This is a genomic window from Paraburkholderia sp. GAS206C (assembly GCF_050435645.1).
GTDB lineage: Bacteria > Pseudomonadota > Gammaproteobacteria > Burkholderiales > Burkholderiaceae > Paraburkholderia > Paraburkholderia phenazinium_B.
In genome coordinates, this window is record NZ_JBNDKR010000006.1 from 346,030 (window position 1) to 403,288 (window position 57,259).

A 57,259-nucleotide genomic window follows, 5' to 3' on the forward strand; every position below is an offset into this window, starting at 1 on the left:
AGCTGAGTCAGTGGGAAAAGCGCGTGCGTCTCGGGACGCATCATCTGTGCGGAAAACGGACGACTGGGTTCGACCGTTTGGCGTGATCAGCAGGCGAAAGACGGCAAGCGGCTGAGAGTCGGGCACGTTCCGCCAGCGATGAATCAGCGCGGGCCAGCGCGGGCGAATAGGGTAGCGTGCACGCCGCGGTCGCTGGCGCAGGATGGCCGAAGATGCGGCCGCGCCGGGAGACAGATAATGTTTCAACGGGTACCTCTTCTCAATCACCTTGAAAAGGCGACTCTCTCCGCGCTGTGGCGGTTCTCGAGCACGTCGTCAATCAAGTCTTCTGCCCACCTGAGCATGTAGTAGATCGCCTGACGGTTTTCCAGAAACAGGACGTTGTAGGGTGAGTGCTCGACAATGAGCGGGGAGTCGCAGTGAAAGCGACCGATCTCCGTGATCGCGCGAAAGGCGCCCGAGTCTTTTCGAACGGCGGCGCAGCACACGACATATCCACGATAGGAGTAGAAGAAGTTGGTCCTGTCCACATGTCCTCCGTTTCGATCAGCCGACTCGCACAAGCGAATCGATTTAACTCAACTGCTAAGGCCCGGCGGTCCAAACGATCTATGGGTCGAATGAAGCCGGTTACGTATGAATAAAGAAGCTGTTTAAATGGCCTGCACACGAATAGAAGTGCGATTTACGATTCGGAGTGCTTTTTATAATTTTTTAATCAGCCATTTTTGCCAAAGTTAGCACGACATCGTTCGAGAGGTTCCTGATAAATCTGTCAGGAAATGACTACGCCAGTGCTACAGTCTTCGCGGCTTTGTGCCGTTACAAAAAAAGAGGCCCGCTGGGAGCGGGCCTTAACACATATGTTGAGAAAAACCGCGCCGCTACGAGGGAGTGAAGCAGCGCAATAGCATTCTACCGAGCGACAGAAGCGATAGCGGTTCTGGTAATCCGCCGTAAGTAAAGTCGCGAAATTCTGCGCGCGGCGGGAAGTGAAGTTTTAGTTAGCTAACCTTGGAAAAAAGATGTCGAAGAGGACGACATATGGGATACGCCATTGATCTGGATCGTTATAGTTGTCCGCCGCCACGCACAATACAAAATCAAGCGCGGGAAACAAAAGGGATGCATCGCTCGTCCAGGCAAACCGATGGTTTCGTAAGACACGCCGGGCGAGTTACTTCCTGCCTTTTTTCGGAATCAGAAGGTGTGCCAGTTCCTGCAGGAACCGGACAGGCCCCTCTGCGTGCAGCGCCTGTCCGCTGCTGAGTGCGCCGTCAATGATCGTGCCCAGCCGTAAAGCGAAAGTCTCCGGCTCGTCGACGCGTAAGGCGTGCGCCAGTTCCCCGAGCCGCCGGCGCAATTCTCGCTTGTGCGCCACCGCGACCTTGCGCGCCGGATGGTTCTCGTCGGCATATTCCGCGGCAATGTTGATCTGCGGGCAGCCGCGATAGCCCGGACGCGCAATGCGTTCGCCGATCCATTGGAGCTGTGCGTCCAGTTCCTCGCGCGGCGCCCCTTTGTGCTGCGCCGCAACCGCGTCCCAATGCTGCCAGAAGTCTTCGTCCTCAAGCAGAAGAAAGGCCTCGATCAGGTCGTCCTTCGTTCCGAAGTGACGATACAGGCTCGTCTTGGCGACGCCGGCACGCTCCACGATAAGGTCGACGCCCACTGCGCGCGTCCCCTCGCGATAGAAAAGCTCGCTGGCGGTTCGCAGAATGCGCTCGCGCGTGTCAGGTGCGAGCGTGCGCGCTTGTTCTCGCTTGTTCATTCGGGCTCAACCTCGAAGAGTTTCTTTGCTGCAACATGGTTTGATCATAGCACCCGGTAGTGGCTGGCGCTACAGATCTGTATTGACGACGCTACTGATCTGTATTATAAAACAGACAGGTCTGTATCGTTGTCAAATCTGACGAGGAGTGAAGTCCATCATGAATAATCGAATGACTGTTGCGGTTTACGGGGCCACAGGCCACACGGGGAGCTTTGTTGTTGCGGAATTGATGCGGCGTGGCTTTGGCGTGGTGCGGATAGGGCGTAACGCGGCGCGCTTGACGCAAAGCAGCGTGCGGGACTCGACTCCATTCCGAGTGGCAGCAGTCGATGACCCTGAACAGCTCGACTCGGCGCTTCGCGGCACGGACGCCGTTATCAACTGCGCGGGCCCTTTTCTCGATACGGCGTTCCCGGTCGTCGATGCTGCGTTGCGCGCCGGGATCCCTTATCTCGACGTGACGGCGGAACAGGCCGCGCTCCAGGCGTTGGTCGAGCATCGCGACACGCAGGCACGCGCTGCTGGCGTGACGCTTATCCCTGCAGCGGCGTTTTACGGCGGGCTCGCCGATCTGCTCGTTACGGCAACCGCAGACAAAGACAAGCGGCTCGACAGGGTGGATATCGCCATCGGTCTGGACAGTTGGCATCCGACGCCTGGAACGCGCCTCACGGGCGCACGCAATCGCGCGACACGGCTTATCCAGGGGCAGGGAACACTGGCGCCTGTGCCGCAGCCTGTACCCGAAGGCGTGTGGTCATTTCCATCGCCGTTCGGCAACATGGAGGTCACGATGCTTCCCTTTACGGAGGTGCTCACGGTCTCGCGTCATCTGGATGTTGACACCGTCGAGTCCTGGCTCGCTGTTTCGGCCCTGCGTGACATTCGCGATCCGAATACACCCGCACCTCGCGCGCATGATGAGCAGGGGCGGTCGGCTCAACAATTCGTTGTGGACATCTTGATCGCGCAGGGTGGAGTGACGCGCCGCGTCACCGCGACGGGGCGTGACATCTATGCGGTGAGCGCACCGATTGTCGTCGAGGCGACTGAGCGTTTGCTGAGCGGCAAGGGCGTGTTGCGGGGCGGCGTCGCAAGCCTTGGAGAACTGTTCGATGCGAGGGATTTTCTTGCGGCGCTCGACACGGTGACGGTGTCCCATGAAGCGGTGCCGAGCCCGATATTCGAGAGGGGAACGGGTGTGCGCGAACGGCAATGACAGGGGCCACATTCGCTATCGGGCCGGCGCGCAGAAACTGCGACTCATCTAGGGAAGGGTGTATTGCGCAAGCCCCGTGCGAGCCGGGTGGGCGTAGAATGCCAGGCTTCCTGGTCATTCATTACACGAGAGTCGAGCTGCCTCATGAACGAACCGCGCAAGAAGAACCCGACCTTTGGCATCGCCGTGTTTATCGTGATCGCAGTCCTGGTTGTGATTGCCACACTGTTGTACAACGCGATCAGTGGAAAGCGCGAATTCGACCGTGAAAACGCCGTGGCGCCCAGCGTCGCCTCGGCCGCAGCGGCGGCTGCCGGTGCGAGCGGCGCATCGCAGTGAAGCGCTGCGCGGCACCGCCGCGCTTTCGTTGGCGCCTGCGTTTCGGTTTCGCTGTGTGAGAGCACGACCGGCGTGTCACCTTGGTCGCTGGCGGATGCGGCCTATCGACCTATGCGTCCGGCAGACGAATCACGCTGGCATCCCTACGGATCAGATTCGCGGCCGTGAGCATCTGCTTGCATTGATGCGACAGCAGTTTCAGCTCATGCACGGCCTCCGCCGGATAGTCTGCCGATTTCTCAGCCTCGATCACCATCTCATCGAGATCGCGCGCAAGCTGTTTGGTCAAGTCGGCCTGATTCGCGGGCGGTGCGGTGCCTGCCTCGGCTTCCGTAAGATTGTCCCGGACGACACTCAGTACGCGTTGTAGCGGCTGCAGGGAGACGCTTTCCGGCTGCTGCGCCGAGGTGCGCAACAACGGCGCCGCTGCTGTGATCTGCGAGGCCAGCACGTGACTGCGCACTAGCAGGTCATTCAGTTCAGGGACGAACTTTTGCGCTGTCTTGGGCTCGAGCATCATGCGCTGGAACGCCTGTCCCAGATTGGCGAACGCGACGTGCACGTTCTTGCGGGCGAGACGGTAGCGGTAGTCGCGTTCGAGCGCGACGGCTGCGGCTGAAGCGGCGGACGTGGCGGCTGGAGCCGCGGCAGCCGCCGCAGCCGCAGTGCTGGTTGCGCCGTTGCCGTTCGCCCCAACCGCAGCAAGCTGCGCTGCGCCAAAGTTGGCGCCGCCGAATCCCGCTGCACCAAAGCTGGCGGCCACAGGACTCGCCGACGGGTCGGCCATCGCCGCAGCGGGCGCCCGCGCACCGGCTTCCGTCACCACCTCGGTGGCGACGGTCGTGGGCTTGCCGCTCCACCACCAGCTCGCTTCGAGATACTGCCGGGTGGCGGCAATCATGCTGTTGACGAGCTTGCCCATCAGCCGGTATTCCCAGTAGGGGAACAGATGACTGGCGGCAATCGCGATGGCACAGCCGATCACGGTATCGATAGCCCGTTCGCCGATGATCCGCATGCTGCCCGGCGCGAGCAGGTGGAACATCAGCAGCACATACGCCGAGGTGAACACGACGCTCGCGGCGTAGTTGAACAGCAGGAGGCTGTAGCTCATCACCATCGAGGCGAACATCACGACGAGCAGAATGTGCGGACTCTTGACGAACACCATCAGCGCGATACTCGCCGCACAGCCGATCAGCGTACCGATAATCCGCTGTCCGTTGCGCTGCTTGGTCAGCGAATAGCCTGGCTTCAGGATGATGACGGTGGTCATCACGATCCAGTACGCATTGGTGAGCGGCAACAGCCGCCCGAGCCAGAAACCGATAGCCACCGCAATCGTCACGCGCAGCGCGTGACGAAAGCTCGGCGAAGCCATGGTCAGGTTCGAGAAGATCTGCCCGAACGGCACGCGCCGGCTCGATACGAAGCGCGACAACGCCTGGTCCAGACGCAGTTCGGTTTCCGTGGTGCGCGCCTCGCTGGAGAGGCTCTGGCGCATCTTGTCGATCAGCCGTGTCGCGCTCCACAGACGCCTGAACGTAGCCGAGACCGCCGAATAGGCCTCGGGATTTTTGGCCGGCATATCGTGCTTGCGCATCAGTTCGATCTCGAACTCGATGGCGCGCAATTCGGCCTTCACGTTGATGCGGCTGCGCGGCGGGTGATTCTGCAGGACGGCAAGGCCGATTTCTTCCAGGTCGGAGGCGGCCTTGCGGATCAGGTCGCGATAGAAGGTGAGCATGTCCGAGCCGCCGAACGTGTTGCGCACCATGGGGTAGTCGGTATGCGCGCCCACGAACAACTCGTGCAGATCCACCGTATTGATGAACAGGTTGAAGAGCATGGCGCGGCGCGGTTCGAGCTTGCCGCTCTTGAGCTTGGGCAGGTTGCGCAACACGATATCGCGGGCCGCGTCCTGACGTTCGACCGCGGCGATTTGCCGGGCGACCAGATTGCGGTAGCAGTCGTCGAGGTCGTTCTCGAGGTCGTAGAAGTCGGAGCGCGCGAGCAGGTAGTCCGCGCAGGCGAACACGCTTTCGGCGAGCGCCTGTTGTTCGATACGATGCAGTTGCCAGCGGCTTACGAACGTGGACCAGTAGGTGTACCACAGGCCGCCCGCCAGAATCCACGCCGCATTGACGAGCGCCTGTAGCGGCGTAAAGTGCTCTTCAAGCGTCATGATCATCATGAAGAGTGTGGCGAAGCTGATCTGCGGCCAGCGGTTGCCGTACACGACGATCAGCGACAGCACGAAGGTCAGCGGCACCACGGTGCACCACAGCGCCACCGGGTTGACGGTGGCGATGCCGGTAGCGAGCGCGGACAGAAAGCCGATCACGCTGCACGCCAGCATTTCATTGTGCTTGTACTTGAGCGGGCCCGGCATATCGACCACGCACGCGCCGAGCGCGCCGGTCGCGATCGTGAAGCCTAGCTCCTGGTTATGAAACAGAAGCAGGCACACGATGGCCGGTAACGACACGCCGACCGCGATCCGCAGGCCGCCATAAAAGTACTGGCTATATAGGAATTTTTTGATCTCAACCGAATAGCGCATCGACTGCCTGGAGTTTGCGTACCACGACAAAAATGAGGCTGCAGGGAAGCCCTAAACCGATGATGAGTCTAACTGATTTTAGGGCTCAACTGACCTCGTCCGTTCGGCCAGGTTTCGTCGCGTGGATGCGTTTGTTATGCTGTCTCTCAAGGTTCGGGGCTAGCCCGCCCCATGCTGCTTAGCCGGGCATGCTGTTCGCCTGCACGTCGCCGCCGGCGCGGTCGCGCAATTTCTTGCGATACCACAGCGTCCAGGCCAGCAGGCCGCCATAGATGCCGTAGCCGATGAACGGTGAGACTACCAGGAAGCGTTCGATCGGCCAGGTCCAGGCCATCCACGAACGTATTGCCGTTTCGCCGGTGAGGCCCACGCCCCATACGGCGGTCATCATGCGCATCGAGGAGGCGAAAGCGGGGCGCTCGTTCCATAGCGCGTCGATGCGTGCGCCGCCGCCAGCCACTTCGCGCGCCACAGTGGCACGTGCGAGGTAGAAGATCAGCGGCCGGGGCATCGGCAGCGAGAGCAGGAAAGCCACGCCGACTGCGCCGGACACCAGCGACTCGCGCAACAGCAGCATGCGCGGGCTGCCGCCCAGCGCCATCGCGCCGATCGACAGCACAATGCCGAGCAGCACGATCACGCTGAGGGCGTCGACGCGCCGAAAGCGAGCCAGTTCGACGAGGCTCCAGACCACCGGCGGCACAGCCGAAGCGATCAGGCCGCCGGTCTCGCCCCAATGGGGCGCCGCGAGCCGGTACGCGAGCCATGGCAGCAGCAGGTTGACCGCCAGTTCGAGCAGGAAAGCGGGGCGCAGTTTCATTCTGATTTACGTTGTAAGCGATGGGTGCGAGTATCGGCGAGGCAGGGGCAGGCGGCAACCGTTTTTCTGCATTGGGCCGGCTTGCCTATGGCGGGGCCCAGGTGGAATCGGCTCCCTATGCGCAAGCTCTTTTGTTTGTTTTGATGTGCGTGTTTTGATGCGCAAGACGCCCTCAGGGCGCATGTGTACACTTGCGTGTTCGTTGCTCCATACCATGCCATGACATCTCGCTATCCGATCCCGCCCAATGAAATCGAACTGACCGCTGTGCGCGCGCAAGGGGCCGGTGGGCAAAACGTCAACAAGGTGTCGAGCGCGATACATCTGCGCTTCGATGTGCGCGCGTCGTCGTTGCCCGACGTCCTGAAGATGCGGCTCCTTGCGCTGTCGGATCGCCGGCTGACGCGTGACGGTGTCGTCATCATCAAGGCCCAGGAGTATCGCACCCAGGAGATGAATCGTGCGTCGGCACTGGCGCGGCTCGACGAACTGATTCAGAGCGTCAGCGTCACCCGCACCCCACGTGTCGCAACGCGGCCCACGCGGGCGTCGAACCGGCGCCGGCTCGAAACCAAGGCGCATCGCAGCGAGATCAAGTCCGGCCGCGGCGGGCGCATCGACGATTGAACCGGACTGAACCTCAACGCTTGCGCGTGACGGGCGCGTTGCGGGCCGTAGGAATGAAATCGACGCACAGGATTGTTGTCTCGCCGTTGCGCTCGAGTGTGACGGCTGCGGTGTAGCAGTCTTCGCCGTCGATCAGCGAGTAGTGCGGGCCCATCATGGCAACCCGGCCAGGTGCGGCTAGCGCATGCTTGAAGTAGGCCCGGCGCGACCAGTTGCTGCGCGTCGTCGCCAATAGCGGCGCGAGCCGCTCGGGCGGCGCAGGTACCGATGGCGCACAGATCGACGGAGAGGTTTGCTCGCCTTGTGCATCCGTGACGAACACCCGGCGCGCCTCCGGAATCGAAAAGACGAACTGGGCAGCCTGCGCCAGATCGCCGTTCGCCGCGAAGCTGCCCGCTGCCGCCAGGACGGCTTCTGCGAATCCTTCGAAGCCAAGTCGCTGGTGACGCGCGTACTTGCGTTCGTAGTCGGCGAACTTGCGCCACATCGAGTCGATCAGCGCGGGCACGCGCTCGCAGGCAGCCTGTACCGAGCCCTTCGGCTGGCCCAGCCAGAACCCCTGGACGAAGTCCACGTCGGCCTGCATCAGGATCATCAGCTCATCGTCGGTCTCGACGCCTTCGGCCAGCACCAGCGTCCCCGATTGGTGCAGCATGGCGATCAGGTGGCCGATCAGAGATTCCTCGCCCTGGCGTTTGCCTGCGCGGGCCACCAACGAACGGTCGAGCTTGACGATGTCGGGGCGGAAGCGCCACACCCGGTCGAAGTTCGAAAAGCCGGTGCCGAAGTCGTCGATGGCGATCAGGAAGTCGCGTGGTTGAGAGGCGCTCAGCATGCTGGCCACCGCCGATTCATCGTCGGCCGGCTGCTCGAGCACTTCGATGACGATGCGTTCCTGAGGCAGTCCGAAGTGTGCAGACAGTTCGTCGATAAAAGCGCGTTGCGGCCAGCCGGTTTCGAACACTTGCGGCCGCGTGTTGAGGAACAGCCAGCCCACCGGGACGTTCTGCTCCATGAAGTTGGCCACATGCAGGCAACGGCAGATACGGTCAAGCTCGCGTGCTTCGCTCGCCGAGCGTGTGCCCGAAAACAGCACATCGGGCGTGACGGGCAGCCCGACGGGATCGAAGGCCCGCAACAGCGCTTCATAACCGACGATGCGTTGATGGGTGATCGAGAGTACGGGCTGAAACACGCTATGCAGCGTCAGTGCCCGCCATGTGGCGGTCCAGCCGCTCTCGTCGCGCACCAGATGGGGCAGAAGTCCGGTCAGCGTCAGTTCTTCGACGGTGGGCATGGTGGCGTGGTCTCAGGCGTGCGATGCGGCACAACGAAGTCCTGCGCCGCACCGGAACTGGGCCGTGGCGTTGGCAGGGCGAAGACGCTGCCCGAAGAGACGGAGCTCGATTCCAGCCACGCTGGCCTCCGACTAATAGGTCGAAAAACAGTCTAGCAGTTCGAACTTCGCGTGAATGTACGGGTTATCACACACGCGCAAAGCCGTCTGCGTATGGGAATAACGGTAGCACGGGGGTGTGGAGGCTGCCCGCCAAAGTCGAGGTCGGGTCTCTCTCCGACGCCGGATTTTTGGGCCTTTGTGCAGATGTTTGCGGCGGCAACGCGATGCACGCAAGCATGCCCGCATGCCGTTCACGAGGCGGCAGATGTCCTGCTCTTTTGCTAAACGGAACTCAGCACGGCGGAAGGCGCGGAGATGGCAATTCAGTCGGGGAAACCGGGCGGCGAAAAAACGTTTCGCCCGTTTCGCCCGCCGTCTGTCTGCAATGCTTAGTGCGTCGACTGGGGTACGTCGAGAATCAGGATGATGGTCCAGTCCGCGTCGCCATCGTGGTGATACTGGCGTTCCGCGACAATAAACGGTTGTTGTTTGCCATCGGGGCCGAGGAACAGCACGTCGCCCTCCATCGGCAAACATTCAACCGGTGGCAGCGCAAGGTACGCTTCCTGACCGCCGCGCGGCATCAGTTTTTCGATCTTGCGGGATGCCGCTTCGGTCCATTCGATGTCAAGCTGGATGTTGCTCATTCTGTCCTCCGCACCAGGGTGCGCACGGGTTGGGGGTGGTTCTTCGGTGCGCGACTTTAGCATACCGCCTGTGCGCGGCAGACAACAAAAAGCCGAAGCTGGCATGACCGGCTTCGGCTTTTCGACCTTCGCGGAGCGGCTGCGCAGGGCAGCCAACGGTCAGGTGCGGGCCACGTGCAATTATTGGCTGGCCGCGTCAGGCTTTGCCGCTTTCATATGATGCGGCGCCTTCTTGTGTTCCATCTTGTGATGCATGGCCGGCATGGAAGAATGCTGGCTTTCCGCAGCTTGTTGCTGGGCTTGCAAATCTTGGGCACGTTGTTCGACGTCGGCGGCCTTGGCCGGATCGGTACTCATCATGACGCCGTTGTCGGTCTGTGCATACGCTGCGCCCGTCAGGGCCGAGAGGGAAACCAGGATCGCCAGGGACACTTTCTTCATCGTTACCTCCGTAGAGTGGTTGTGGCTAGGTACTGCCTGTCCGATCAGGAAGGACAGTGCATTCTAGCGAGCAATATCCGCTCCAACAGAAGCTTTGTAACAGTTTTGACGGATAGTTACATTTGCTTACGTTTGCGGCCTATTTCCGGGATGACAGGCGATATGCAACGGGCGTTATTGCCGCGTCGCGAGCCCGCCCCTGGGCAGTGTCGGAAGAAGCTGCGCGGTCTCGACGCCGCCAGCTTGCCGCCGCTTTCGGGGGTATGCGGCGGGCGGCTCACAAATAAGTATGTATAACTAACTAAAATCGTGAAGCGTCGATGCGCGGCGGCCGCCACGCGCACGACCGTCGCATTTAGAACCACCCGAGCCACCGGTACACATGAAACTGCGCAATGCCGACCAGTTCGTGCAACGCAATCTCCGCGTTGACGAAATTCTCGTAACGCGGCAGCAGCCCGACGCGTACATGGCGCGTATTGGAGATGACGGGTTCAGGCGCGAGTCCGAAGCGATGGAAGTCGAGCAGCGCGCGCGGCATCTGAAACGCGGACGTGACCAGGATCAACGAATCGTAGTGCTGCGCCTGCAGGAGCGCGGCCACGTCACGGGCGTTCTCGTAGGTCGTGAGACTGCGGTTTTCGAGGGTGACGTCTGCACGCGGTACCTGCCTCTGCAGCAGGTAGGGCAGGTAGGTATCGGCTTCCGACGCTTCGTGCCGCTGCGGGTTGCCGCCGCTGATGATGACTTCGCAGAGTGCGCCGGTTCGTTTGCATGCCGAATAGATTTCGGCGCTCGTCGCGATTCGCGCCAGTGCGTCACGCTTCGGGACCAGTTTATGATCGTCGTCATAGTAGGTGCCGCTGCCTAGCATCACAATCACCGTGTGCGCGCCGTACTTTGGGGGCGTCAGGGGTTGCGGATTGCGTTGGGCCCAGTCGAGCAGCGGCGCTGCTAGCCAGCCCGCCGCAAACAGCCAGAAGAGGGCCATAACGGCCAGTGCGAGCGGGACGCGCGCTCGCCTCGTTAGCAGAATTGCTGCAAAAAAAAGCGCCAATAAAGTGAATAGAATCAATTTAAATGGGGTAACGTATGGTTTTTGGGGACATTCACGCCTGCCGCTATCGCGCCACCTCGGTCGCATCATAGGCACGTGAAAAGGACGCTAGCACGAGGTTCGATCGGGGACCCCAAAACATGGAATAACAGGTGGCGCCTGGCGGGAGACGGTGGCATCGCCCTTGCGATGCGCTCCCTGCCATGGGTGGGTGCTACGCGCGTCACTGGTGGCGCGGTGATGTGCTGCGCAAAGATGTGTCATGGGCTGCACTTTAAGAAAGAAGTGAGATGACCACGTATTCCAACGAAGCAGTTCTTGAAGCGCTGCGGCGGGCGCAATACCGCCAGGTCCCGTGGGCCCGGCGCCCGGGTGTATTCGAATATCTTCGCGCGCTCGGCTTGATGGAGACGGTTCGGCAACGCACGGTTGCACCTGCTCCGGGTTTTCATGCGCCGGTCGACATCGCCGTGCTGACCGACCGGGGCCGGGCCGAATTTGCCCGCCTCGAGCGCGATGAGCGTTCGCTGAACTGGACCGCGCGCAGGATGAACGATTACGTTGCCGCGGAGAGACGTACGGCGGATCTGGAAGTTCGCCCGTAGGTCAAACTGCGCTGTTCGAGGACAGGCGCCGGCGCGTCGCCGCCGGTGCTTTGGCATTGCTGCGCACTTTCGCAAATCCGCAAAAAAAAGCCCGTATCGCAAGGATACGGGCGTACCGGAATTACTACTGCCACGCTGTGCTGATGGCATAGATGAGACTGGCTCGAGTCCCGCTGGTTCCCACGAATGCTCGCGAATTCCTGCGATTCTCCGCAAGGTTTACCCGCGTCAGGGCAGTCTGTTTCGCAATCGAATTCAGGGCTCGTCCTGAGCCCGCTGACGCGTCGTTTTAATGACGGCGTTGCTCGCTCTCGCGCGGCGGCTCCGGCCGCGTGCGTACATTACTTGCGATATCGCCGCGCAAATCGCCGCGCGGTGCGGGCGGAGTGAATTCCCGAGGGCGCTCGCCCTGTTGCCACGTCTCGAGCGAGGCAGTACGGTCAGGCCGCCAGTTCCAACCCTGGGACCTTTGCTGTGCGAAGGTAGGTGCGGCAATCAATGAAACGACAATGCCGCACAGAAGCAGTGACATTGGTTTCATGCTGGGCTCCATTCAAACCCGTTGGCTTGGGTTTTTGTGCATACTCATACGGTATGCTCAGGAGCGAAAGCGCGCTGTAAGTAATCGTAAATGGATGTTTCACTGCGTGTCTGTAGCACGGCAGTCGGGATTGCGGCGCGGCGCTGATGAACAGCGTACCGCGCACGTCGGCGACTCTCGCGGCTGCGCCGTCGCCGACACAGCCCAGGCTGGGTTCAGTCTGACAGATACACGCCGGGCGCCCAAGGGCGCCCGGCGGCATAACAACGGTGTCTCAGGCCATCTTGACCGGCGCGCGCCACGATTCCGGATTGGTCCAGAAGGCGCCGCGCAGGCGGTCGCGGCTCGGCGGTGCGGGCGGCTTGGCAGCCGTCGCGCCAATCCGGCCACGCAGCGAGATTTCCCGGCCGCTCGTGCCGAGTCGCTTGACTATTTCGGCGAGCGTACCATCAGCTTGCCACTCGTCGAAACGGCGGCGGCAGGTCGGCGGCGAGGGGTAACGGCCGGGAAGCTTGGACCAGCCTTCTCCCGTCGAGAGTACCCACAGAACCGCATTGACAACCGCGCGCGCTTCCACACGTGGCCGACCGCGTCGTTCGCTCCGTGCTGGCTCCGCACAGAACAACGCCTCGACCAGCGCCCACTCGTTGTCTCTCAAATCGTCGAACAGCATCATGTCTCACCTCAGCGAAGCTAACTCCGGTGCGCTGCCCCGCGCCGCGCACTCTCCATGCACTCAATCGCGAGTGCCAGGCGGGGTCGGGCTAGCCACGGTTCTGGTTATGCAACCAGGTCCATGGCGCCGACCCAGTGCGCATCCAAATGCACGAAGCGTGCCATCTTGTTAAAAACTACCTCGAAGCCCCGTAACATCGGGCCAGCGCGGGCGTTAGTCAGGGGCGTATAAGAATCCAAAAAAGCCGTCCCGCAAATCGGGACAATCACCAATCTTGTGCAATCAGGCCCGCGCAACGTGCGTTTGCGCCTTATTGCTGCATCGCAGCGAAATGATCGAATGGCTGTGAGGCACCAAAAGAAACAATACAATGCTCATCAAATGAGGTCATTGATGAGGAAGCAGGATGAATGTCACGCTGCGCCAGCTAAGGGTTTTCATTGAGGTCGCGCGCTTGCAGAGCTTTAGCCGCGCAGGCGACGAGATCGGGCTGACGCAGTCGGCGGTGAGCCGCTGCGTGCGGGAACTGGAGGCGGAAATCGGCCTCAAGCTGATTGACCGGACCACCCGCGAGGTTCAGTTGACCGACGTGGGCGGCAACCTGGTATCGAGCGTCTCGCGTCTGTTAGCCGATCTCGACGACACGCTGCGTGAGATACGCGAGATCGGCGAGCAGCGGCGCGGGCGGGTGGTGGTGGCGGCGAGCCCGACGGTCGCCTGCCGGTTGATGCCACAGGTGGTGGCGAGTTGTGGAAAGCAGTTTCCCTTCATCACACTGGGGCTGCGCGACGACGTGCAAAGCGATGTGGTGCGCAAGGTCAAGTCGGGCGAGGTCGATTTTGGGGTCGTCATTGGGCCGTTTTCCGCGGACGATCTGCTGAGCGAGCCGCTGATGACCGATTCGTTCTGTCTCGTCTCGCGCGCCGATCACCCGCTGGCGGCGAAGACGCGGGTAGCGTGGTCGGACCTGGAAGGCCAGCGGCTCGTGATGCTCGATTACGCGTCCGGTAGCCGGCCGATCATCGACGCCGTCATGAGCGAGCATGGCGTCAGCGCCACGGTGGTGCAGGAACTGGGGCATTCGGCCACCGTGTTCGGGCTGGTGGAGGCGGGCGTGGGCGTCAGCGTGCTGCCGTGGCTGGCTTTGCCGCTGCCCGCGGATACCTCGCTGGTGGCGCGGCCGCTGGTGCCGCGCGCCGAGCGCACGGTCGAACTGGTGCGGCGGCGCGACCGGTCGCTGTCGCCGGCGGCGGAGGCGGTGTGGGGCTTGATCCGGCAATTGCCGGCGCGGGCGGAGGATCTGCGTTAGAACGGGGCGAGTTGGCTAAACTATCGGCCTGTATGACACATGTCTCATAACCTGAACCGACCTGCCTGGATGTCTTGATGAGCGAATCCGATCTGTCCGCCCCTTTCCTGTCGAACGCGCGTGACGCCGTCCGCGCGCTGCGCCCCTCCCAGATTCGTGAAGTGGCCAACGCCGGGTTTGGTGTGGAGAACGTGCTGCCGTTCTGGTTTGGCGAGTCCGATCGCGTGACGCCGGAGTTCATCCGGACGGCGGCGAGCGATGCGCTCGCCCAGGGCGCCACCTTCTACACCCACAACCTCGGTATTGCGCCACTGCGCGAAACGCTTGCCGGCTACGTGACGCGCCTGCACGGCGCGACCTCGGACAACCACATCGCGGTCACGAGTGCCGGGGTCAACGCCTTGATGCTGGCTGCGCAACTGGTTGTGGGCGCCGGCGACCGGGTGGTGGCGGTCACGCCGCTCTGGCCGAATCTGGTCGAGATTCCGAAGATCCTCGGCGCCCATGTCGAGACCGTCGCGCTCGGTTATGGCGCACAAGGCTGGACGCTTGATCTGGAGCGCCTGCTTGCTGCCCTCACGCCGGACACGAAGCTCTTGCTGATCAACTCGCCGAATAATCCGACCGGCTGGGTGATGAGCGCGGACCAGCAACGGATCGTGCTCGAGCATTGCCGGCGGCATGGCATCTGGATCGTCGCCGACGAGGTCTACGAGCGGCTTTACTATGCTGGCGACGCGGCCCGCAGCGCGCCGTCTTTTCTGGATCTGGCTGGACGCGACGAGCGCGTGATCTGCGTCAACTCGTTCTCGAAGGCGTGGCTGATGACCGGCTGGCGGCTCGGCTGGATCGTCGCGCCGGCGGCCTTGATGGACGATCTGGGCAAGCTGGTCGAGTACAACACGTCGTGCGCGCCGGCCTTCGTGCAACTGGCAGGGGTGGCCGCCGTTCAGCAGGGCGAGCAGCTCACGCGGCAACTGGTGGCCGACCTGCAGACTTCCCGCGATCACCTGGTCGAGGCGCTCTCCGCGCTGCCAGGGGTCGACGTGAAGGCCCCGCTGGGTGCAATGTATCTGTTCTTCTCGATGCCTGGCGCGGCGCAGAGTCTTGCCCTGTGCAAGGCGCTGGTGCGCGAGGTGGGCCTGGGCCTCGCGCCCGGCAGCGCCTTCGGTCAGGAGGGCGAGGGGTTCGTGCGCTGGTGCTACGCCTGCGACCCGGCCCGGCTCGACGCCGGCGTCGCTCGGCTTCAGCAGTTCCTCGCGCAGCACGCTGCGAGCTGAACGCGTGGCTTCCGTGGCCGCGGCAGAGCGGTATTGGGCTCGGGTGAGTCCGTCTTGTGACACCGTTTTGAAGCGGTCGGCCGTTAAAGCGTCCACAGGAACGAAATGCAGGGCTGAAAAGCGCGTACGGAAAATGCACATGAAATGCGGGAGTCGCCGGGATTTCGTCTTTACGCATTGAATGTTTTTGCGTAATATGGCGCTCAGTCACGCGATTCCTTGCAGGAATATCGCTGCTCCGTCCGGCTGGGTTTGGCTCGATTGCCTGTTTCGCCTCCCCCCGGTGCGTGCTCCCATCAATATGACCGATCAGAATCGGGCGAGCGCGTCTTCAGTTCCAAATCGTCTGTTTGATCCGGTTCTTTGACCACAGGGTCTGACCTAGCTGCATGAATACCCAAGAGGCGAAGATCGTCCTCGAGACTGCCTTGATCTGCGCGCAGGAGCCTTTAAAGCTCGCTGAGCTGCGCAAGCTCTTTGCCGACGGCGTGTCGGCAGATACGGTTCGCACGTTGCTCGAAGACCTGAAACACGATTGGTCCGGGCGCGGCGTAGAGCTGGTTGGGCTTGCGTCGGGCTGGCGGTTTCAAAGCAAGCCCGCGATGCGTTCGTATCTGGATCGACTGCATCCCGAGAAACCGCCGAAATACTCGCGCGCCGTTCTCGAGACGCTCGCGATTATTGCGTATCGGCAACCGGTCACACGCGGCGATATCGAAGAGATTCGTGGCGTGACGGTGAACACGCAGGTGGTGAAGCAACTCGAGGATAGAGGCTGGATCGAAGTAATCGGCCATCGTGACGTGCCCGGCAGGCCTGCGCTGTACGCGACCACCCGGCAGTTTCTCGACGACCTCGGTTTGCGGGCACTCGACGAATTGCCGCCGCTGGACGATCCGTCTGCGCAGCTGAACGCCGACCTGCTTGGCCAGCATGCGATCGAATTTCCTGACGCTGTAGCGCAGGGGAACGAAGAGATAGACGCCGAGGCATCGGCCCACGCTGCGGTGTCGGGGGAAGACGTGGCCCCTGACGCACCGGTTGCCGTAGAGCAGCCCGTGGCTGCGGCGCTGAACAGTGCCCACGATAGTGTCGAGCCCACTTTTGCCGAACATGAAGATGCCCCGGCTCAAGAAGATGTGCTTGCTCAAGACGCTGAGGCGACGCCGCCGGCAGGAACGGAAATAGCTGGCCTTGCAGAGCCGGACCACGACACTGCTGCTGAAGAACATGCTGAACCGCAAGCCGATGCCGCCGCAAGCGCCGCTCCGGTTGCACAAGATCAGGATCCGGTCTCCCAGGCCGGTCCCGCAACACCCGCGCACGACTCGGGCGAACTCCGCGGTACGGAGCACGCCGTCGAGTCGAACCCGACACGTGTGGCGCATGGCGATCCAGAAGATCGCCACGATGTCGCACAGGACGCGGGCGTACTGACCGACGACGAAAACGAGTCGCGCAGCGCCTGACGTAACCGAACTTTTTGCCGCGCCCGCAACGGGCGCGCGCGACCTGACATTTTGAGGTTGTTTTGACAGATACCCACGATACCGATTCGTCCGAATCCGAGCACGCTGTGCATGCCACGCGCGCCGGCGAAACGCGTACTTCGCAGGCACCGGGAGGCGAGTCCGATCGCCCGGCGAACGCCGAAGGCGCCGAGGGCGAAGAACGTCCGCGCCGCGGACTGCGCCGCGGGCCGCGTAGCCTGATCGCGCGACGTCGCGCGGGGGCGAAGAACAAGACTGCGGAAGGTGCGGCCGAACCGGTCGTGACGGAAGCGCCGCCGGACGGCGAAGTAGTCGCGCAGGTTCGCATGCCGCGCAAGGAACCGGGCTCCAAGGGGCAGGGTCCGCGCCGCAATGCAGGTGGCAAGCGCGAAGGCGCGGCGAACCGTGAGGGTGGTCCGCGCGAAGGCGGCCAACCCCGTGAAGGCGGTCCTCGCGAAGGCGGCCGCCCGCGTCAGAATCGCCGTGGCGGCGAAGCGCCGGTCGTGGCCGCGGCCGCGTCGGACGCGAACCCGGACGATCTGTTTTCTTACGTGACCTCGCCCGCGTTCGACGCGGACAACAGCACCACCGGCGGCGTGCGCGCCCCGATGCTGCGTCGTGGCAAGCCGGCTGCGCCGAAGCGAGTGCTGTCCCCGGACGACGACGCACCGAAGCTGCACAAGGTGCTCGCCGAAGCGGGCATGGGTTCGCGCCGCGATATGGAAGAGCTGATCATCGCCGGCCGCGTTTCGGTCAACGGCGAGCCGGCTCACATCGGTCAACGCATCATGCCGACCGATCAGGTTCGCATTAACGGCAAGCCGGTCAAGCGCAAGCTGCAAAACAAGCCGCCGCGCGTGCTGCTGTACCACAAGCCGACTGGCGAAATTGTCAGTCACGCCGATCCGGAAGGGCGTCCGTCGGTGTTCGACAAGCTGCCGCCGATGAAAACCGCCAAGTGGCTGGCGGTCGGCCGTCTCGACTTCAACACCGAAGGCCTGCTGATGCTGACCACCTCGGGCGATCTGGCAAACCGCTTCATGCATCCGCGTTACAGCGTCGAGCGCGAGTACGCGGTACGCGTGGTCGGTGAGCTGGCCGAAGGGATGCGTCAGAAACTGTTGCACGGCGTCGAACTCGAAGACGGCCCGGCGAACTTCCTGCGTATCCGCGATGGCGGCGGCGAAGGCACCAATCACTGGTATCACGTCGCGCTGGCCGAAGGCCGCAATCGCGAGGTGCGCCGCATGTTCGAAGCAGCCGGCCTGATGGTCAGCCGCCTGATCCGTACCCGCCACGGCCCGATCTCGCTGCCGAAGGGTCTGAAGCGCGGCCGTTGGGAAGAACTCGAAGACAACCAGGTGCGCAGCCTGATGGCATCGGTGGGGCTGAAGGCCACCAGCGAAGAAAAGGGTGGCCGCAGCGCGGCGCCTGAGCGCAAGCAGCCGGATCCGATGCAAACCTCGATGGGCTTCATTAATCGCGAGCCGGTGCTGATGTCGCATGGCCGTTTCGATCAGCAACCGCCGCGTGGCGGTGGTCAGCGTCGCGGTGCGGCAGGTGGTGGTTTCGGCGGTGGCGCCGGTTCCGGCTTTGGCGGCGGTTACGGTCGCGGTGCGGGACGGGGTGCGAGCGGCGGTGGTTTCACCGGTCCGATGAGCAGCGGTGGCGGGGCGAATGTGCCGCGCGGTGGCCGCGAAGTCGATGGCAACCGTGCGCCGTCGGGCAACGGCAATCGTGCTGCTGGCGGCGGCAAGCGCGCTGGCGCCGCGGGTGGCAACCCGGGCAACGGCGGCGGTCGCGGACCGGGTGCAGGCCCGGGCAACCGCGGCGGCAATGCGAACCGCTCGGGCGGCGGCAATCCGAACGCCGGAGCGAATCGCGGCGGCGGTCCTCGCGGACGCTCGCGCGGTCGCTAGGACAGCAGGGCTGGATACGGCCCGCGCAAGGGTTTCGACAGGCGTGTCGGGCACGCCTGCTTCGTGCAAAAGACGAGCACGCCACAAAACGTAAATTCGGGCCGCAAAATCAGAATGCAAAATTCGGGGCGAGATCCACTGGCGATCTAACCCCGCAAGCTGCGCCGAACACCTTGCGCAATGCGCTTTTCGCCCCCATCTGAGCCAAGATCGCAGTGAAATCAAGCGGAAATGCGTGTTTCATGCCCTGCGCCGGTTTGCGTTTGTCCTGAAAAATGGCTACAATCGCAGAGTCGCTGGGCGTGCGGCTTTTCATGTGCGGCTCAGGTGCGACCACCGGCAATAAGATGATGGGCGTTTCGCCCATTTTTTTTTGCCGCTTTAGTTTGTGGTTCGGCATCTCGGGTAGCACGAACGTGCGCCAGCTTGGCGCGCGGCCCGCAGGTTGTTTGCAGGTAAAACCGGCAGGCTTGCCGCGCGAACATCTTAGAGGGCACTGTGCAACTGACGGAACTGATTGAAACCACGGTCGTGGGTCTCGGCTACGAGCTCGTCGATCTGGAGCGCACCGGGCGCGGCATGCTGTGTATTTTCATTGACCAGCCGGCCGGCATCGCAATCGAAGATTGCGAAAAGGTCACGCGTCAGCTCCAGCACGTTCTGACGGTCGAAAATATCGATTATGAGCGGCTTGAAGTATCGTCGCCGGGTCTCGACCGCCCGCTGAAGAAACTGGCGGATTTCGAACGCTTCGCAGGCAGCGAAGTGGCAATTACATTGAAAAAGCCATTGGACGGACGGAAATCGTACCGGGGCATCCTGCATGCTCCGCAAGGCGAGACGATCGGTCTGGAATTTGAAGGGAAGGAAGGCGCCGCGATGCTCGATTTCACGCTCGCGGACATCGATAAAGCACGCCTCGTTCCAAAGTTTGACTTTAGGAGCCGCAAACAATGAGTCGCGAAGTGTTGATGCTGGTGGATGCGCTGGCACGCGAGAAGAACGTCGACAAAGACGTGGTATTTGCCGCGCTTGAAGCGGCTCTCGCTTCGGCCTCCAAAAAACTCTTCGAAGAAGATGCGGACATCCGCGTCCATATCGACCGTGAAAGCGGCGAGCACGAAACGTATCGCCGCTGGCGCGTGGTGCCGGACGAAGCCGGTCTGCAGGAGCCGGATCAGGAGATCCTGCTGTTCGAAGCACGTGAACAGAAGGCCGATGCGCAGCTCGACGAGTTCATCGAAGAACCGGTGCCGTCGATCGAATTTGGCCGTATCGGCGCGCAGGCCGCCAAGCAGGTGATCCTGCAGAAGGTGCGCGACGCCGAGCGCGAGCAGATCCTGAACGACTTCCTGGAACGCGGCGAGAACATCATGACCGGTACGGTCAAGCGCCTCGACAAGGGTAATTTCATCGTCGAATCGGGCCGTGTCGAAGCGCTGCTGCGCCGCGACCAGCTGATTCCGAAGGAAAACCTGCGCGTGGGCGACCGCGTGCGCGCCTACATCGCCAAAGTCGATCGCACCGCTCGCGGTCCGCAGATCGAACTTTCGCGTACGGCACCCGAGTTCCTGATGAAGCTGTTCGAAATGGAAGTGCCGGAAATCGAGCAGGGCCTGCTCGAGATCAAGGCGGCGGCGCGCGACCCTGGCGTGCGCGCCAAGATCGGCGTGATCGCTTACGACAAGCGAATCGATCCGATCGGCACCTGTGTCGGCATCCGCGGTTCGCGCGTGCAGGCTGTGCGCAACGAGCTCGGTGGCGAAAACGTCGACATCGTGCTATGGTCGGAAGATCCCGCCCAGTTTGTGATCGGCGCTCTCGCGCCGGCAGCCGTGCAGTCGATCGTCGTCGATGAAGAAAAGCATTCGATGGACGTCGTCGTCGACGAGAACGAACTGGCGGTCGCAATCGGCCGTAGCGGCCAGAACGTGCGTCTTGCCAGCGAACTCACCGGCTGGCAGATCAATATCATGACGCCGGACGAATCTGCGCAAAAGCAGAATCAGGAACGCGGTGTTCTGCGTGACCTGTTCATGGCGCGTCTCGATGTCGACGAGGAAGTGGCTGACATCCTGATCGACGAAGGCTTTACCAGCCTCGAAGAGATCGCCTATGTGCCGCTCAACGAGATGCTCGAGATCGAAGCGTTCGACGAAGACACTGTGCACGAGCTGCGCAATCGCTCACGCGATGCGTTGCTGACGATGGCAATCGCAAATGAAGAAAAGGTCGAAAATGTTGCACTCGACCTGAAGAGCCTGGACGGCATCGACGCCGACCTGCTCGCGAAGCTGGCCGAACATCAGATTCACACACGTGACGATCTGGCCGAGCTGGCTGTAGATGAATTGGTCGAGATGACCGCGATGGAAGAGGATGCCGCTAAGGCGTTGATCATGAAAGCACGTGAACATTGGTTCCAGTGAGAAATGACCATGGCGCACTAAATTGAAGCGGCCCCAGGCCGCATGACACGATGCTAACCGCAAGGAATCGGTCCTTGCATTAAGAGGAATGAATGGCGAGTAACAACGTAGCCCAATTTGCCGCGGAACTGAAAATGCCTGCAGGCGTGCTGCTTGAGCAGCTGCAGGCAGCAGGCGTCACTAAAGCGAGCGAAGACGACACCCTGTCCGAAACGGACAAGGCGCGTCTGCTCGACCACTTGCGCAAGTCTCACGGCTCGACTGATGCGGACAAGCGCAAGATCACGCTGACGAAACGGCATACGTCGGAAATCAAGCAGTCTGATTCGACGGGTAAGGCTCGTACCATTCAGGTCGAAGTGCGCAAGAAGCGCACGTTCGTCCGCCGCGACGAAGCGGGTGGCGAAGGCGGCGATGCATCGAATCATGTGGCTGAGGCCGACGTCGATACGGATGACCTCGAACTTCAGCGTCGCGAGGAAGAAGCGCGTCACGAAGCCGAGCTGCTCGAAAAGCAGGCTCAGGAGCTGAAAGCGCGTCAGGAACAGCTCGAACGCGAAGAAGCCGAGCGTCAGGCGCGTGAGCAGGCTGCCGAAGCCGAGCGGCGTCGTGCGGAAGAGGAAGCGGCGAAGAAGCGCGCTGCTGCCGCCGCCGAAACTGCCACGCAGAAGAAGGTCGAGCAGGTTGTGCAAGCTGCGCAGCCCGAAGTAGCAGCACCGGCTGCGGCGACCGAACAGGACGACGAACGCGCCGCAGCGGAACGCGCGGCGCAACGCGAAGCCGCGAAGAAGGCGGAAGACGCAGCGCGTCTGGCCGCGGAAAAGACGCGCGCCGAGCAGGAAGAAATCAGCAAGCGCCGTGCGAAGGCAGAAGCCGAAGCGCGTGCCATTCGCGAAATGATGAGCACGCCGCGCAAGGCGGCCCAGCCCAAGGCGCCTGAGCCTGCTGCTGCTCCGGCTGCGGCCGTCAAGCCCGCTGAAGCGCCTAAGGCTGCGGAAGCCAAGGGCACGTTGCACAAGCCGGCTCGTCCGGCAGGCGAAGCGCCGGCGCGTCCGGCTGCCAAGAAGCCGGTGGCGGCAACGCCGTCTGCGACTCCCGCACCGTCGGCTGGCGACAAGAAGAAGCCGGGCGCGGGCAAGGGCGGCTGGCAGGACGACGCAGCGAAGCGCCGCGGTATCAAGACGCGTGGCGATACGAGCGGCGGTGTCGATCGCGGCTGGCGCGGTGGCCCGAAGGGTCGCGGCAAGCATCAGGATCAGAACACCACGTTCCAGGCGCCAACCGAACCGATCGTGCGCGAAGTGCACGTGCCGGAAACGATTACGGTGGCCGATCTGGCGCACAAGATGGCCGTCAAGGCGTCCGAAGTCATCAAGTCGATGATGAAGCTCGGCCAGATGGTCACGATCAACCAGATGCTGGACCAGGAAACGGCGATGATCATCGTCGAAGAACTGGGCCATCATGCGGTTGCGGCCAAGCTGGACGATCCGGAAGCGATGCTGGTCGAAGGCGAGGTCAGCTCCGATGCAGAATCGCTGCCGCGTCCGCCGGTCGTCACGGTCATGGGTCACGTCGACCACGGCAAGACGTCGCTGCTCGACTACATCCGCCGCGCCAAGGTGGCAGCGGGTGAAGCGGGCGGGATTACACAGCATATTGGCGCGTACCACGTGGAAACGCCGCGCGGCGTGATCACGTTCCTCGACACGCCGGGTCACGAGGCCTTCACGGCCATGCGTGCTCGCGGTGCGAAGGCAACGGACATTGTGATTCTGGTGGTTGCAGCCGACGACGGCGTGATGCCGCAGACGAAGGAAGCGATTGCCCACGCGAAGGCAGGCGGCGTGCCGCTCGTCGTCGCGATCAACAAGATCGACAAGCCGGATGCGAATCCGGAGCGCGTGAAGCAGGAACTCGTCGCGGAAGGCGTCGTGCCGGAAGAATACGGTGGCGATTCGCCGTTCGTGTCGGTGTCGGCCAAGACCGGCGCAGGCATCGACGACCTGCTCGAAAACGTGCTGCTGCAGGCCGAAGTGCTGGAATTGAAGGCACCGGTCGAAGCGCCGGCCAAGGGTCTGGTCATCGAAGCGAAGCTCGATAAGGGTAAGGGTCCGGTTGCAACGATCCTGGTTCAGTCGGGTACGTTGAACCGTGGTGACGTCGTGCTGGCAGGCAGCGCCTATGGCCGCGTGCGCGCCATGCTCGACGAGACCGGCAAGCCGACCAAGTCGGCTGGTCCGTCGATCCCGGTTGAGATTCAAGGTTTGTCGGAAGTGCCGCAGGCTGGCGAAGAAGTCATCGTCATGCCGGACGACCGCAAGGCGCGTGAAGTCGCACTGTTCCGTCAAGGCAAGTTCCGCGACGTCAAGCTGGCCAAGCAACAGGCCGCGAAGCTCGAGAACATGCTGGAACAGATGGGCGAAGGCGAAGTGCAGTACCTGCCGCTTATCGTCAAGGCCGACGTGCAGGGTTCGCAGGAAGCGCTGGTGCAATCGCTGCAAAAGCTCTCTACCGACGAAGTGCGCGTGCAGATCGTGCACGGCGCGGTGGGCGGCATCAGCGAAAACGACGTCAACCTGGCAACGGCTTCGAAGGCGGTCATCATCGGCTTCAACACCCGTGCGGATGCACAGGCGCGCAAGCTGGCGGAGTCCAACGGTATCGACATTCGCTACTACAACATCATCTATGACGCTGTGGATGAAGTGAAGGCTGCGATGTCGGGCATGCTGGCACCGGAGAAGCGCGAAGTCGTCACCGGTATGGTCGAAGTTCGTCAGGTCTTCAAGGTGCCGAAGGTCGGCGCGGTGGCCGGTTGTATGGTCACGGACGGCTTCGTCAAGCGCTCGTCGTCGGTGCGCGTGCTGCGCAACAACGTCGTGATTCATACGGGCGAGCTCGATTCGCTCAAGCGCTTCAAGGACGACGTCAAGGAAGTGCGTCAGGGCTTCGAGTGCGGTATGTCGATCAAGAACTTCAACGACATTATCGAAGGCGACCAGTTCGAAGTCTTCGAAGTCACTGAAGTCGCGCGTTCGCTGTAATTCAGGCGCAACGCTGAAGGGGCGGGGCGGGCGCTTGCGCCCCTCCGCCCCTTGTTTTTGTGCGCGTGCATTTTGTGCTCGCGTGCGTTCGCGGCCCCGCCAGGGAGACGCGAACCCCATTGCTATCCGCCAGAGCGGATCACGGATTCACCATGCCTAAGAAACGTACTTCTCCCAATCGCAACGTGCAGATCGCCGATCAGATCCAGCGCGACCTGTCCGAGCTGCTGCGCGAGATCAAAGACCCGCGCATCGGTATGGTCACGATTCAGAGCGTCGAACTGACGCCGGACTACGCGCACGCGAAGGTCTACTTCACGACGCTGACCGGCGACCCGCAACAGACGCTGCAAGGCCTGATTCATGCGGCTGGCCATCTGCACAATCAGTTGTTCAAGCGCCTGCATATCCACACGGTGCCGACGCTGCATTTCCACTACGACAAAACCATCGAACGTGCTGTGGAAATGTCGCGTCTGATCGACGAGGCGAACGCTAGCCGCGCGAAAGACGAGTGATTGCGCGCGGTGTTGCAGATTCCTCGATGCTCACCGTTGACTGCATGTTGCCCATGCTGACTTCCCGTTCGTCCTCATCGTTTTGATATGACCGCACCTCAACGGCCCCGTGTGCCGCGTCGCGCGCTCGATGGTGTGCTATTGCTCGACAAGCCCATTGGCCTGTCGAGCAACGACGCGCTGATCCGGGTGAAGCGCCTTTACCTGGCGAAGAAGGCTGGCCATACCGGCACGCTCGATCCCCTCGCCACCGGTTTGCTGCCGCTGTGTTTCGGCGAGGCGACCAAGTTCTCGCAGGATCTGCTCGAAGCCGACAAGACCTACGAGGCCACCATGCGCCTCGGTATCCGCACGGCTACCGGCGACGCGGAAGGCGAGGCGATCGAAACGCGCGAAGTGGCCTGTGATCAGCCGGCGGTCGTTGCTGCGATGGAGCGCTTTCGCGGCGACATCGTGCAGGTGCCGCCCATGTATTCGGCGCTCAAGCGCGACGGCAAACCGCTGTACGAATACGCACGGGCGGGTCAGGTGGTGGAGCGGCAAGGGCGTCCGGTGATGATTCATGCGCTTGAGATGCTGGCTTGCTCGCTGCCTGATGTGACGTTCCGCGTGACTTGCAGCAAGGGAACGTACGTGCGCACGCTGGCCGAGGATATCGGCGAGGCGCTTGGCTGTGGCGCGCATCTGGTTGCATTGCGGCGCACGGGCGTCGGCGCGTTGACGCTGGAACATTCGGTGACGCTCGATGCGTTGTCCGACGCGGCCGAAGCCGAGCGCGATAAGTGGCTGCAGCCGGTCGACGCTCTGCTTTCGACTTTCCCGGCAGTGCAGCTCGATGAAGAAGGCGCACGCCGCTTTCTGCACGGTCAGCGCCTGCGTCTGGCCGATCTCACGTTGACCAAAGAGGCGGCTGCTGCGGAGCGTGTGCGCGTCTACGCTGCGGAAAGCAAGCTGCTTGGCGTCGCGAAGCTAGGCGAGGGCGTGCTGGCGCCGGAGCGACTCGTGGTGAACGCGGCAAGCTAAGGCGCGATTCGCAAAAAACAAAAAAGGCGGCCCCGTCATTGCGGTACCGCCTTTTTCATTGCTGCGCTTGCTTCGAAGACGTTGAGTCAATCACGCTGAGCCAAACCTGCTCAAGTCCCGCCTTCGAAGCCACATCAACCGTCAATGCGCCGCTGCCGCCGCTGCACCGGCATCGCCACCTGCTCGCTCAGGCTTCGTGATCCAGATCAGCGCAATCAGCGCGACGAAGATCCCTGCCGAGACGTAGAACAGATCGTTCACCCCCAACTGCGCCGCCTGCTGCGTCACCATATTGTTGAAGAGACCGTACGCCTGCGGCTGACTGAAGCCGGCCGCACCCATCTGACGTATCGACTGATCGAACACCGGGTTATACAGGTTGGCCTGGGCACTCAGGCGTGCGTGATGCAGGATCGTGCGGTGATCCCAGGCAGTCTGGAAAATCGACGTGCCGATACCGCCGCACATGATCCGCACGAAGTTCGACAATCCCGATGCCGCCGGAATCCGGTTGCCTGGCAGACCTGACAACGTGATCGACACCAGCGGAATAAAGAACCCCGCCATGCCGATGCCCTGAATCAGCGTGGGAACCAGCAGCGAAAACGTGTCGACGCCGGTGGTATAGCGCGAACGCATCCAGAAACACAGCGCGAACACCAGGAACGACGCCGTGGCGATGTAGCGCGGATCGGTACGCGGCAAAATCTTGCCGGTGATGGGCGAGAGCAGCACCGCGAAGAAGCCGACCGGCGCCATAACGAGACCGGCGTTGGTGGCGGTGTAGCCCAGATCGGTTTGCAACCACAGCGGCAACAACACGAGGTTGCCGAAGTAGAGCCCATAGCCGATCGATAGCGCCACCGTGCCGCCGGTGAAATTGCGCTTGCTGAACAGCGACAGGTCGACCACAGGATGTTCCGCCGTCAGTTCCCAGACAATGAAGAACGCGAGCGCGATCACCGCGGTCAGCGCTAGCACCACGACCGTGGTGGAGGCGAACCAGTCGAGGTCTTTACCCTTGTCGAGCATCACCTGCAGCGAGCCGACCCAGATGATCAGCAAGGCGAGTCCCACGCCGTCGATCGGCGCCTTACGGATTGCCGAATCGCGATTGCGGAAGATCGTCCACGTGGCGATGGCGGCAATTGTGCCGACCGGAATGTTGACGTAGAAGATCCACGGCCATGAGATGTTGTCCGAGATCCAGCCGCCCAGAATCGGGCCGGCCACCGGTGCAATCAGTGTGGTCATGGCCCACATGGAAAGCGCCATGGGCGCCTTCGCGCGTGGATAGCTGGCCAGCAAAAGTGTTTGAGACAGCGGAATCATCGGCCCGGCGACCGCGCCTTGCAGCACGCGCGAGGCGAGCAGGAAGGGCAGCGTCGGCGCAAGACCGCACATCCACGATGAGATCACGAACAGGATGATCGACGCCATGAACAGGCGCACCTGGCCGATGCGCTCGGTGAGCCAGCCGGTCAAGGGCACGGAGATCGCGTTCGCCACCGCGAACGACGTGATCACCCACGTGCCTTGATCGGACGAGACGCCGAGATCCCCGGAGATGGACGGGATCGACACGTTTGCAATCGAGGTGTCGAGCACGTTCATGAAGACGGCGAGCGACACCGCGATGGTGCCGATCACCAACTGCGCCCCCTCTAACGGCGGATGAGGAATGGGCGCTTGAGACTGAGCCATGTATCAGAAACCTTGTTTTAATGTGGCGCAGCGTTACATTGCCTTGGCGGGTGCATTGGTATCGCGGGCAGCCGACTTCTGTCCACCGCCGCCTTGACCCGCGTTTTCAGCAATGATGCGGGCGATTTCGGCGTCGGCCTGATCGCCGTACTTGTCGAACACGTTGGTCTGATAGATCGTGTTCGGTGCTTCGCCCAGCTGACCGCCGTTTTCGTCCTTGATGCTGACGTCGGCGTCCATCGACAGGCCGATACGCAGCGGATGCTTTTCGAGTTCCTGCGGGTCGAGCGCGATCCGCACCGGCAGACGCTGCACCACCTTGATCCAGTTACCCGTGGCGTTCTGTGCCGGCAGCAGCGAGAACGCCGAGCCCGTGCCAGCCGAGAAGCCGACCACCTTGCCGTGGAACACCACCGACGAGCCATACACGTCGGCCGTCAGTTCGACCGGCTGGCCGATGCGCATATGCTTCAGCTGAACTTCCTTGAAGTTCGCGTCGACCCACACGCCGTTCAGCGGCACGATCGCCATCAGCGGATTGCCCGGCGAGACGCGCTGGCCGACCTGCACCGAGCGCTTCGCAACGTAACCGGTGACCGGCGCCGGCAGCGTGTTGCGGGCGCTCGCCAGATAGGCGTCGCGCACCTTGGCAGCTGCGGCTTCCACGTTCGGGTGGTCGGCAATCGTCGTGTTGGCGGTCAGCGCGCGGTTCGATGCGAGCTGTTGCTTCGCGGCGTCGAGTGCGGCCTGGGCGCTCTTCACGGCATCACGGGCGTGCGAGATTTCTTCCTGCGACACGGCGCCGGTCTGGGCGACCAGCATGCGGCGGCGCAGGTCGTCCTGGGCGCGTGAGAGATCCGCTTCACGGACTTCCACCTGGGCCTGGTACTGGTTGTCGTCGGCGAACAGGCCGCGCACCTGGCGTACCACCTGGCCGAGATTGGCCTCGGACTGTTCCAGCGCGACGCGTGCATCCGCCGGGTCCAGCACGACGACCGGGTCGCCGGCCTTGACTGTCTGCGTATCGTCGGCGTTCACCGCGATGACCGTACCGGTCACTTGCGGCGTGATCTGCACGACGTTGCCGTTCACATACGCGTCGTCAGTCGACTCGTGGAAGCGCGCGACGAGGAAGTAGTAAAACCCGTAGGCGATCGCGGCAATCAGGATCACGATGACGAGCAACGCCATCATGCGCTTGCGTTTGCTGTTGTTCGCCGGTTGTGCGTTGGCAGCAGGTTGCTGGGGGGTGCTCATTGATATGCTCCGTATTCTCTCAATCTGCGTCGTTTATTCGGGTGGGCATTCGGATTCAGTTCGCTGCCGGTGCTGCTGTTTGTGCCGTGCTGGTCGCTTGAGCAGTTGGCGTGGCCGGTGTCGTCTGCGCTGCCGGAGCCGCTTGTGCCGCGGGTGAGGCGGACGCGCCGTCCGGTGCATCGGCCGGTACCACGAGACCAGTCTGGGTCGCGTCGAAACCGCCGCCGAGCGCCTTGATGAGACCGATCTGCATGTCGCGGCGGCGCATCTTCAGATTCGTCACCGTCTGTTCGGCGGCGAGGCGGTTCTGGTCGGCGGTCAGCACCTGCAGTTGTTCCGACAGACCCGCCTTGTAGCGGATCACGGCCAGCTGGTATGCCTTGGTCGAGGCGTCGAGCGCGCGCTGTGCGTCACCCGATTGCTGATCGATCGAACGGATCGTTGTGATCTGTGTGGCGACATCCGACAGCGCGCTGATCAGCGTCTGGTTGTAGTTGGCGACGTCCAGGTCGAAGTCGGCGTAGCGGCCTTTCAACTGCGAGCGCAAGGCGCCGGCGTCGAAGATCGGCAGGTGGATGGCCGGCCCGAACTGCATGTTGCGGCTCGACGAGGTCAGGAATTTGCCCCATCCGAACGCATCGAAGCCCGCAGCGGCGGACAGATTGATGTCCGGGAAGAACTCTGCTTTCGCTTCCTTCACGTCGTGCATCTCGGCTTCGACCTGCCAGCGTGCGGCGACGATATCGGGGCGGCGCGAGACCAGATCGGCAGGCACGTTATCCGGCAGGATGACGGGGTCGCCCACCGTCAGGACCGGCTTGGCGATCTGCAAGCCGCGATCCGGTCCCTTGCCAAGCAGCGCACCCAGCTGATAGCGCACGTTGGCGATCTGGCCATCGAGATCGCTCAGGTTGGTCTGGCTCGTCGCGATGTTGCCGTTGGCGGTCTGCTGCTCGACGTTGGTGTCGAGACCAGCGACAACGCGGCCATGGGTGATGCGGCCAATGTCCTGACGATTGGCGATTTCGCGCGCAGCGATATCGCGCAGCGCGTACAGCTGGGCAAGCTGGTTATACGTACTCGCCACCGACGCGGCGAGCGTCACACGCGCCTGCTGCACGTCGGCTTCCGCCGCTTTCTCCTGCGAGACCGCCTGGCCAAGGCGCTGACGGTTCTTGCCCCACAGGTCCAGATCCCAGGAGGCGCTCGCCAGCACGTTGTTTTCGCTGTACCAGGTGCCACCGTAGGGCGGCGGGTAGATCGAGTTTTGCGAGAAAATCTCGCGGTTCCACGAATAGCTGCCGTTGACCTTTGGGTACAGCGCCGAGCGCGTGGATTCGATATAGGACGAAGCCTTTGCGAGCCGCGCCTGAGCCTGGGCGATCGACGGACTGCCTTCGAGCGCTTCTGCGATCAACTGTGGCAGTTGCGGGTCGCCGAACTGATTGGCCCAGTCGAGCGACGGCCACTGGCCGCCCTGCGCCGGCAGGCTCTGGCTCGATTCGTACTGCGTCGCCGGCGCGATCTGCTTGTCGCTCTTGATACCGCTGTAGTTCGCGCACCCCGCGAGGGCCAGCGCCGTCACCGCAGCGGCGACAGCGGCCCGGCACGAGACGGCGGGCGCGGACAGGGAAAGGGATTTCATCGCTGCACTCATGGTCAGTGAATTGTAATGATGGACAGTGCAACCAGCTTATGACGATTTGACGTCAGAATTGCTTGCTACGTCACGGGTTATGCCCGTTAGATCACAACCGCTATTGATCAGCACGCGGCGCAGCATGCTCTTCAGGAAACCGACTTCCTCGGCTGTAAAGCCCGCCAGAAAGCCATCCACGACGCTGTTGAAAATCGCCGGCATGCGGGCGGCCACGCTTTGGCCTTCCGGTGTTAGCGCGAGCCGCACGACGCGCCGGTCTTCACTGCTGCGAACCCGGGTGAGCAGGTCGCGTTTTTCGAGCCGGTCGACCAGACGCGTGACTGCGCTTGCATCGATGCCGTATTCGCGGGCCAGTTCCGCCGCCAGCAGACACTTGCCGCTGGCCACCATGAACAGGATGCTGCCTTGCTGGCTGGTGATGCCGAGTTCGGCCATGGTGCGCTGCGTGATCTCGTTCGACATGGTCGATCTCACGCGGGAAATCAGGTAGCCGACGCTTTCGCCGAGCTGATAGGAACTGATTTCCGGCGGCGGCGTGGGGATCTGATCGGTCATGATTCTCATGCGACTGCAATGGTTGACTATGCAGGATTATAAATTGTCGTTAATTGACTCGGCAAGCGTTATTACAGCTTAGGCAACGATCTCTGGCGTCTCAAGCGCTTAAAAGATCGGCGGTAATGGAGGACAATCCTGCGCGCGAGGGCCATCGATTAAGGCGTTGTGGCTGCGCGATTCGCGAAATGCGATGTAAGGAAATATGAGGCCGGCCGTCGGCAGCATGGAAGTCGTACGGCCCATGCGCGCGTTGCAACTAAGGGAATACCAGAAAACCTTAACTTGCGCGTGCTATAATTTTGGGTTCCCAAAAGTGCGCTTTGGGCTTTGTTGGCTTTGTACACAATGCTGCTGCTGGCGCACTCAACTGTCCCCAGGTTCCTATGACCCGCGCCCTACGCAACATCGCCATTATTGCCCACGTCGACCACGGCAAGACTACGCTCGTCGACCAGCTCCTCCGTCAGACCGCCACTTTCCGCGACAACCAGCAGATGGTCGAGCGTGTGATGGACTCGAACGACATCGAAAAGGAACGTGGCATCACGATCCTGTCGAAGAACTGCGCGGTCGAGTACGAAGGCACCCACATCAACATCGTCGACACGCCGGGCCACGCCGACTTCGGCGGTGAAGTGGAGCGCGTGCTGTCGATGGTCGACTCGGTGCTGCTGCTGGTCGATGCCGTGGAAGGTCCGATGCCGCAAACGCGCTTCGTCACGAAGAAGGCGCTGGCGCTCGGCCTCAAGCCGATCGTGGTGGTCAACAAGGTTGACCGTCCGGGCGCGCGGATCGACTGGGTGATCAACCAGACGTTCGATCTGTTCGACAAGCTTGGCGCAACAGATGAACAGCTCGATTTCCCGATCGTCTATGCGTCGGGTCTCAATGGTTATGCCGGTTTGACCCCGGACGTGCGTTCGGGCGACATGCGCCCGCTGTTCGACGCCGTGCTGGAACACGTTCCGGTTCGCCCGGCCGATCCGGAAGGTCCGCTGCAACTGCAGATCACGTCGCTCGACTATTCGTCGTACGTGGGCCGTATCGGTGTGGGCCGCATCACGCGTGGCCGTATCAAGCCGGGTATGCAGGTTACCGTGCGCTCGGGTCCGGACGGCGCGATCCTGAACCGCAAGATCAACCAGGTGCTGTCGTTCAAGGGTCTTGAGCGCGTGCAGGTGGAGTCGGCTGAAGCCGGCGACATCGTGCTGATCAACGGTATCGAAGAAATCGGCATTGGCGTGACCATCTGCTCGCCGGAACAACCGGAAGCGCTGCCGATGATCACGGTCGACGAGCCGACGCTGACGATGAACTTCCTCGTCAATTCGTCGCCGCTGGCTGGCCGCGAAGGAAAGTTTGTGACGAGCCGTCAGATTCGCGATCGTCTGTTCAAGGAACTGAACCACAACGTGGCGTTGCGTGTGAATGAAACCGGCGACGAAACCACGTTTGAGGTGATGGGCCGGGGCGAACTGCACTTGACCATTCTCGTGGAAAACATGCGTCGTGAAGGTTACGAACTCGCCGTGTCGCGTCCGCGCGTGGTGATGACGGAAGTGGACGGCGTGAAGCACGAGCCGTACGAAAACCTGACCGTCGACATGGAAGATGCCCACCAGGGTGGCGTGATGGAAGAACTGGGCCGCCGCAAGGGCGAAATGCTCGACATGGCGTCGGACGGCCGTGGCCGTACGCGTCTCGAGTACCGTATTTCGGCGCGTGGTCTGATCGGCTTCCAGGGCGAATTCCTGACGCTCACGCGCGGCACGGGCCTGATGAGCCATACGTTCGATTCGTATCAGCCGGTCAAGGAAGGCGGCGTCGGCGAGCGTCGCAATGGCGTGCTGATTTCGCAGGACGACGGTGCTGCGGTTGCTTATGCACTGTGGAAGCTGCAGGATCGCGGCCGCATGTTCGTGTCGCCGGGTGAGCCGCTGTATGAAGGCATGATCATCGGCATTCACAGCCGCGACAACGACCTGGTCGTCAACCCGATCAAGGGCAAGCAGTTGACCAACGTGCGTTCGTCGGGCACCGACGAAGCCGTGCGCCTCGTGCCGCCGATCCAGATGTCGCTGGAATACGCGGTGGAATTCATCGACGACGACGAGCTGGTCGAAGTCACGCCGCAATCCATTCGTCTGCGCAAGCGTTACCTGAAGGAACACGAGCGCCGCAGCGCCAGCCGTAAGGGCGCAGTGGACTAAAGCAGCAGGGCCGAGGGCCTGTGTTGGCCCGGCAATAGCGGGTCAATGCCGGCTAATGCCGGCCAATAGCAGATCAATAGTCGGTCAATTGATGCAATGCAAAAGCCACCCTCGGGTGGCTTTTGCCGTTTATGGCGCGATCAAGTGTTGTTTGTCGTTACGGTAAATTGCAGGACACTGTTGTGTATCCCGAAAATGTCCGCAAAAGCCCGTCAGGAAAGGGTTCTGCGCCAGTGCGTCTGCTATCTGCAGTATCTGTTATGTGATATGCTTCCGCGGATGCAAGTTAAGGTCCTTCCAAGCAAGACTTGATTCGCGCAATCCGCCAAACGGTCAGGCCGTGTCGCGGAAGGTTTCGGTAACCCGCTATTTCTCGAGAAACTCGAAGAAAGGTGAGCGTAAAAATGATGAAGCAATTCCAGTCGAACTCCTATCTGTTCGGCGGCAATGCTCCGTACGTAGAAGAAATGTACGAAGCGTATCTCGATAATCCGGCGTCAGTGCCCGAGAACTGGCGTGTGTATTTCGACGCGTTGCAGAACGTTCCTGCATCGGATGGCAGCAATGCCAACGACGTGGCCCATGGCCCGATCGTCGAATCATTTGCACAACGGGCCAAGGCGAACGCCTTCATCCCGCGCACCGCAACTGGCGGCGAAGACCTCGCTACCGCGCGCAAGCAAGTCTACGTGCAGTCCCTTATCGGCGCGTACCGCTTCCTCGGCACGCAATGGGCCAACCTCGACCCGCTGAAGCGCCGCGAACGTCCCGCGATCCCCGAACTTGAACCCGCGTTCTACGACTTCACTGAAGCCGACATGGACCAGGAGTTCAGCGCAACTAACCTGTACTTCGGGTTTGAACGCGCATCGCTGCGTGAGATCGTCAAGGCACTGCGCGACACGTACTGCGGCACGATCGGCGCCGAGTACATGTACCTCAGCGATCCGGAACAGAAGCGCTGGTGGAAAGAAAAGCTCGAATCGATCCGTTCGACGCCGAACTTCTCCAACGAGAAGAAGAAACACATTCTGAATCGCTTGACCGCCTCTGAAGGGCTCGAGCGCTTCCTGCACACCAAGTACGTCGGCCAGAAGCGTTTCTCGCTCGAAGGCGGCGAAAGCTTTATCGCCTCGATGGACGAAGTCGTGCGTCACGGCGGTGCCCGCGGCGTGCAGGAAATCGTCATCGGCATGGCCCACCGCGGCCGTCTGAACGTGCTGGTCAATACGCTCGGCAAGATGCCGGCTGACCTGTTTGCCGAGTTCGAAGGCAAGCACGTCGACGATCTGCCGGCTGGCGACGTCAAGTACCACAAGGGCTTCTCGTCGGACGTTTCGACCGAAGGCGGCCCGGTTCACCTCTCGCTCGCGTTCAACCCGTCGCACCTTGAAATCGTCAACCCGGTGGTCGAAGGCTCGGCCAAGGCACGGATGGACCGTCGCGGCGACGACAGCGGCCTGCAAGTGCTGCCGGTGCAGATTCACGGCGACGCGGCTTTCGCAGGTCAGGGCGTCGTGATGGAAACGCTGAACCTCGCGCAAACGCGTGGTTACGGCACGCACGGCACGCTGCACATCGTCATCAACAACCAGATCGGCTTCACCACGTCGGATCCGCGCGACTCGCGCTCGACGCTGTACTGCTCGGACGTCGTCAAGATGATCGAAGCACCGGTGCTGCACGTGAACGGTGACGATCCCGAAGCGGTGGTGCTGGCTACGCAGATCGCCATCGACTTCCGGATGCAGTTCCATAAAGACGTCGTGGTCGACATCGTCTGCTTCCGCAAGCTGGGCCACAACGAGCAGGACACGCCGGCTGTCACCCAGCCGCTGATGTACAAGACGATTGCGAAGCACCCGGGCACGCGCGCGCTGTACGCCGAAAAGCTCGTGCAACAAGGCGTGATCACCGCGGAAGAAGCCGACGAATTCGTCAAGGCCTACCGCAAGGCGATGGACGAAGGTCATCACACGGTCGACCCGGTGCTCTCGAATTACAAGAGCAAGTACGCGGTGGACTGGGTGCCGTTCCTGAATCGCAAGTGGACCGACGCAGCGGATACCGCAGTGCCGCTGGCTGAACTGAAGCGCCTCGCTGAGCGCATCACCACGGTGCCGGAAAACTTCAAGGTTCACCCGCTCGTCGAACGCGTCATCAACGACCGTCGCGCGATGGGCCGTGGCGAAGCGAAGCTCGACTGGGGCATGGGCGAACATCTGGCCTTCGCGTCGCTGGTCGCATCGGGCTACGCTGTGCGTCTGACCGGTCAGGACTCGGGCCGCGGCACGTTCACGCACCGTCATGCGGTGCTGCACGATCAGAATCGCGAACGCTGGAACGACGGCACGTACGTGCCGCTGCAGAACATCGCCGAAGGTCAGGCGAAGTTCACGGTGATCGACTCGGTGCTGTCGGAAGAAGCGGTACTCGGCTTCGAATACGGCTATTCGACCGCTGAACCGAACACGTTCGTCGCATGGGAAGCGCAGTTCGGCGACTTCGTGAACGGCGCGCAAGTCGTGATCGACCAGTTCATCTCGTCGGGCGAAGTGAAGTGGGGCCGTGTTTCCGGTCTCACGATGCTGCTGCCGCACGGCTACGAAGGCCAGGGTCCGGAGCACTCGTCGACCCGTATCGAACGTTTCCTGCAACTGTGCGCAGACCACAACATGCAGGTCGTTCAGCCGACCACGCCGGCGCAGATTTTCCACCTGCTGCGCCGTCAGATGATCCGCCTGTTCCGCAAGCCGCTGATCGTCGCTACGCCGAAGTCGCTGCTGCGTCACAAGGAAGCCGTGTCGGATCTGTCCGAACTGGCGAAGGGTGCGTTCCAGCCGATCCTCGGCGAAATCGACGAAGCCATCGAAGCGAAGAAGGTCAAGCGCGTCGTGGTCTGCTCGGGCCGCGTGTACTACGACCTGCTCGCTCATCGCCGCGAAGCGAAGGCGAACGACGTCGCGATCATCCGTATCGAACAGCTCTATCCGTTCGCGCACAAGCAGTTCGAAGCGGAAATGAAGAAGTACGACAATGCGACCGAAGTGGTCTGGGTGCAGGACGAGCCGCAGAATCAAGGCCCGTGGTTCTACATCGAGCATCACCTGAAGGAAGGCATGAAGGACGGACAGAAGCTGGCGTACAGCGGCCGTCCGGCTTCGGCATCGCCTGCAGTTGGGTACTACGCGAAGCATTACGAGCAGCAGAAGGCGCTGGTCGAAGGTGCATTCGGCCGTCTGAAGAGCGCGTCGATCGCTAAATAACTTATTGAACCGAACCGGGGAAGCGCAGTGCGCTTTCCCGCGCCGCATCTGACGGCTGATACGCCGCAGAACAGGGTTCGCAGACGGTTCGTTGTCACCAGATACGTATTCAGGAAAATCATAATGGCTATTGTAGAAGTCAAAGTTCCCCAGCTTTCGGAGTCGGTTTCGGAAGCCACCATGCTGCAGTGGAAGAAGAAACCCGGCGAGGCTGTCGCGCAAGACGAGATCCTCATCGAAATCGAGACCGACAAGGTCGTGCTGGAAGTGCCGGCCCCCTCGGCTGGCGTGCTCGCACAGGTCATCGCCAACGACGGCGATACCGTCACCGCTGATCAGGTGATCGCGAAGATCGACACGGAAGGCAAGGCTGGCGCCGCTGCCGTCGAAGCCGAAGTGAAGCCGGCTCCGCAAGCCGCACCGGCTCCCGCCGCAGCGCCTGCTCCGGCCGCTCAAGCTGCATCCGCAACGGGTGCAAACACCGCAGCATCGCCGGCCGCCGGCAAGCTGATGGCCGAGAAGGGTCTGGGCGCAGGCGACGTGTCGGGCACGGGCCGCGACGGCCGCATCACCAAGGGTGATGTCCTGACCGCTGGCGCTCCGGCTGCCAAGGCCGCCCCGGCACCGGCTCCGGCCGCTGCACCGAAGGCTGCCAAGCCGTCGCTGCCGGACGTGAAGGCTCCGGCCTCCGCCGAAGCATGGCTCAAGGATCGCCCGGAACAGCGCGTGCCGATGTCGCGTCTGCGTGCGCGTATCGCCGAGCGTCTGCTCGAGTCGCAGCAAACCAACGCCATCCTCACGACGTTCAACGAAGTGAACATGGCGCCGGTGATGGACCTGCGCAACAAGTACAAGGATCGCTTCGAGAAGGAACATGGCGTGAAGCTCGGCTTCATGTCGTTCTTCGTGAAGGCGGCGGTTCACGCGCTGAAGAAGTTCCCGCTGGTGAACGCGTCGATCGACGGTAACGACATCGTCTATCACGGCTACTTCGACATCGGTATCGCGGTCGGTTCGCCGCGCGGCTTGGTGGTGCCGATCCTGCGCAACGCAGATCAGCTGAGCCTCGCTGACATCGAAAAGAAGATTGCGGAATTCGGCCAGAAGGCGAAGGACGGCAAGCTGTCGATCGAAGAAATGACCGGTGGTACGTTCTCGATCTCGAACGGCGGTGTGTTCGGCTCGATGCTCTCGACGCCGATTATCAATCCGCCGCAGTCAGCAATTCTGGGCGTGCACGCCACCAAGGAACGCGCTGTGGTCGAAAACGGCCAGATCGTGATCCGCCCGATGAACTACCTGGCGCTGTCGTACGACCACCGCATCATCGACGGCCGCGAAGCAGTGCTGTCGCTGGTCGCCATGAAGGATGCGCTGGAAGACCCGGCGCGCCTGCTGCTCGACCTGTAAGCAGCGCGACGGCATGGGCGCCGGCTTGTGATCGCACGAGTCGGCGCCATATAAGTAAAGCGCAAGCAGCACGTCTTTAGCATTCCGCAGTACTGGAACGCGCGCGCCTCGAAGCGTGGCAGCGTGTCGTCCCGTCATCAAAAGGATTGTCATGTCCAAAGAATTTGACGTCGTCGTGATCGGTGCCGGTCCCGGCGGCTATATCGCAGCTATCCGCGCTGCGCAGCTCGGCAAGAGCGTGGCCTGTATCGAGAAGTGGAAGAACCCGGCCGGCGCGCTGAAGCTCGGCGGCACGTGCCTGAACGTGGGTTGCATTCCGTCAAAGGCGCTGCTCGCGTCGTCGGAAGAGTTTGAAAACGCATCGCATCACCTCGCGGACCACGGTATCAGCGTGGAAAACGTCTCGGTCGATATCACGAAGATGCTGGCCCGCAAGGAAGGCATCGTCGAGAAGATGACCAAGGGCATCGAATTCCTGTTCCGCAAGAACAAGATCACCTGGCTGAAGGGCCATGGCAAGTTCACCGGCAAGACGGACGCTGGCGTGCAGATCGAAGTGAGCGGCGAAGGCGAGACGGAAACGGTCACGGCAAAGAACGTGATCATCGCTACGGGTTCGAAGGCGCGTCATCTGCCGAACATCCCGGTCGACAACAAGATCGTCGCCGACAATGAAGGCGCGTTGAGCTTCGACTCCGTGCCGAAGAAGCTGGCCGTAATCGGCGCCGGCGTGATCGGTCTGGAATTGGGTTCGGTGTGGCGTCGTCTGGGTTCTGACGTAACGGTGCTCGAAGCGCTGCCGGAATTCCTCGGCGCGGCTGACCAGGCACTCGCGAAGGAAGCGGCCAAGCAGTTCAAGAAGCAAGGTCTGGATATTCACGTGGGCGTGAAGGTCGGCGAAGTCACGACGACTGATAACAGCGTCACGCTGAACTACACGGACAAGGACGGCAACGCGCAGAAGCTGGAAGCGGACCGCCTGATCGTGTCGATCGGCCGCGTGCCGAACACCGACAACCTCGGTCTCGAAGCGATCGGCCTGAAGGCCAACGAACGTGGTTTCATCGACGTGGACGATCACTGCGCAACCGCAGTGCCGAACGTCTACGCGATCGGCGACGTGGTGCGTGGCCCGATGCTCGCGCACAAGGCTGAAGACGAAGGTGTGCTGGTGGCCGAGATTATCGACGGTCAGAAGCCGCATATCGACTACAACTGCATTCCGTGGGTGATCTACACCGAACCGGAAATCGCGTGGGTCGGCAAGACGGAACAGGCGCTGAAGGCGGAAGGCCGCGAGATCAAGACCGGCCAGTTCCCGTTCATGGCCAACGGCCGCGCGCTTGGCATCAACAAGGCGGATGGTTTCGTCAAGATGATCGCCGACGCGAAGACCGACGAACTGCTCGGCGTGCACATCATCTCGGCCAACGCATCGGACCTGATCGCGGAAGCCGTGGTGGCGATGGAATTCAAGGCGGCGTCGGAAGACATCGGCCGCATTTGCCATCCGCACCCGTCGTTGTCCGAAGTAATGCGCGAAGCGGCATTGGCCGTCGACAAGCGCGCGCTGAACATGTAATCACGCGCACGCCTGACTGATCGCAGCACCTTTGCATCACGACGAAGGCGGGCGGGTTCAATCCCTCCCGCCTTCTTTTTTGCAGCCAGAAAATGAACGTCACCGAATACTACGAAAAAGAACTGCAGACCCGGGGTTATCAATCGGACCCGGCGCAACGCGCGGCCGTGGACCGTCTGCAGCGGTGCTACGAAGAGTGGGTCGAGTACAAGTCACGCCGCTCGAACGCTTTCACGAAACTGCTGATTCACCCTGATCTGCCGCGCGGCGTCTATATGTGGGGCGGGGTGGGGCGCGGCAAGAGCTTCCTGATGGACAGCTTTTTTACGGTCGTGCCGGTGCAGCGCAAGACGCGTTTGCACTTTCACGAGTTCATGCGCGAAGTGCACCGTGAACTCGAGGAGCTGAAAGGCCAGGCCGATCCGCTCGACGAACTGGCGCGCCGCATCGGCAAGCGCTACCGCCTGATCTGTTTCGACGAATTCCACGTCTCCGACATCGCTGACGCGATGATCCTGTACCGTCTGCTCGACAAGCTGTTCGAGAACCGCGTGCAGTTCGTGATGACGTCCAACTACGACCCAGATCTGCTGTATCCGGACGGCTTGCATCGAGACCGCATGCTGCCCGCGATCGAACTGATTAAAGCCAAGCTCGATGTGATCAACGTCGACGCGGGCGTCGACTACCGGCAGCGTACCCTGGCCCAGGTCGAGGTGTATCACACGCCGCTAGGCGCGGCCTCGGACAAGGCGCTGCGCGACGCTTTCGCGCGTCTGGCCGCCGTGCCCGACGAAAGCCCGATTCTGCGCATCGAAAAGCGCGAGCTCAAAGCGTTGCGACGTGCAGATGGTGTGGTCTGGTTCGACTTTGCAACGCTCTGCGGCGGTCCGCGTTCACAGAACGACTATCTGGAACTGGCGAGCCGCTTTCACGCGGTAATCCTCTCGGGCGTACCGCAGATGAGCGCGCGCATGGCCTCGGAAGCGCGGCGCTTCACGTGGCTGATCGACGTGTTCTACGACCACAAGGTCAAGCTGCTGATGTCCGCCGCGGTAGCGCCCGAGCAGTTGTACACGGATGGCCCGATGGCTAACGAATTTGCCCGCACGGTCTCTCGTATCGTCGAGATGCAGTCGAAGGAATATCTCGATGCGCCGCGCCGGATTGTCGATACATCGCTGACCTGAGCGATACCTGAACACACCCCAGCGATTCTTAAGATTCGGCGCCGGTTCCTACAGACGCGCGCTGTATTTCCGATAGAGCGTGCTCTGCCGGCCGACTTCCCCGGCGGCCCCGAGTCGTATTTTCAAGATTCGGATTGGTCTTATATTCCGTCCAGAGGCGAGCGGATATCTTCTTAGTCATAGATTTTGACGAAGGAGAGATCCATGACACCCTACCGCGATATCAACGATGAAGAATGGCAACGTGTGACACCGTTGCTTCCCGAACTGCGCCCGCGCTCCGAACTGCGTGGCCGCCCGCTCGCCAACACGCGCTCCGTGCTGAATGGCGTGTTGTGGGTGATGTACAGCGGCGCCACCTGGTCCGCCATGCCGCGCAAATACCCGTCGTATCAAACGTGCCACCGCCGTTTTAAGGCCTGGCATGAATCAGGCGTCCTCAAGCGTGTGATGGACGAGTTGTTCGGCGAAGCGGCCGGTGAGTTGTGCAGCATGATGGAGACGCGGATGCGTATCCACGTGAGCCCCGAAGAAAAGGCTGCACGTGCCGAAGCGGTACCTATGGTGCCGGCACGCCCCGCGCTCTACGGTCAGGCAGGCTCTCAACCGGCGCTGCCTTCGGTATTCGGTATCGCAGGATCCTACAAGCGCGCTGCATGACGAGTCCAACCAATTGAATCTGCTTAATCAAAAAAACCGGCCGCACGAAAAGATCGTCGGCCGGTTTTTTCATTGGACTGCGAAGTTTGAGTGCATGGCGGTGTGGCGCGTTCGCTTGCCTCGCATGCAGTGATCTGATAAGCCTTATTGCTGGCGAATCCAGGTTTGCGATCGGCCCAGCAGCGACACCCCAATATATCCCCGCACCACCAGTTTCTGTCCACCGTCTTCCAGGTGCATCTTGCACTTGTAGACCTTGCCGTTTTCGGGGTCGAGAATCTGACCGCCATCCCAGCCGTCATCAACTTTCTTCATGTCGTGGATGATCGTCATGCCGAGAATCAACTGGTCTTTACGATCATCCGTGCACGCCGTGCAGCGGCGATCGGGCTGATCGTTCGGGCCGAGTCCCTTGATGACTTTGCCATCCAGCGCACCGTCGCTTTCCTGGGTGATCTGTACGAGCGCTTTAGGCTGGCCCGTGTGATCGTCGATGGTTTGCCACGTGCCGATCGGACTGTCGGCTTGCGCCATTGCGGTGACGGCGCTGGCGAGCAGCACACCGGCGAGGGCTGCGTGTCTGGCGGTGCGCGTCACGATGGTGCGAGTGCGTTGGGTGAATAGCGTCATTGTCTTCCTCCTTGATAAAAGTCGGCGCGATCGTGGTCGCGCGGCGTTATTGACAGGGCAGGCGGTAAGATGCCTGCTGATTGCTTCGGTCCTGGTCAGCGCAGAATACGTGAAAGTGCGCCCGCCGTTTGATAGTGGACCCTCTAATCAAAACGGCGGCTCAGGCCCGCCAAGTGCACCCGCTGCACCCTGAATCGCCGCATCGCTCAATTCAGCGAATACGAGAACGTGGCGTTGATACGCGGGCTGCGCGACGGGCTTTCCACTGGAGCATCGCCGAGCGCCTTGCCCACCGAGAGGTCGAGCGTGTAGTACTTTGAATCGGAGATGCGGAAGCCGAACGAGACCGACGAGAGCTTCGACGGCGACGGCGTGCCCGAATGCAGATACACACGCGCCATGTCGAACGATATATACGGCGTGAACGACTGCAGATAGGTGAAGCCTGGCGTGAAGCCACGATTGATCTCGACCGATGCTCCCCAGCCTGAATCTCCCGATGCTTCACCCGGCTCGTAGCCTTGCGCGAAATGCTGCGCGCCAAACGAGATCTGTTCCGACGTGGGCAGCGAGTCGGGACTGTACTGGCTTGTCATCGCCACCGCCGTACCGATCTTGAGCGGCCATTCATTGGTTTGCGAGAAGCTCGCGCCGAAGCGCGTAAAGGTCAGCGACACGGGATTGGTTTCCACCAGCCCCGGTATGTTCGAGTCACCAGCCTTCGAGGCGCCCAGGATGTTGAACGCCTGCCCGACATTGACGCTCGCCTTGCGCACCTGGCCTGTCGCCACGCTTGTGTAGTCGGCCTGCAACTGCAGTACGCGGATTTGCGAGCGCAGCCCGATCTGCGCGCCGTTGATCGTGTTGTGATAGTCGTCTTCGTCGTGCGACGCGTACGTCGATACGGTGCCCATCAAGCTCTGACTGTTGCTCAGCAGCAGCGGATACGAGAGCGAGCCGCCGATCTTGTCGTTGATCACGGTGCGCTGCACGTAGCCGGGCAGGCCGGGATTGTCCGTCGGATTGCCGCGGTAATGCGTTGCATCGATCTTCCCCGTCAGGCCGTCGCTGCCGATCGGCACCGCAAGATGAGCGGCGAGGTAAGTCACATTGTTGGGGCCTTTGGGCAGCAGCGCCGAGACGCTCAATTGCTCGCCAAGCGAGGTCAGGCCGTTCTCGGTCGCAGTCAGCAGCCCCTGCACGCCGGGTTGAGTGGTGGCGATCCCGGTACTGACGTTGACCGGGTGGTGTTCGACTTTCAGCTCGAGCGTGGTGGCGCCGTCGGTATTCTGCGGGGCCGGCACGTTGGCGGCGACCTTGATGCCCGGCAGCAGGCCCAGCACGTTGATGTAGCGCTCGAACGTGGCGTGCCGCAGAGGCCGGTCGGCGCGGATGTGTTCCGCGATCGCGCGGATCTTGTCTTCCTCGTTGCCGGGATTGCCGGTGATCTTCACCTCCGACACATAACCTTCCACGACCGTCACGCGCACCACGCCGTTTTCGAAAGTCTGCGCCGGCACGAAAGCGAACGACAACGCATAGCCGCGCGCCTGATACAGCTTGGTGACGCCGTCGGCAACCTGGATCAGATCGCCGATGGTGATGTCCTTGCCGACGAGCGGAGTGAAGCGTCGCGCGACTTCATCGAACGAAATCGATTTCACGCCTTCGACCTGAAACTTGGTGGGCGTCAGGTGGGTTGCGAGCAACGCCTGCAATTGCGGCGCCTGCTGTTGCACCTGCAACGTGACGTTGGGCCCTTTGTCGGGCGCGTTGATTTGCGGTATCGACTCCATCGGATTACCCCCCACGGGGTTGCTGCCGACTGCCGGGCGCGATTGCGCCTGCACCGCGCTCGCGGCCATGACCGCGAGCAGGAGTGTCCATCTGCTGTACCCGAGTTTCATCGGATCTTCCCTCGTATGTCTTTCTTATTGAGCGAACCCACTGCCTGGCCTGGCTGATCGTGGACGCCTGTGTGTTGCTTCGCGCATACTGCCATGCCTGCGCGTGTTATGCCACGTGCTCCGTGCGATGCGGAGCACGTGACTCATGCGAACTGCCTGTACGAAGTGCTATTTCCATTGCATGGTGCGACCGCGAGAGGCGGGCGTGTCATCGGTGCTGCGGACTACTTATGTTGCGCGGGGAGCAATCCGCTCAGCAGCGAAGTAGTGCCGCCCGTCGAGCTGCTCGCAGCGCCTGTCGCCGAACCGAGTGCGCCGGTTACTGTTGTGAGCAGGCCCGTGACCGGCGCCAACAGCGAGCCGGCCAGCGTCGTGCTGGTAGCGCTGGTGGCGGTCCCCAGCACACCGGTGACTGCTCCGAGCGGGTTGGAGCTGCTCGTTGCGCCGCCCAGTGCCGATGTGACCGAACCCAGCGGCAGATTGCCGAGCAAGCCGGTGACCGATGCCAGCGGCGTGCCGGCAGTCGCGCCTGAGAGCGCGGATAGCGGCGTGTTGCCGAGCAGCGACGTCACCGAGCTGAGCGGACTCGTGCCGAGCCCGAGGCTGGTCAGCGTCGCGTTCAACGGTCCGAGCAGACCGTTGGCGGCGGCGCCGGTCGGCGGCCCATTCGCCACGACCACCGTGGTGCTGCCGACGAGGCTCGTGATCAGACCGGGAATCGGCGCTGCGCCATTCGGGCCATTCGGATTGACAAGACCACCCGCATTGGTGACGGTATTGCCGAGCGAGCCGACCAGGTTACCCACGTCGGTGCCAAGCGGATTCTGTGTCGTCGAGGCGACCTTCGAACCGGCCGTGCCGAGCGCACCGCCAACTTGCGCCAGCACGCCCGACACCGGCGCGCCCAGACTGGTCGTCGTGCCTACTGTCTGCGTCAGGATGCCCGCGGTCTGCACGAGCGGCGTGATGGCGGTGCTGACCGGTTGCGTGATCTGTTGCACAGGTGCTGACGACAGCGTGTTGCCGAGCGTCGTGCCGCCTGCATTGAGCGCGTTGGCGACGGTGGTCAGCGTGCTGGCAAGTGGCGTCGTGACCGGCGCTAGCGGTGCGAGCGTGCCAGTACCGAGGCCGCCGACCGTCGTGCTCAAGCCCTGCACGACTCCGCTCGTCGAGGAGACCACCGACCCGAGTCCGGCGACCGTCGTGCCGACCGGATTCGCAATCGAGCCGGTCTGGCCGACGCCGGTGCTGACCGCGTTGGCAAGTGCCGTCAGCGGATTGCTCGCGGCCGACACGGTGTTGCCCAGGCCCTGCGTCACCTGCGAGCTCACACCGGGAATCGACTGCGACGAGATCGTATTGCCGAGGTCGTTGACGGTTTTGGCTGCGGTCGTCACGGTCCCTGCAGTGCCGGTCGAACCGGTCGTGGTCGTCGTGCCGCCGCCCGTGCTGGTGCTGCCGCCACCCGAACCGGTGGTTGTCGTCGTGCCGCCTGCGCCGCTACCGCCACCGTTGCTGGAGGTTGGCGGGGCGGTGACGTCGCTGCCGCCGCAAGCGGCGAGCAGGCATGCGACTGCGACTGCGGTGAGCGGTACGCGCAGCATCGACAACCTCACGCGGGCCGCATCGGAAACAAAAAAACGTGCTGTGGACATGGGGTGCTCCTCGATCTCTTTAGGGTCCTGCTGGATGGTCTCCGCGCGCCTGTGCAACTATTTCCGAGCGGCGCCGCTCAGCTCAGTCGAAGCAGGTGTCCGCGCTTTTGCGACCACCTGCGTACCGGGTTATCGATTACTTCTTGGTCACGCCGCCGAGCAGGCTGCCGACGAGCGACGTCACAGGCGACAGCAGGTTGCCCGTCGTGCCACTGCCGGTCGTCGAGCTCAGGCCGCCGATCGGGCTGTTCGATGCGGTGGTGGTAACGCTCTTGGTCGTGCTGTTGGCCGCCGTAGTGGCGGTCGTGGTGGCGGTGGTGAGCGTGCTGGTGACAGTCGTCAGCAGACCCGTGACCGGCGCAAGCGGGCTGCTGCTGCCGCCGGTCGCGCTGCTCAAGGAACCCGTGAGGCTCGAGACGAGCGTCGTGACAGGCGCGAGCGGGTTGCTGCCCGACGTGCCGCCTGCGGCGCCGGTGATGTTGCCAAGCAGGCCGGTGATGGGGGCAAGCGGACCGCTGCCGGTGGTGCCACCTGCGGCTGAACCCAGACCGCCGAGCAAGCCTGTCAACGGAGCGAGCGGACCGCTGCCGGTCGTGCCGCCGGCGGCCGAACCCAGCCCACCGAGCAAACCGGTGAGCGGTGCCAGCGGATTCGTGGTGCCGCCCGTCAACAGACCGCCTACCGAAGAGACCGTAGTGCCGGTGCTGGTCACGACGTTGCCGAGGCCCGTGGTGATCGGGTTACCGCCGGTCGCGGCGAGCAGCGTGCCGGCCTTGCCGAGCCCGCCACCGATCGTCGACAGCAGGCCATTGAGCGGCGCGCCGAGACCGGTTGCCGTGCCGACCGTTTGGGTTGTGGACGCAACCATTGTGGTGATCGGTGTGATTGCCGTGCTGAGCGTTTGCGTGACCTGCTCGACCGGACCCGTCGAGAGCGCCGTTGTCAGCGTGCTGCCGCCGTTGGTGACAGCGCCGCCGAGGGTATCGATCACACCGCCGAGCGGTGACGTAACGGCTGCGAGCGGAGCGAGCGGGCCGCTGCCCAGGCTCGTCACGAGATTGCCGGTGCTGGTGACCGCACCGCCGACATTGCCGACCACACCGCCCAGGCTCGACACGGTTGTGCCGACCGCGTTGCCGCCGGTGCCGAGTTGACCAAGACCCTCGGTGACACCATTGCCGAGTGTCGAGACGGCTGCACCCACGTTCTCGACGATGCCGCCGGCCGATTGCGTCGTTGACGAGCTGACGCCTGGGATCGATTGCGAACCGATCACCGAGCCGATGCCCGAGACCGTGGAGCCCACGCTGCTGACGACGTTGCCTGCGTTGCCGGCCACCGTCCCGAGTGCGTTCGCCTGTGCGGTCGTGGTGCTCGAGCCACTGCCCGTACCGGTCGTTCCTGTTCCCGTGCTCGCCGAGCCCGAACCGCCAGCTGCGCCTGTGTCCGAACCTGAACCGTTTGCCCCCGTTGAACCGCTGCCGCTGGTCGTCGACAGTGTGCCCCCGGCACTGCCGCTACCGCTGCTCCCCGTCCCCGTACTCAAGGTTCCCGAGCCCCCGCAGGCGCTCAATGACAGCATGGCTGCCACCGTTGCCGCGATTAATGTTGCCCGTACCGTGATGTTGTTCGTTTGAATGTTCATGTCGCCCTCGGATCGCATGTGTTGTTGGGTAGTGCTGCGTGCCTACCTCTGCAACAGCCGTGCCATTTCAACTGCATAATGCGTGGGGCCTTTTGTTTTAATCGCTGCGAGCAAGGCGCAGCGCGGGCTTGCTTGTGGTTGATGGAGTGTTTGTCGAATCGAAATGACGCGGGATGCGCGCTTTAGTAAATCGGTTTCGGAACTCGCGTAACGTAACGATCCGGATTCGACGTTACGGTGGGATGCGTAACGTGAGAGCAGTGACGTTGCTTGAAACGACCTGTTCAAACAGATATTTAGTGCAGCGAATCTAACCTATGGTTAGTCCTATGTGCTGCAACGCACGAAGTGCCGTTAATCTAGATGGACACCCGGCTTAAAACAAAATAGTACCAAGCGCGCAACGGACAATTGCTTTAATACGATTGGTACGCTATAAAAGCCAGGAGCATCGAAGTTTGACGAGGGAGGTGCGATATCGAACAGACGGCCAAACGAAACCTGATCCTTTGAAGCCGGCTGCGATGAAAATGGTGTGGCAGTGCAAAAGACCCGGTGTCGATGAACGAGAGAATCATCGGCCACGGCACTGACCGGACCTTCATCACGTGCAGCGTGAATACAAACGATATACTGAAGTTCCGAGGGCGAAAATGAAAAAGTTCACAACGAAATTCCTGAGAGAAAACAACGGGGTTACGGCGATTGAGTATGCACTCATCGCCGGATTGATCGCGGTTGTACTTGTCACCAGCTTGAACAGCGTCGAGAGCAAGTTAGCGACCGTGTTCGGTGACATTGTCGCGGCTCTCTAATTCGTAGGGGTCGGTGGCAGCAGTTCCTATAAGCGCGTGTCGGCTTGCGGGCCGGGTGACTTCGCGCGCTTCTTAAGAGCATTGCCAATTTGACAGATGCGGGTTGCGATTGCAGCCCGCATCGGCTTGTCACGCCCGTCGAGTCCCATATGAATCTGCTCAGCGATTTCTTGTTCGCCGTCTGGGGTGCAGTCGTTGCCGTATGCGATTGCCGCAGTCGCCGCGTCTCGAATGCGCTCGTCGTTGCCGGATTGGTAGCAGCATTGGCGTGCGCGGTGCTCGATCATGGTCCATTCAATATCTCGATTACCCAAGCGGCACTCGGTGCGCTCGTTGGCCTGTGCGCGCTGTTGCCCTTCTTCGCGCTGGGCGTGATGGGCGCTGCCGACGTAAAGGTTTTTGCGGTGCTCGGTGCCTGGTGTGGCATGCATGCGCTGCTTGGACTGTGGATCGCCGCGAGCTTGATGGCGGCTTGTCATGCGGTCTGGTTGCTGATCACTACCCGCACCGGGCTTGCCGCGATAGGCCGCGTGGGCGAGCCGACCTTCGAGTTGGGCGGCAAGCGTGCTACGCCATATGCGGCCTGCCTGACGGTGCCGGCCATCGCCTGGATGGGTTTGCAGGCGCTCGCTGTGAGCGTGAAATGAAAAGGATAACTGATAAACCGAATTCCCGCTCCGATGTGCGAAGGGCACAATTGCGCTCGCGCCGTGAAGGTGGTACCGCTGCGGTGGAGTTTGCGATGATTTTTCCGCTGTTCTTCGTGATTCTTTACGGCATCGTCACGTTCAGCCTGATCTTCGTCGCGCAGCAGAACCTGACCTTGGCGGCGGAAGAGGGCGCACGCGCCGCGCTGAACTACCAGACGGCCACCAGCACGGCCAACGCGCTTGCTGCGCGTACGGCCGCAGCATGCACCGCGGCAAGCAATATGGTCGCGTCATTGATCAGCAAGGCGAAGTGTGTGTCAAGCGGGACGACATGTAGTTATGACGCAACGATGGATTGTGTCAACGTGACGCTCACCTACGACTACGCAGACAATCCGCTCGTGCCAAATTTGCCGCTGACAGGCTTTGTGTTGCCTGCTTCATTGGTAAGCAGTGCGATGGTGCAACTCAACCCGGAAAACATACTGTGATGTACGCGTTCGCTCTTTCCTTTCCGGTCTCGTCTCGGCTGCCTGAGCTGCGCTCAGGCGGGTTCGAACCCGAACAATCAGGCGGCTCCTCATGCCGAATCTGACTCGAATCCTGGCAGGTGTCCTGATTGCGCTCGCACTGCTGCTCGGCATTTTTGCGTGGACCCTGTCACGCCGGCCTGTATCGCATCCGGTTGTGCAGACCGCACAAGCGACGTTCCCCGTCGTAGTGGCGACGCGTGTGCTGCCCGCTGGCAAGCCAATCACCGTCGATGCGTTGCGCGTCCAGTCGCTGCCGATCAATCCGAATGGAGCGTTCGTCGATCCGTCGATGCTGGCCGGACGTGTGCCGACGTCGGATATCGGTCCTGAGTCGCCGGTACTCGAAGCTCAGCTGTCGTCGGGACTTGCCGAGCGGATCGACCCGGGGCAGCGCGCGGTAGCGGTGCGCGTCGATGAAAGCAACGCAGTTGGCAACCGCCTGCGACCAGGCAATTTCGTCGACGTGTTCTTCACGCTGAAGCGTGACAGCAATGCGGGTAACGGCAATGGCAGTGGTGCTGAAATCGACCGGAGCCAGGCACGACTCCTGATGTCGAAGGTGCGTGTGCTCGCATTCGGCAACGCGACGCCGGGAGCCGACAACCCGGGCGACGCGAACGGCATGGTGCGCACAGCAGTACTTGCGGTACCGGTCGCCGATATCGACGAACTTTCGCTGGCCGAAACCTCCGGACGTCTCATCTTCGCACTACGCAATCCGAAGGATGACGAAGTAGTCGATCCGAATGCTTTTGCGCCGCCCACAGGTGTGGTGAAAATCTCCGCCAATGCGCCAGCCGGGGATGCGACACAGGATTCCACGCGCGCTGCAGCGGGCGTGGCGCTCGATGAATTGTCCGGCGCCGGGGGCAACGTAGCAGCGCGACCACAAGCTGCGCCGCACATTGCCCGCCCGGTTACGCGGGTCGCCGCCGCGCCGGTCGACAATATTGAGGTCATTCGGGGTGGGCGTGCCGAAACGGTCGCCCGATAAAGGTTTCAGGGAGCGGGCGGCCAGTCGCGTCCATAAGAATATGAAAAAACGGATTTTTGCAGGTGGGATCGCGGCGTGGCTCTGCGCGGCGTCGCTTGTCATATCGCCGGCTGGTCATGCGGAGAACGGCGCGCGGACAGTCGATATCACAGTGGGCTCGCAGCAGTCGCTGGCGCTTGGCCACAGTTTGCAGAGGATCGCGATCGGCGACCCGAGCGTGGCGGACGTGCTGATCATCAAAGGCGACAAGCGCGGGGGCGTGCTGCTGATCGGTAAGTCTCCAGGCACCACCAACGTAATGTTGTGGGAGCGCAACCAGGACGCGCCAATGACCTACACGGTCAACGTGAGCACGACGGCATCGGGCGCGCTGTTGGGGCCCGGCTCGCCGAACGTGAAGACGTCGGGTGATACGGCGGTGATTTCCGGTTCGGCTGCGTCGATGGAACAACATCAGCGCGCGGTTGCGGTCGCTGAAGCCGAAGCGCGCGCTCGTGCTGCGTCTCTCGGCAGTGGCCTGAACGGCGGGGCCGACGCGGGCGCGGGAGGCAAGGGCAGCAGCTACGGCAGGGGCGGCGGATCTGCTGCTGGCGCAGCGGGCGGAGGTGGTGCGAACGTGGTAGACGCTTCGACGGTAGCGACGCGCTCGGTCGTGCAGGTCGATGTACGGGTGGTCGAATTCAGCCGATCTGTGCTCAAGGAGATCGGTCTGAACATCCTGAAGCAGAACAACGGCTTCACGTTTGGCTCGTTTGCTCCGTCGTCGCTGACATCGGCAACGTTCGGCTCGTCACCTTCGTTCAACTCGACCACGCCGATCTCATCGGCCTTCAATCTGGTGTTCAACTCGGTCACGCACGGTATCGGCGCCGACCTGAGTCTGATGGAGAGCAACAACCTTGCGCGCGTGCTTGCGGAGCCGACGCTCGTCGCCTTGTCAGGCCAGAGCGCGAGCTTTCTTGCGGGCGGCGAGATTCCCGTTCCGGTGCCGCAAGGACTTGGGACCGTGTCGATCGAATACAAGCCGTATGGTGTCGGCCTGACGTTGACGCCGACTGTCCTGAGCCCCGACCGGATCGCATTGAAGGTGGCCCCGGAAGCGAGTGCGCTGGACTTTACGAACGCGATCACGATCGACAGCGTCTCGGTGCCGGCCATCACGACGCGGCGCGCGGATACCACGGTGGAACTGGGGGACGGTGAGAGCTTTGTGATCGGTGGCCTGATCGATCGCCAGACGGTCTCGAATGTGTCGAAAGTGCCGTTGCTCGGCGATCTGCCGATCATCGGCGCGTTCTTCAAGAACATGAGCTACTCGCAGAACGACGAGGAGCTGGTGATTATCGTGACCCCGCATCTGGTCTCGCCGATCGCGAAAGGAGCGGCACTCCCATCGACGCCCGGCGAGCTGTCGGAGCAGCGCGACGGGCCGGTCTGGCGTGCGTTGCTGGGCGGTGTGGCGTCGCCGGACGCGGCGCCGGGGTTCTCGAAGTGAACGTGGTTCGAAGCGTCGCGCGGTGCGTGCCGTGCGATGTGACGAACCGGAAGGACGAGCAGGGCGGTATGTCGTTGCCGTTCAACCGTGGCAGTGCGCAGTACGAATCGGCCGCTGTCTGGCCGATGCCGTAAAAGGATGTCCAACATGAACGCGAGAACGCATTCATTGACTGAACGGGTGATCACCGATTATTTCGTGTTCGCATCGCTGGCCGACGAGCACGTCCAATGGTTGACCGATACCCTCGTGGCGGCGGGTGCGGTCGAACGGGTGTCGCTCGACCCGTCGATGCTCACGCAACGCATCGCGACGCTCAATCCGTCGGTGGTTTTTGTCGATTTTTCGGGCGGCCGCGCTGCCGCCGCAAGCGCCGCGACCAGTGCGGCGCGGGCGGCCTATCCGGGGCTGCAGATTGTCGCCGTGGGCTCGCTTGGCGAACCTGAGGGTGCGCTCGCTGCGCTGCGCGTGGGCGTGCGCGATTTCATCGATCTGTCGGCGCCCGCGGAAGACGCGTTGCGCATCACGCGCCAGGTGCTCGACAACCTGGTCGAGCCGGTCAGCCGGCATGGCCATGTGACGGTCCTGCTCGGCGCACGAGTCGGCATGGGCGTCAGCACGCTCGCAGCCAACCTCTCCGCCTTGCTGCACCGGCGCGACGCCGCGCAGGGGCGGCAGACCGCGTTATTCGACCTGGGCCTGCCAGCCGGCGACGGCTCGCTGCTGCTCAACACGCGCAGCGAATTCAATTTCGTCGATGCCGTGCGCAATCTGCGCCGCTTCGATCAGACCTTCGTCCACACGGCGCTATCGCATCATCCGAGCGGTCTTGCACTCACGTCGCTGCCGCCGAACCTGACCGACATGCGCGAAGTGTCGTACTCGAGTTCGATCAGTCTTCTGAACCGCCTGCGCGCGTTCTTCGACCAGCAGATCATCGACCTGGGCGGCTTCACCAACAGCGAGTTCATCGCACACGTCGTGCAGGCCGCGGATGAAACCTGGCTGCTCTGCGATCAAGGCGTGGCGTCGATCGTCTCGGCGGTCGGTGTACTCGACGCGTTGCGCGAAGAAGGCGTGGACGTCAGTCAGGTGCACCTGCTTGTCAACAAGTTCGATCCGGATCTCGGCCTCTCGGCTACGCAGATCGCGCAACGTCTCGACATCCCCTTGCTCGGTACCTTGCCGGAGCGCCGCGTGGCGCTCGGGCAGTCGGTCAATCAGGGACATCTGCTAGTCGACGCATCCGCCCGCGACCCGTATGTGCGCGCGCTCGAACCGCTCGTCGAGCGGCTCGGCGGTGAGGCGAAAGCGGCAGCGCAGGCACGTGGCAAGTCGGCACTCGGTGCGCTCAAGCGCTTCATTCCAACCTCAAACAAGCGGTCATAGACGATGGCTAAAGACATCGAATTTGCCGACGACGCGCCTTCATTTGCGCATAGCCAGCAGTTCCAGGACATCAAGAACGCGGCGCACGAACATCTGCTTACGCGTATCGAGGAACTCGGCGCGGAGTTCGGCCGTTGGTCGCGCAATGCGATTAACCAGTTCGTCGATCTGGAAATGGACAGCTTCGTACGGCTGCGCCGGATTCCGATCAACGAGAGCGAGGTGCGGCTGATTGCCGAAGCGCTGACCAAGGAACTCGCGGGCTTCGGCCCGATCGAGGACCTGCTCAACGACGCAGCGGTCGAAGACATCCTGATCAACGGCTACAACGACGTGTATGTGTCGCGCCACGGCATCCTGACGAAAATCCCGGTGCGCTTTGCCGACAACGCCCATCTGCTTCGCATCGTGCGGCGCATTCTTGCGCCGATCGGGCGGCGTCTCGACGAATCGAATCCGATGGTCGACGCGCGCCTGCCCAACGGCGGGCGCGTGAACGTCGTGATCGAACCGCTTTCGATCGATGGGCCGATCGTCTCGATCCGCAAATTCCGCAAGGACCCGCTGCGTCCCGACGATCTGCTCGGCAACGGCACATACAGTCCGGAAATCGGTGCGCTGCTCGAAGCGGCAGTGGCCGCGCGCTGCAACGTGCTGGTGTCGGGCGGCACGAGCTCGGGCAAGACTTCGCTGCTCAACGCGCTCGCCTTCCACATTCCCGAAGCAGAGCGCGTGGTGACGATCGAGGACACGGCAGAGCTCTCGCTGAACCATCCGCATGTGGTGCGGCTCGAAAGCCGCCCGGGAGGCTTCGATGGCGCCGGCGTGGTGTCGATTCGCGACCTGCTGCGTAACACCTTGCGGATGCGTCCGGACCGCATCATCGTCGGCGAAGTGCGCGGCGGCGAGGTGCTCGAAATGCTGCAGGCGATGAACACGGGCCACGACGGCTCGATGGGCACGGTGCACGCGAGCTCGCCTCGCGAGTGTCTGTACCGGCTCGAAATGCTGGCGGGTTTTGCGGGCTTTCAGGGCACCGAGTCGAGCCTGCGCCGGCAGATCGCCAATGCGATCGACTTTATCGTGCAGATCGGCCGCCTCTCGAACGGGCGTCGACGGATTCTTTCGGTTACCGAAGTAACGGGTCTGTCCGACAACATCATCGCCACTCAGGAGCTGTATCGCTACGAGCCGATAACCGCTCAGGATGGCGAAGAGATCGATAACTGGACTTCGCTCGGCATCCATCCGCATTCGCCGAAGCTGGTGCGCTTCAGACAGGCGCTGGGTGGCTCGCCTGAACCATCCGGCCGGTTCAGCGGTTTTGGCGGCAGTGGCGGTGGTTTTGGCGGGGGCTTCAATGTCTAGCGCCACCATGCTCTTCGCGGCGATCGCGCTGTTATGCGCGGCCGGTGCGCTGCTGTTGTGGCAGCGTGGGGCACGACGCGATGAGCAGGTCAGCACCGAGCGCTTCATCGACAGCCGGATGGCGCCGACGGCGCCCGTGAACGTCCAGCGTCCGCGAGTGGCGTCCGTGCGCCAGGCGTCGGCGGTACATGGCGGTGTGATGCCGCATGCGCCCGAGGCAGGTTCCGGCACGCGCGAGCAACTGGCTTATCTGAAGGCGCGGCTACGCTTTCTCGTCGACAACGCAATGAACCGCGCGGGCATTTCGCATGCCCGCACGCTGGTAATCATCGTGGCGGCGGTCTCGTTATGGTTATGCGTCTGGGCGGCGCGCGAGGGCGGGGCACTGGCTGCGGCGGTGATGCTGCTCGCGTGCGTGTGTTTCGTCACATTCATCGTGTCCGTGAGAACCCAGAAGCGCCGTCAGAAGATAGTGCAGCAATTGCCGTCGTTTCTGGATGGCATTGTGCGTCTGATTACGCTGGGCAACAGCGTGCCGGCGGCGTTCCAGGGAGCGATGCAGATCACCGAAGCGCCGCTGCGTGACTGTCTCGATCACGTTTCCCGGATGTTGCGCAGCGGCATCGAGATCGACCGTGCGTTGTCGCAGGCGGCGGTGCTGTACGGCGCTCGTGAACTCGAACTGGTCGGCGCCGTGTTGCGCCTCTCGGTGAAGTACGGTGGTCGTGCCGATGTCATGCTGGATCGCATGGCGTCTTTCATGCGCGACCTCGAGCAAGCCGGGCGAGAACTGGCCGCGATGTCTGCGGAAACACGCTTGTCAGCCTGGATTCTTGCTTTGCTGCCGGTTGGCATTGGTGGTTTTCTGATGTTGACCAATCCGCGCTATTTTGGCGCGATGTGGTTCGATGCGAGCGGGCGACAGCTGGTATACCTCGCGTTCGGACTACAGATCGTCGGTGCGTATGTACTTTACCGCCTGACGCGGTTGCCGGGGACATGATGCAAGTCAACCTTGTCGCTGCGCTTGCACTGGCGCTCGTCGCTTTTGCGTTCCTGTTGATCGCCGGACTATTGCTAGCGAGGCTGGCGGCGGCGCGCCGCAGCGAGCGCACATTGGCGCACGCGCTCGATCAACACGCTGTGCAAAGCGCAGCACTCGCTGCCGCGAGCGCCGCGCGCCGTTCTGACGCAGTCTCAAGCACAGCCGCGGACGCGCCGAAGTCCATCCGCGTCGGTGGACTGCGGGCCTTGCTGGAACGATTCGCGCACACCGGCATCCGCTGGCTCGATACGCCGCTGGGACGACAACTGGTCGCCGATGAAGACCGGCGCATGCTCGAACAATGCGGCTTCGTGGATACGCGAGCACGCGGATTGTTCCTGATCGCACGAATCGGTTGTGCGGTCGTCTTGCCTCTGCTTTGCGGCGTGCTCGCAAGCGGTTATCTCGACGGCCGGCGCTACGTTGCTCTGGTGGGTTGCGCGGCAATTGTCGGCTTCATGCTGCCGAAGTTTTTTATTCAGCGGCGCGCGGCCGCGCGGCGGCGCGGCGTGATTGACGAACTGCCGATGCTGGTGGACCTGCTGCGTTTGCTTCAAGGGGTTGGATTGTCGATCGATCAGAGTCTGCAGGTGATGGTCGGTGATTTCCGTGGCGTCCTGCCAGTACTGTCGAGCGAACTGGAGATTGCCCAGCGCCAGTTCGCAACGGGCCGCACACGTGAACAGTCGCTGCAGCGACTCGCATCGAGCTATGGGAACGAAGATTTGCGCGCCATCGTGCGCTTGCTGATTCAGGTGGATCGCCATGGCGGTGCGGTACAGGAACCGTTAAAGCAATTTGGCGAACGCCTGCGTGAAACCCGCCGCGCGATGCTACGCGAGAGGATCGGACGTCTCGCAGTGAAGATGACGGGTGTAATGATCATGACGCTGCTGCCGGCGCTCCTGATCGTGACCGCTGGGCCAGGCGTGCTGTCCGTCACTCACTCGCTAGGTACGGCGAAACGGTAGGTAATGAAATGGTAACGACTAACGATGCGACATCCGATCTTTGCTTTCAGACCGTACTGGTTGAACGCAAAGCTTCGACCGTGAGATTGCGGAGCACCCGGCATCTGGTCATCCTGCTCGCGTTCGCCTTGCTCAGCGCCTGCGCGTCGAAGCTGTCGGGCTACGGAGTGGGGCCGCAAGCAGAACGCCAGGCCGACATCGAACAGGCGAACCGCGACCCTGCACCGGACGCGCCGAGCACGTACCTCAATCTGATCGAGCGCATGCAGGCTCAAGGGCTTTACTACGCCTCTCTTGCTCACATCGACGCGTTCGAAAAGCAGTATGGCGTGAAGCCCGAGACAACCCTGCTGCGTGCCGACGCGTTGCGCATGACCGATCAGCCGCAGGCAGCTTCAGATACTTACACGAAACTGCTGCAGACGCCGCTTGCCGCGCGCGGCTATCGTGGGCTTGGATTGATCGCTGGGGCGTCGGGAGATTTTGGCCATGCCGCGCAACAGTTGCAGGAAGCGGTCCGGCTCGCGCCGACCGATGCACCGACACTCTCGGATCTCGGTTACGCAAGGCTGCGCGAGGGGGATGTCAATGGCGCCCGTGTGCCGCTGATGAAAGCGGCGGAACTCGATCACGCCAATCCGAAAATCGTCAGCAACGTCGTGCTGTTTTTGCTGGCGGATGGCAAGGACACGCAGGCTGCAGCCCTGATGGACCAGGAGAAGTTCTCACCGGATGTGCGCCTGGCGATTCGCCGCGAGGCGGCGAAGGTGGCCATGGCGACGCAGGCGGCACAGGCTCAGGCAAAGGTCGCGCTAGCGCAACAGACGGCACGGTCTGCGCCGGTCGTTGGCGTGCAGGGAGTCGAACCCGCACCGCGCTTGTTGCAGCGATTCTCACAATAACAGGCGGCAGAAGGGGGCGAACATGACGAAGAAGGACAGA

48 protein-coding genes and 1 pseudogene (1 of these 49 cut by a window edge) are annotated in these 57,259 nt (G+C 62.2%); 30 read left to right on the forward strand and 19 right to left on the reverse strand.

From position 1 onward, the window contains the following. Nucleotides 1-263: 263 nt before the first annotated feature. Nucleotides 264-530: a hypothetical protein gene (locus tag P3T20_RS18820; RefSeq protein ID WP_429287531.1), complete on the reverse strand. Its 267-nt coding sequence runs from the start codon at nt 528-530 to the stop codon at nt 264-266. 647 nt (nt 531-1,177) lie between these two features. Then, the gene (locus P3T20_RS18825; RefSeq protein WP_429287532.1) at nt 1,178-1,771 is read right to left on the reverse strand and encodes a TetR/AcrR family transcriptional regulator; all 594 of its coding nucleotides are present in this window, start codon (nt 1,769-1,771) and stop codon (nt 1,178-1,180) included. A gap of 160 nt (nt 1,772-1,931) precedes the next feature. Between P3T20_RS18825 and P3T20_RS18830 the strand changes: the two genes are divergently transcribed. Then, nucleotides 1,932-2,993, forward strand: a complete 1,062-nt coding sequence (locus tag P3T20_RS18830; RefSeq protein ID WP_429287533.1) for a saccharopine dehydrogenase family protein — start codon at nt 1,932-1,934, stop codon at nt 2,991-2,993. 144 nt (nt 2,994-3,137) lie between these two features. Beyond that, nucleotides 3,138-3,332: a hypothetical protein gene (locus tag P3T20_RS18835; RefSeq protein ID WP_074265001.1), complete on the forward strand. Its 195-nt coding sequence runs from the start codon at nt 3,138-3,140 to the stop codon at nt 3,330-3,332. A gap of 109 nt (nt 3,333-3,441) precedes the next feature. On the opposite strand, the gene P3T20_RS18840 is transcribed toward P3T20_RS18835, so the two are convergent. Together P3T20_RS18840 and P3T20_RS18845 are read right to left on the reverse strand one after the other, a co-directional pair. Further along, the gene (locus P3T20_RS18840; RefSeq protein ID WP_429287534.1) at nt 3,442-5,895 is read right to left on the reverse strand and encodes an FUSC family protein; all 2,454 of its coding nucleotides are present in this window, start codon (nt 5,893-5,895) and stop codon (nt 3,442-3,444) included. Nucleotides 5,896-6,073: 178 nt separating this feature from the next. Continuing rightward, nucleotides 6,074-6,715 (reverse strand): VC0807 family protein, encoded by a 642-nt coding sequence (locus P3T20_RS18845; RefSeq protein WP_429287535.1) that lies wholly within the window; start codon nt 6,713-6,715, stop codon nt 6,074-6,076. A 219-nt stretch (nt 6,716-6,934) separates the two neighbouring features. Here P3T20_RS18845 and arfB point away from each other — a divergent pair, with 219 nt between their 5' ends. Beyond that, a complete protein-coding gene (gene arfB / locus P3T20_RS18850) occupies nt 6,935-7,342 on the forward strand; it encodes an alternative ribosome rescue aminoacyl-tRNA hydrolase ArfB (protein ID WP_074264998.1) in 408 nt (135 codons plus the stop codon). 13 nt (nt 7,343-7,355) lie between these two features. Here arfB and P3T20_RS18855 read toward each other — a convergent pair whose 3' ends face one another. The 4 genes from P3T20_RS18855 to P3T20_RS18870 all read right to left on the reverse strand — a co-directional run bounded on the left by P3T20_RS18855 (nt 7,356) and on the right by P3T20_RS18870 (nt 10,904). Further along, complete coding sequence (locus P3T20_RS18855) at nt 7,356-8,639, reverse strand: sensor domain-containing phosphodiesterase (RefSeq protein WP_074264997.1); 1,284 nt, start codon at nt 8,637-8,639, stop codon at nt 7,356-7,358. Between the two features lie 491 nt (nt 8,640-9,130). Continuing rightward, nucleotides 9,131-9,388, reverse strand: coding sequence for a DNA-binding protein (locus P3T20_RS18860; RefSeq protein WP_074264996.1), 258 nt, complete (start codon nt 9,386-9,388; stop codon nt 9,131-9,133). Between the two features lie 180 nt (nt 9,389-9,568). After that, on the reverse strand, nt 9,569-9,829 hold the full coding sequence (locus P3T20_RS18865) for a hypothetical protein (RefSeq protein ID WP_429287536.1): 261 nt from the start codon (nt 9,827-9,829) through the stop codon (nt 9,569-9,571). 355 nt (nt 9,830-10,184) lie between these two features. Continuing rightward, nucleotides 10,185-10,904: a YdcF family protein gene (locus tag P3T20_RS18870; protein WP_429287537.1), complete on the reverse strand. Its 720-nt coding sequence runs from the start codon at nt 10,902-10,904 to the stop codon at nt 10,185-10,187. A gap of 272 nt (nt 10,905-11,176) precedes the next feature. On the opposite strand from P3T20_RS18870, the gene P3T20_RS18875 reads away from it, so the two are divergent. Further along, complete coding sequence (locus P3T20_RS18875; RefSeq protein WP_074264994.1) at nt 11,177-11,491, forward strand: hypothetical protein; 315 nt, start codon at nt 11,177-11,179, stop codon at nt 11,489-11,491. Nucleotides 11,492-11,780: 289 nt separating this feature from the next. On the opposite strand, the gene P3T20_RS18880 is transcribed toward P3T20_RS18875, so the two are convergent. Both P3T20_RS18880 and P3T20_RS18885 read right to left on the reverse strand, forming a co-directional pair. Beyond that, nucleotides 11,781-12,032: a hypothetical protein gene (locus P3T20_RS18880; protein ID WP_074264993.1), complete on the reverse strand. Its 252-nt coding sequence runs from the start codon at nt 12,030-12,032 to the stop codon at nt 11,781-11,783. A gap of 277 nt (nt 12,033-12,309) precedes the next feature. After that, a pseudogene (locus tag P3T20_RS18885) lies at nt 12,310-12,705 on the reverse strand (transposase); the annotation flags it as partial. Nucleotides 12,706-13,114: 409 nt separating this feature from the next. On the opposite strand from P3T20_RS18885, the gene P3T20_RS18890 reads away from it, so the two are divergent. From P3T20_RS18890 to rluB, 4 genes are all read left to right on the forward strand, one after another. After that, a complete protein-coding gene (locus tag P3T20_RS18890; RefSeq protein WP_429287538.1) occupies nt 13,115-14,017 on the forward strand; it encodes a LysR substrate-binding domain-containing protein in 903 nt (300 codons plus the stop codon). 77 nt (nt 14,018-14,094) lie between these two features. Beyond that, complete coding sequence (locus P3T20_RS18895; RefSeq protein WP_429287539.1) at nt 14,095-15,297, forward strand: pyridoxal phosphate-dependent aminotransferase; 1,203 nt, start codon at nt 14,095-14,097, stop codon at nt 15,295-15,297. A 389-nt stretch (nt 15,298-15,686) separates the two neighbouring features. After that, complete coding sequence (gene scpB / locus P3T20_RS18900; protein ID WP_429287540.1) at nt 15,687-16,766, forward strand: SMC-Scp complex subunit ScpB; 1,080 nt, start codon at nt 15,687-15,689, stop codon at nt 16,764-16,766. Nucleotides 16,767-16,828: 62 nt separating this feature from the next. Then, a complete protein-coding gene (gene rluB, locus P3T20_RS18905) occupies nt 16,829-18,706 on the forward strand; it encodes a 23S rRNA pseudouridine(2605) synthase RluB (protein ID WP_429287541.1) in 1,878 nt (625 codons plus the stop codon). A gap of 109 nt (nt 18,707-18,815) precedes the next feature. Here the strand turns inward: rluB and P3T20_RS18910 are convergent, their stop codons facing one another. Then, nucleotides 18,816-19,106 carry a hypothetical protein gene (locus P3T20_RS18910; RefSeq protein WP_143787521.1) on the reverse strand — a complete coding sequence of 97 codons (291 nt, stop codon included), beginning with the start codon at nt 19,104-19,106 and terminating at the stop codon, nt 18,816-18,818. A 98-nt stretch (nt 19,107-19,204) separates the two neighbouring features. Here P3T20_RS18910 and rimP point away from each other — a divergent pair, with 98 nt between their 5' ends. The 5 genes from rimP (at nt 19,205) to truB (ending at nt 25,723) form a co-directional block, all read left to right on the forward strand. Beyond that, the gene (gene rimP, locus P3T20_RS18915) at nt 19,205-19,663 is read left to right on the forward strand and encodes a ribosome maturation factor RimP (RefSeq protein ID WP_074264987.1); all 459 of its coding nucleotides are present in this window, start codon (nt 19,205-19,207) and stop codon (nt 19,661-19,663) included. After that, entirely contained in the window at nt 19,660-21,135 is a 1,476-nt protein-coding gene (nusA, locus tag P3T20_RS18920) for a transcription termination factor NusA (RefSeq protein WP_074264986.1), read from the forward strand. The genes rimP and nusA overlap by 4 nt, the downstream gene beginning before the upstream one ends. A 92-nt stretch (nt 21,136-21,227) precedes the next feature. Continuing rightward, entirely contained in the window at nt 21,228-24,182 is a 2,955-nt protein-coding gene (gene infB / locus P3T20_RS18925) for a translation initiation factor IF-2 (RefSeq protein ID WP_074264985.1), read from the forward strand. Between the two features lie 152 nt (nt 24,183-24,334). After that, nucleotides 24,335-24,700 carry a 30S ribosome-binding factor RbfA gene (gene rbfA / locus P3T20_RS18930; RefSeq protein WP_074264984.1) on the forward strand — a complete coding sequence of 122 codons (366 nt, stop codon included), beginning with the start codon at nt 24,335-24,337 and terminating at the stop codon, nt 24,698-24,700. Nucleotides 24,701-24,787: 87 nt separating this feature from the next. Continuing rightward, nucleotides 24,788-25,723, forward strand: coding sequence for a tRNA pseudouridine(55) synthase TruB (truB, locus tag P3T20_RS18935; RefSeq protein WP_074264983.1), 936 nt, complete (start codon nt 24,788-24,790; stop codon nt 25,721-25,723). Nucleotides 25,724-25,864: 141 nt separating this feature from the next. Here the strand turns inward: truB and P3T20_RS18940 are convergent, their stop codons facing one another. From P3T20_RS18940 to P3T20_RS18955, 4 genes are read right to left on the reverse strand one after another with little or no spacing between them, the layout of a single operon-like run. Further along, a complete protein-coding gene (locus P3T20_RS18940) occupies nt 25,865-27,427 on the reverse strand; it encodes a DHA2 family efflux MFS transporter permease subunit (protein ID WP_074264982.1) in 1,563 nt (520 codons plus the stop codon). Between the two features lie 33 nt (nt 27,428-27,460). Beyond that, entirely contained in the window at nt 27,461-28,684 is a 1,224-nt protein-coding gene (locus P3T20_RS18945) for an EmrA/EmrK family multidrug efflux transporter periplasmic adaptor subunit (RefSeq protein WP_074264981.1), read from the reverse strand. 55 nt (nt 28,685-28,739) lie between these two features. Further along, on the reverse strand, nt 28,740-30,329 hold the full coding sequence (locus P3T20_RS18950; RefSeq protein WP_074264980.1) for an efflux transporter outer membrane subunit: 1,590 nt from the start codon (nt 30,327-30,329) through the stop codon (nt 28,740-28,742). 48 nt (nt 30,330-30,377) lie between these two features. Further along, complete coding sequence (locus tag P3T20_RS18955) at nt 30,378-30,899, reverse strand: MarR family winged helix-turn-helix transcriptional regulator (RefSeq protein ID WP_074264979.1); 522 nt, start codon at nt 30,897-30,899, stop codon at nt 30,378-30,380. 386 nt (nt 30,900-31,285) lie between these two features. On the opposite strand from P3T20_RS18955, the gene typA reads away from it, so the two are divergent. From typA to P3T20_RS18985, 6 genes are all read left to right on the forward strand, one after another. Then, the gene (gene typA, locus P3T20_RS18960) at nt 31,286-33,112 is read left to right on the forward strand and encodes a translational GTPase TypA (RefSeq protein WP_074264978.1); all 1,827 of its coding nucleotides are present in this window, start codon (nt 31,286-31,288) and stop codon (nt 33,110-33,112) included. 404 nt (nt 33,113-33,516) lie between these two features. Continuing rightward, the gene (locus tag P3T20_RS18965; protein ID WP_074264977.1) at nt 33,517-36,378 is read left to right on the forward strand and encodes a 2-oxoglutarate dehydrogenase E1 component; all 2,862 of its coding nucleotides are present in this window, start codon (nt 33,517-33,519) and stop codon (nt 36,376-36,378) included. A gap of 123 nt (nt 36,379-36,501) precedes the next feature. Continuing rightward, nucleotides 36,502-37,788: a 2-oxoglutarate dehydrogenase complex dihydrolipoyllysine-residue succinyltransferase gene (gene odhB / locus P3T20_RS18970; protein ID WP_074264976.1), complete on the forward strand. Its 1,287-nt coding sequence runs from the start codon at nt 36,502-36,504 to the stop codon at nt 37,786-37,788. Between the two features lie 151 nt (nt 37,789-37,939). Then, nucleotides 37,940-39,370 carry a dihydrolipoyl dehydrogenase gene (gene lpdA, locus P3T20_RS18975; RefSeq protein ID WP_074264975.1) on the forward strand — a complete coding sequence of 477 codons (1,431 nt, stop codon included), beginning with the start codon at nt 37,940-37,942 and terminating at the stop codon, nt 39,368-39,370. Between the two features lie 92 nt (nt 39,371-39,462). Continuing rightward, nucleotides 39,463-40,560, forward strand: a complete 1,098-nt coding sequence (zapE, locus tag P3T20_RS18980) for a cell division protein ZapE (RefSeq protein ID WP_074264974.1) — start codon at nt 39,463-39,465, stop codon at nt 40,558-40,560. Nucleotides 40,561-40,764: 204 nt separating this feature from the next. Further along, the gene (locus P3T20_RS18985) at nt 40,765-41,220 is read left to right on the forward strand and encodes a transposase (RefSeq protein WP_074264973.1); all 456 of its coding nucleotides are present in this window, start codon (nt 40,765-40,767) and stop codon (nt 41,218-41,220) included. Nucleotides 41,221-41,364: 144 nt separating this feature from the next. On the opposite strand, the gene P3T20_RS18990 is transcribed toward P3T20_RS18985, so the two are convergent. The 4 genes from P3T20_RS18990 to P3T20_RS19005 form a co-directional block, all read right to left on the reverse strand. After that, the gene (locus P3T20_RS18990; RefSeq protein ID WP_074264972.1) at nt 41,365-41,850 is read right to left on the reverse strand and encodes a DUF2147 domain-containing protein; all 486 of its coding nucleotides are present in this window, start codon (nt 41,848-41,850) and stop codon (nt 41,365-41,367) included. Between the two features lie 206 nt (nt 41,851-42,056). After that, the gene (locus tag P3T20_RS18995; protein ID WP_074264971.1) at nt 42,057-43,757 is read right to left on the reverse strand and encodes a ShlB/FhaC/HecB family hemolysin secretion/activation protein; all 1,701 of its coding nucleotides are present in this window, start codon (nt 43,755-43,757) and stop codon (nt 42,057-42,059) included. 224 nt (nt 43,758-43,981) lie between these two features. Beyond that, on the reverse strand, nt 43,982-45,412 hold the full coding sequence (locus P3T20_RS19000; protein WP_429287542.1) for a collagen-like triple helix repeat-containing protein: 1,431 nt from the start codon (nt 45,410-45,412) through the stop codon (nt 43,982-43,984). Between the two features lie 136 nt (nt 45,413-45,548). Beyond that, the gene (locus tag P3T20_RS19005; RefSeq protein ID WP_074264969.1) at nt 45,549-47,057 is read right to left on the reverse strand and encodes a collagen-like triple helix repeat-containing protein; all 1,509 of its coding nucleotides are present in this window, start codon (nt 47,055-47,057) and stop codon (nt 45,549-45,551) included. Between the two features lie 653 nt (nt 47,058-47,710). Between P3T20_RS19005 and P3T20_RS19010 the strand changes: the two genes are divergently transcribed. The 11 genes from P3T20_RS19010 to P3T20_RS19060 all read left to right on the forward strand — a co-directional run. Next, entirely contained in the window at nt 47,711-47,872 is a 162-nt protein-coding gene (locus P3T20_RS19010; RefSeq protein WP_074264968.1) for a Flp family type IVb pilin, read from the forward strand. Between the two features lie 149 nt (nt 47,873-48,021). Further along, complete coding sequence (locus P3T20_RS19015; protein ID WP_074264967.1) at nt 48,022-48,519, forward strand: A24 family peptidase; 498 nt, start codon at nt 48,022-48,024, stop codon at nt 48,517-48,519. Next, on the forward strand, nt 48,516-49,013 hold the full coding sequence (locus tag P3T20_RS19020; RefSeq protein WP_143787520.1) for a TadE family protein: 498 nt from the start codon (nt 48,516-48,518) through the stop codon (nt 49,011-49,013). Before P3T20_RS19015 ends, P3T20_RS19020 begins: the two co-directional genes overlap by 4 nt. A gap of 91 nt (nt 49,014-49,104) precedes the next feature. Continuing rightward, the gene (gene cpaB, locus P3T20_RS19025; RefSeq protein ID WP_074264965.1) at nt 49,105-50,049 is read left to right on the forward strand and encodes a Flp pilus assembly protein CpaB; all 945 of its coding nucleotides are present in this window, start codon (nt 49,105-49,107) and stop codon (nt 50,047-50,049) included. Nucleotides 50,050-50,089: 40 nt separating this feature from the next. Next, entirely contained in the window at nt 50,090-51,544 is a 1,455-nt protein-coding gene (locus tag P3T20_RS19030) for a type II and III secretion system protein family protein (RefSeq protein WP_074264964.1), read from the forward strand. Nucleotides 51,545-51,691: 147 nt separating this feature from the next. Further along, the gene (locus P3T20_RS19035; protein ID WP_074264963.1) at nt 51,692-52,933 is read left to right on the forward strand and encodes a fimbrial protein; all 1,242 of its coding nucleotides are present in this window, start codon (nt 51,692-51,694) and stop codon (nt 52,931-52,933) included. A gap of 3 nt (nt 52,934-52,936) precedes the next feature. Then, nucleotides 52,937-54,301, forward strand: a complete 1,365-nt coding sequence (locus tag P3T20_RS19040) for a CpaF family protein (RefSeq protein WP_074264962.1) — start codon at nt 52,937-52,939, stop codon at nt 54,299-54,301. Continuing rightward, complete coding sequence (locus P3T20_RS19045) at nt 54,294-55,304, forward strand: type II secretion system F family protein (protein ID WP_429287543.1); 1,011 nt, start codon at nt 54,294-54,296, stop codon at nt 55,302-55,304. The genes P3T20_RS19040 and P3T20_RS19045 overlap by 8 nt, the downstream gene beginning before the upstream one ends. Continuing rightward, nucleotides 55,304-56,317 (forward strand): type II secretion system F family protein, encoded by a 1,014-nt coding sequence (locus tag P3T20_RS19050; protein WP_074266104.1) that lies wholly within the window; start codon nt 55,304-55,306, stop codon nt 56,315-56,317. Before P3T20_RS19045 ends, P3T20_RS19050 begins: the two co-directional genes overlap by 1 nt. Before the next feature lie 80 nt (nt 56,318-56,397). Next, nucleotides 56,398-57,219, forward strand: coding sequence for a tetratricopeptide repeat protein (locus tag P3T20_RS19055; protein ID WP_074266103.1), 822 nt, complete (start codon nt 56,398-56,400; stop codon nt 57,217-57,219). 22 nt (nt 57,220-57,241) lie between these two features. Then, nucleotides 57,242-57,259, forward strand: the start of a protein-coding gene (locus P3T20_RS19060; RefSeq protein WP_074264960.1) for a DUF3613 domain-containing protein. Its footprint extends 342 nt past the window's final position; only the first 18 of its 360 coding nucleotides appear in the window; the start codon lies at nt 57,242-57,244; the stop codon falls past the right edge of the window.

Excerpts from the sequence above, each read along its gene's own strand:
- P3T20_RS18825 (WP_429287532.1), bottom strand. The coding sequence starts at position 1,771 with ATGAACAAGCGAGAACAAGCGCGCACGCTCGCACCTGACACGCGCGAG.
- P3T20_RS18830 (WP_429287533.1), top strand. The coding sequence starts at position 1,932 with ATGAATAATCGAATGACTGTTGCGGTTTACGGGGCCACAGGCCACACG.
- P3T20_RS18835 (WP_074265001.1), top strand. The coding sequence starts at position 3,138 with ATGAACGAACCGCGCAAGAAGAACCCGACCTTTGGCATCGCCGTGTTT.
- P3T20_RS18840 (WP_429287534.1), bottom strand. The coding sequence starts at position 5,895 with ATGCGCTATTCGGTTGAGATCAAAAAATTCCTATATAGCCAGTACTTT.
- P3T20_RS18845 (WP_429287535.1), bottom strand. The coding sequence starts at position 6,715 with ATGAAACTGCGCCCCGCTTTCCTGCTCGAACTGGCGGTCAACCTGCTG.
- arfB (WP_074264998.1), top strand. The coding sequence starts at position 6,935 with ATGACATCTCGCTATCCGATCCCGCCCAATGAAATCGAACTGACCGCT.
- P3T20_RS18855 (WP_074264997.1), bottom strand. The coding sequence starts at position 8,639 with ATGCCCACCGTCGAAGAACTGACGCTGACCGGACTTCTGCCCCATCTG.
- P3T20_RS18860 (WP_074264996.1), bottom strand. The coding sequence starts at position 9,388 with ATGAGCAACATCCAGCTTGACATCGAATGGACCGAAGCGGCATCCCGC.
- P3T20_RS18865 (WP_429287536.1), bottom strand. The coding sequence starts at position 9,829 with ATGAAGAAAGTGTCCCTGGCGATCCTGGTTTCCCTCTCGGCCCTGACG.
- P3T20_RS18875 (WP_074264994.1), top strand. The coding sequence starts at position 11,177 with ATGACCACGTATTCCAACGAAGCAGTTCTTGAAGCGCTGCGGCGGGCG.
- P3T20_RS18880 (WP_074264993.1), bottom strand. The coding sequence starts at position 12,032 with ATGAAACCAATGTCACTGCTTCTGTGCGGCATTGTCGTTTCATTGATT.
- P3T20_RS18890 (WP_429287538.1), top strand. The coding sequence starts at position 13,115 with ATGAATGTCACGCTGCGCCAGCTAAGGGTTTTCATTGAGGTCGCGCGC.
- P3T20_RS18895 (WP_429287539.1), top strand. The coding sequence starts at position 14,095 with ATGAGCGAATCCGATCTGTCCGCCCCTTTCCTGTCGAACGCGCGTGAC.
- scpB (WP_429287540.1), top strand. The coding sequence starts at position 15,687 with ATGAATACCCAAGAGGCGAAGATCGTCCTCGAGACTGCCTTGATCTGC.
- P3T20_RS18910 (WP_143787521.1), bottom strand. The coding sequence starts at position 19,106 with ATGCCGAACCACAAACTAAAGCGGCAAAAAAAAATGGGCGAAACGCCC.
- nusA (WP_074264986.1), top strand. The coding sequence starts at position 19,660 with ATGAGTCGCGAAGTGTTGATGCTGGTGGATGCGCTGGCACGCGAGAAG.
- infB (WP_074264985.1), top strand. The coding sequence starts at position 21,228 with ATGGCGAGTAACAACGTAGCCCAATTTGCCGCGGAACTGAAAATGCCT.
- rbfA (WP_074264984.1), top strand. The coding sequence starts at position 24,335 with ATGCCTAAGAAACGTACTTCTCCCAATCGCAACGTGCAGATCGCCGAT.
- truB (WP_074264983.1), top strand. The coding sequence starts at position 24,788 with ATGACCGCACCTCAACGGCCCCGTGTGCCGCGTCGCGCGCTCGATGGT.
- P3T20_RS18940 (WP_074264982.1), bottom strand. The coding sequence starts at position 27,427 with ATGGCTCAGTCTCAAGCGCCCATTCCTCATCCGCCGTTAGAGGGGGCG.
- P3T20_RS18945 (WP_074264981.1), bottom strand. The coding sequence starts at position 28,684 with ATGAGCACCCCCCAGCAACCTGCTGCCAACGCACAACCGGCGAACAAC.
- P3T20_RS18950 (WP_074264980.1), bottom strand. The coding sequence starts at position 30,329 with ATGAAATCCCTTTCCCTGTCCGCGCCCGCCGTCTCGTGCCGGGCCGCT.
- P3T20_RS18955 (WP_074264979.1), bottom strand. The coding sequence starts at position 30,899 with ATGACCGATCAGATCCCCACGCCGCCGCCGGAAATCAGTTCCTATCAG.
- typA (WP_074264978.1), top strand. The coding sequence starts at position 31,286 with ATGACCCGCGCCCTACGCAACATCGCCATTATTGCCCACGTCGACCAC.
- P3T20_RS18965 (WP_074264977.1), top strand. The coding sequence starts at position 33,517 with ATGATGAAGCAATTCCAGTCGAACTCCTATCTGTTCGGCGGCAATGCT.
- odhB (WP_074264976.1), top strand. The coding sequence starts at position 36,502 with ATGGCTATTGTAGAAGTCAAAGTTCCCCAGCTTTCGGAGTCGGTTTCG.
- lpdA (WP_074264975.1), top strand. The coding sequence starts at position 37,940 with ATGTCCAAAGAATTTGACGTCGTCGTGATCGGTGCCGGTCCCGGCGGC.
- zapE (WP_074264974.1), top strand. The coding sequence starts at position 39,463 with ATGAACGTCACCGAATACTACGAAAAAGAACTGCAGACCCGGGGTTAT.
- P3T20_RS18985 (WP_074264973.1), top strand. The coding sequence starts at position 40,765 with ATGACACCCTACCGCGATATCAACGATGAAGAATGGCAACGTGTGACA.
- P3T20_RS18990 (WP_074264972.1), bottom strand. The coding sequence starts at position 41,850 with ATGACGCTATTCACCCAACGCACTCGCACCATCGTGACGCGCACCGCC.
- P3T20_RS18995 (WP_074264971.1), bottom strand. The coding sequence starts at position 43,757 with ATGAAACTCGGGTACAGCAGATGGACACTCCTGCTCGCGGTCATGGCC.
- P3T20_RS19000 (WP_429287542.1), bottom strand. The coding sequence starts at position 45,412 with ATGTCCACAGCACGTTTTTTTGTTTCCGATGCGGCCCGCGTGAGGTTG.
- P3T20_RS19005 (WP_074264969.1), bottom strand. The coding sequence starts at position 47,057 with ATGAACATTCAAACGAACAACATCACGGTACGGGCAACATTAATCGCG.
- P3T20_RS19010 (WP_074264968.1), top strand. The coding sequence starts at position 47,711 with ATGAAAAAGTTCACAACGAAATTCCTGAGAGAAAACAACGGGGTTACG.
- P3T20_RS19015 (WP_074264967.1), top strand. The coding sequence starts at position 48,022 with ATGAATCTGCTCAGCGATTTCTTGTTCGCCGTCTGGGGTGCAGTCGTT.
- P3T20_RS19020 (WP_143787520.1), top strand. The coding sequence starts at position 48,516 with ATGAAAAGGATAACTGATAAACCGAATTCCCGCTCCGATGTGCGAAGG.
- cpaB (WP_074264965.1), top strand. The coding sequence starts at position 49,105 with ATGCCGAATCTGACTCGAATCCTGGCAGGTGTCCTGATTGCGCTCGCA.
- P3T20_RS19030 (WP_074264964.1), top strand. The coding sequence starts at position 50,090 with ATGAAAAAACGGATTTTTGCAGGTGGGATCGCGGCGTGGCTCTGCGCG.
- P3T20_RS19035 (WP_074264963.1), top strand. The coding sequence starts at position 51,692 with ATGAACGCGAGAACGCATTCATTGACTGAACGGGTGATCACCGATTAT.
- P3T20_RS19040 (WP_074264962.1), top strand. The coding sequence starts at position 52,937 with ATGGCTAAAGACATCGAATTTGCCGACGACGCGCCTTCATTTGCGCAT.
- P3T20_RS19045 (WP_429287543.1), top strand. The coding sequence starts at position 54,294 with ATGTCTAGCGCCACCATGCTCTTCGCGGCGATCGCGCTGTTATGCGCG.
- P3T20_RS19050 (WP_074266104.1), top strand. The coding sequence starts at position 55,304 with ATGCAAGTCAACCTTGTCGCTGCGCTTGCACTGGCGCTCGTCGCTTTT.